At 63.9% G+C, this 55020-nt stretch carries 55 protein-coding genes and 1 pseudogene (2 of these 56 running past the window's edge); 25 read left to right on the top strand and 31 right to left on the bottom strand.

From position 1 onward, the window contains the following. From QF040_RS14270 to QF040_RS14250, 5 genes are all read right to left on the bottom strand, one after another. A protein-coding gene (locus QF040_RS14270; RefSeq protein ID WP_429611570.1) for a hypothetical protein crosses the window boundary here: on the bottom strand, positions 1 to 503 show its 5' portion. The gene continues 352 nt to the left of window position 1, outside the view; 503 of the gene's 855 nt are visible here — the first part of the coding sequence; it begins with the start codon at positions 501 to 503; its stop codon lies off the left edge, out of view. Then, positions 500 to 910: a hypothetical protein gene (locus tag QF040_RS14265; RefSeq protein ID WP_429611569.1), complete on the bottom strand. Its 411-nt coding sequence runs from the start codon at positions 908 to 910 to the stop codon at positions 500 to 502. Before QF040_RS14265 ends, QF040_RS14270 begins: the two co-directional genes overlap by 4 nt. Positions 911 to 962: 52 nt before the next feature. Next, positions 963 to 1445: a hypothetical protein gene (locus tag QF040_RS14260; RefSeq protein ID WP_429611568.1), complete on the bottom strand. Its 483-nt coding sequence runs from the start codon at positions 1443 to 1445 to the stop codon at positions 963 to 965. 96 nt (positions 1446 to 1541) lie between these two features. Further along, positions 1542 to 4073 (bottom strand): DNA ligase D, encoded by a 2532-nt coding sequence (gene ligD, locus QF040_RS14255; protein ID WP_429611567.1) that lies wholly within the window; start codon positions 4071 to 4073, stop codon positions 1542 to 1544. A gap of 121 nt (positions 4074 to 4194) precedes the next feature. Next, a complete protein-coding gene (locus tag QF040_RS14250; protein WP_429611566.1) occupies positions 4195 to 5445 on the bottom strand; it encodes a hypothetical protein in 1251 nt (416 codons plus the stop codon). A 94-nt stretch (positions 5446 to 5539) separates the two neighbouring features. Here QF040_RS14250 and QF040_RS14245 point away from each other — a divergent pair, with 94 nt between their 5' ends. Both QF040_RS14245 and QF040_RS14240 read left to right on the top strand, forming a co-directional pair. Next, positions 5540 to 5830, top strand: a complete 291-nt coding sequence (locus tag QF040_RS14245; protein WP_429611565.1) for a hypothetical protein — start codon at positions 5540 to 5542, stop codon at positions 5828 to 5830. A 51-nt stretch (positions 5831 to 5881) separates the two neighbouring features. After that, entirely contained in the window at positions 5882 to 6181 is a 300-nt protein-coding gene (locus QF040_RS14240) for a hypothetical protein (protein WP_429611564.1), read from the top strand. A gap of 57 nt (positions 6182 to 6238) precedes the next feature. Here the strand turns inward: QF040_RS14240 and QF040_RS14235 are convergent, their stop codons facing one another. The 7 genes from QF040_RS14235 to QF040_RS14205 all read right to left on the bottom strand — a co-directional run bounded on the left by QF040_RS14235 (position 6239) and on the right by QF040_RS14205 (position 13862). Beyond that, the gene (locus QF040_RS14235; protein ID WP_429611563.1) at positions 6239 to 8779 is read right to left on the bottom strand and encodes a YadA family autotransporter adhesin; all 2541 of its coding nucleotides are present in this window, start codon (positions 8777 to 8779) and stop codon (positions 6239 to 6241) included. 140 nt (positions 8780 to 8919) lie between these two features. Continuing rightward, positions 8920 to 9639 carry a hypothetical protein gene (locus QF040_RS14230; RefSeq protein ID WP_429611562.1) on the bottom strand — a complete coding sequence of 240 codons (720 nt, stop codon included), beginning with the start codon at positions 9637 to 9639 and terminating at the stop codon, positions 8920 to 8922. Between the two features lie 165 nt (positions 9640 to 9804). After that, a complete protein-coding gene (locus tag QF040_RS14225; RefSeq protein ID WP_429611561.1) occupies positions 9805 to 11100 on the bottom strand; it encodes a Y-family DNA polymerase in 1296 nt (431 codons plus the stop codon). A gap of 3 nt (positions 11101 to 11103) precedes the next feature. Further along, positions 11104 to 11532 carry a LexA family protein gene (locus tag QF040_RS14220; protein WP_429611560.1) on the bottom strand — a complete coding sequence of 143 codons (429 nt, stop codon included), beginning with the start codon at positions 11530 to 11532 and terminating at the stop codon, positions 11104 to 11106. A 51-nt stretch (positions 11533 to 11583) separates the two neighbouring features. After that, positions 11584 to 12132: a hypothetical protein gene (locus tag QF040_RS14215; RefSeq protein ID WP_429611559.1), complete on the bottom strand. Its 549-nt coding sequence runs from the start codon at positions 12130 to 12132 to the stop codon at positions 11584 to 11586. Between the two features lie 3 nt (positions 12133 to 12135). Then, a complete protein-coding gene (locus QF040_RS14210) occupies positions 12136 to 12471 on the bottom strand; it encodes a hypothetical protein (protein ID WP_429611558.1) in 336 nt (111 codons plus the stop codon). Between the two features lie 119 nt (positions 12472 to 12590). Continuing rightward, positions 12591 to 13862: a site-specific integrase gene (locus QF040_RS14205; RefSeq protein ID WP_429611557.1), complete on the bottom strand. Its 1272-nt coding sequence runs from the start codon at positions 13860 to 13862 to the stop codon at positions 12591 to 12593. Between the two features lie 242 nt (positions 13863 to 14104). On the opposite strand from QF040_RS14205, the gene msrA reads away from it, so the two are divergent. The 4 genes from msrA (at position 14105) to QF040_RS14185 (ending at position 18285) form a co-directional block, all read left to right on the top strand. Then, entirely contained in the window at positions 14105 to 14575 is a 471-nt protein-coding gene (gene msrA, locus QF040_RS14200; protein ID WP_429611556.1) for a peptide-methionine (S)-S-oxide reductase MsrA, read from the top strand. A 20-nt stretch (positions 14576 to 14595) separates the two neighbouring features. Further along, the gene (locus QF040_RS14195) at positions 14596 to 14991 is read left to right on the top strand and encodes a hypothetical protein (RefSeq protein WP_429611555.1); all 396 of its coding nucleotides are present in this window, start codon (positions 14596 to 14598) and stop codon (positions 14989 to 14991) included. A gap of 78 nt (positions 14992 to 15069) precedes the next feature. Then, a complete protein-coding gene (locus QF040_RS14190) occupies positions 15070 to 17175 on the top strand; it encodes a TonB-dependent receptor (RefSeq protein ID WP_429611554.1) in 2106 nt (701 codons plus the stop codon). A 159-nt stretch (positions 17176 to 17334) separates the two neighbouring features. Then, positions 17335 to 18285 carry an AEC family transporter gene (locus tag QF040_RS14185; protein WP_307612175.1) on the top strand — a complete coding sequence of 317 codons (951 nt, stop codon included), beginning with the start codon at positions 17335 to 17337 and terminating at the stop codon, positions 18283 to 18285. 159 nt (positions 18286 to 18444) lie between these two features. On the opposite strand, the gene QF040_RS14180 is transcribed toward QF040_RS14185, so the two are convergent. Beyond that, entirely contained in the window at positions 18445 to 18810 is a 366-nt protein-coding gene (locus QF040_RS14180; protein WP_429611553.1) for a hypothetical protein, read from the bottom strand. Between the two features lie 24 nt (positions 18811 to 18834). Here QF040_RS14180 and QF040_RS14175 point away from each other — a divergent pair, with 24 nt between their 5' ends. After that, positions 18835 to 20046 carry an OmpA family protein gene (locus QF040_RS14175; RefSeq protein WP_429611552.1) on the top strand — a complete coding sequence of 404 codons (1212 nt, stop codon included), beginning with the start codon at positions 18835 to 18837 and terminating at the stop codon, positions 20044 to 20046. Positions 20047 to 20150: 104 nt separating this feature from the next. Here the strand turns inward: QF040_RS14175 and pdxH are convergent, their stop codons facing one another. Then, on the bottom strand, positions 20151 to 20804 hold the full coding sequence (gene pdxH / locus QF040_RS14170) for a pyridoxamine 5'-phosphate oxidase (protein WP_307503787.1): 654 nt from the start codon (positions 20802 to 20804) through the stop codon (positions 20151 to 20153). 29 nt (positions 20805 to 20833) lie between these two features. Between pdxH and QF040_RS14165 the strand changes: the two genes are divergently transcribed. Next, positions 20834 to 21409 (top strand): nucleotidyltransferase family protein, encoded by a 576-nt coding sequence (locus QF040_RS14165; protein ID WP_429611551.1) that lies wholly within the window; start codon positions 20834 to 20836, stop codon positions 21407 to 21409. 19 nt (positions 21410 to 21428) lie between these two features. On the opposite strand, the gene QF040_RS14160 is transcribed toward QF040_RS14165, so the two are convergent. Together QF040_RS14160 and QF040_RS14155 are read right to left on the bottom strand one after the other, a co-directional pair. Then, complete coding sequence (locus QF040_RS14160) at positions 21429 to 21968, bottom strand: superoxide dismutase family protein (protein WP_013542668.1); 540 nt, start codon at positions 21966 to 21968, stop codon at positions 21429 to 21431. After that, positions 21965 to 22693 (bottom strand): gamma-glutamylcyclotransferase, encoded by a 729-nt coding sequence (locus tag QF040_RS14155; RefSeq protein ID WP_429611550.1) that lies wholly within the window; start codon positions 22691 to 22693, stop codon positions 21965 to 21967. Before QF040_RS14155 ends, QF040_RS14160 begins: the two co-directional genes overlap by 4 nt. A gap of 147 nt (positions 22694 to 22840) precedes the next feature. Here QF040_RS14155 and QF040_RS14150 point away from each other — a divergent pair, with 147 nt between their 5' ends. From QF040_RS14150 to QF040_RS14125, 6 genes are all read left to right on the top strand, one after another. Beyond that, positions 22841 to 23404, top strand: coding sequence for an OmpA family protein (locus QF040_RS14150; protein WP_429611549.1), 564 nt, complete (start codon positions 22841 to 22843; stop codon positions 23402 to 23404). 136 nt (positions 23405 to 23540) lie between these two features. Next, on the top strand, positions 23541 to 24923 hold the full coding sequence (chrA, locus tag QF040_RS14145; RefSeq protein ID WP_429611548.1) for a chromate efflux transporter: 1383 nt from the start codon (positions 23541 to 23543) through the stop codon (positions 24921 to 24923). A gap of 10 nt (positions 24924 to 24933) precedes the next feature. Beyond that, positions 24934 to 26196 carry an MFS transporter gene (locus tag QF040_RS14140; RefSeq protein WP_429611547.1) on the top strand — a complete coding sequence of 421 codons (1263 nt, stop codon included), beginning with the start codon at positions 24934 to 24936 and terminating at the stop codon, positions 26194 to 26196. Positions 26197 to 26374: 178 nt separating this feature from the next. Beyond that, entirely contained in the window at positions 26375 to 28210 is a 1836-nt protein-coding gene (gene edd / locus QF040_RS14135) for a phosphogluconate dehydratase (protein ID WP_429611546.1), read from the top strand. Then, positions 28201 to 28845, top strand: a complete 645-nt coding sequence (gene eda, locus QF040_RS14130; RefSeq protein WP_429611545.1) for a bifunctional 4-hydroxy-2-oxoglutarate aldolase/2-dehydro-3-deoxy-phosphogluconate aldolase — start codon at positions 28201 to 28203, stop codon at positions 28843 to 28845. Before edd ends, eda begins: the two co-directional genes overlap by 10 nt. 1 nt (position 28846) lies before the next feature. Then, positions 28847 to 29575, top strand: a complete 729-nt coding sequence (locus QF040_RS14125) for a haloacid dehalogenase type II (protein WP_429611544.1) — start codon at positions 28847 to 28849, stop codon at positions 29573 to 29575. Here the strand turns inward: QF040_RS14125 and QF040_RS14120 are convergent, their stop codons facing one another. From QF040_RS14120 to QF040_RS14095, 6 genes are all read right to left on the bottom strand, one after another. Next, positions 29576 to 30112, bottom strand: coding sequence for a DUF1697 domain-containing protein (locus tag QF040_RS14120; RefSeq protein WP_429611542.1), 537 nt, complete (start codon positions 30110 to 30112; stop codon positions 29576 to 29578). A 54-nt stretch (positions 30113 to 30166) separates the two neighbouring features. Beyond that, on the bottom strand, positions 30167 to 30580 hold the full coding sequence (gene gloA / locus QF040_RS14115; RefSeq protein ID WP_429611541.1) for a lactoylglutathione lyase: 414 nt from the start codon (positions 30578 to 30580) through the stop codon (positions 30167 to 30169). A 69-nt stretch (positions 30581 to 30649) separates the two neighbouring features. Next, the gene (locus QF040_RS14110) at positions 30650 to 31342 is read right to left on the bottom strand and encodes a glutathione S-transferase family protein (RefSeq protein WP_429611540.1); all 693 of its coding nucleotides are present in this window, start codon (positions 31340 to 31342) and stop codon (positions 30650 to 30652) included. 119 nt (positions 31343 to 31461) lie between these two features. Beyond that, on the bottom strand, positions 31462 to 32127 hold the full coding sequence (locus QF040_RS14105) for an ABC transporter ATP-binding protein (protein ID WP_429611539.1): 666 nt from the start codon (positions 32125 to 32127) through the stop codon (positions 31462 to 31464). Further along, on the bottom strand, positions 32124 to 33797 hold the full coding sequence (locus QF040_RS14100) for an ABC transporter permease (protein WP_429611538.1): 1674 nt from the start codon (positions 33795 to 33797) through the stop codon (positions 32124 to 32126). The genes QF040_RS14105 and QF040_RS14100 overlap by 4 nt, the downstream gene beginning before the upstream one ends. Positions 33798 to 33843: 46 nt before the next feature. Continuing rightward, entirely contained in the window at positions 33844 to 34902 is a 1059-nt protein-coding gene (locus QF040_RS14095; RefSeq protein ID WP_307503819.1) for a Fe(3+) ABC transporter substrate-binding protein, read from the bottom strand. Positions 34903 to 35186: 284 nt separating this feature from the next. Between QF040_RS14095 and QF040_RS14090 the strand changes: the two genes are divergently transcribed. Together QF040_RS14090 and QF040_RS14085 are read left to right on the top strand one after the other, a co-directional pair. Then, the gene (locus QF040_RS14090) at positions 35187 to 35948 is read left to right on the top strand and encodes an alpha/beta fold hydrolase (protein WP_429611537.1); all 762 of its coding nucleotides are present in this window, start codon (positions 35187 to 35189) and stop codon (positions 35946 to 35948) included. Further along, a complete protein-coding gene (locus tag QF040_RS14085; RefSeq protein WP_429611536.1) occupies positions 35945 to 37078 on the top strand; it encodes an ATP-binding protein in 1134 nt (377 codons plus the stop codon). The genes QF040_RS14090 and QF040_RS14085 overlap by 4 nt, the downstream gene beginning before the upstream one ends. Positions 37079 to 37103: 25 nt before the next feature. Here QF040_RS14085 and QF040_RS14080 read toward each other — a convergent pair whose 3' ends face one another. Both QF040_RS14080 and QF040_RS14075 read right to left on the bottom strand, forming a co-directional pair. Then, positions 37104 to 37859, bottom strand: coding sequence for a hypothetical protein (locus tag QF040_RS14080; protein ID WP_429611535.1), 756 nt, complete (start codon positions 37857 to 37859; stop codon positions 37104 to 37106). A 231-nt stretch (positions 37860 to 38090) separates the two neighbouring features. Next, on the bottom strand, positions 38091 to 38639 hold the full coding sequence (locus QF040_RS14075) for a PaaI family thioesterase (RefSeq protein ID WP_013542652.1): 549 nt from the start codon (positions 38637 to 38639) through the stop codon (positions 38091 to 38093). Between the two features lie 75 nt (positions 38640 to 38714). On the opposite strand from QF040_RS14075, the gene QF040_RS14070 reads away from it, so the two are divergent. The 3 genes from QF040_RS14070 to QF040_RS14060 all read left to right on the top strand — a co-directional run bounded on the left by QF040_RS14070 (position 38715) and on the right by QF040_RS14060 (position 42023). Then, on the top strand, positions 38715 to 39170 hold the full coding sequence (locus tag QF040_RS14070) for a MarR family winged helix-turn-helix transcriptional regulator (RefSeq protein ID WP_429611534.1): 456 nt from the start codon (positions 38715 to 38717) through the stop codon (positions 39168 to 39170). Between the two features lie 95 nt (positions 39171 to 39265). After that, entirely contained in the window at positions 39266 to 40585 is a 1320-nt protein-coding gene (locus QF040_RS14065; protein ID WP_429611533.1) for an MFS transporter, read from the top strand. A 19-nt stretch (positions 40586 to 40604) separates the two neighbouring features. After that, positions 40605 to 42023, top strand: a complete 1419-nt coding sequence (locus tag QF040_RS14060) for an MATE family efflux transporter (RefSeq protein ID WP_429611532.1) — start codon at positions 40605 to 40607, stop codon at positions 42021 to 42023. A gap of 60 nt (positions 42024 to 42083) precedes the next feature. Here QF040_RS14060 and QF040_RS14055 read toward each other — a convergent pair whose 3' ends face one another. From QF040_RS14055 to QF040_RS14035, 5 genes and pseudogenes are all read right to left on the bottom strand, one after another. Beyond that, on the bottom strand, positions 42084 to 42404 hold the full coding sequence (locus QF040_RS14055; protein WP_307602170.1) for a hypothetical protein: 321 nt from the start codon (positions 42402 to 42404) through the stop codon (positions 42084 to 42086). A 244-nt stretch (positions 42405 to 42648) separates the two neighbouring features. After that, a pseudogene (locus QF040_RS14050) lies at positions 42649 to 43389 on the bottom strand (aldolase); the annotation flags it as partial. Between the two features lie 70 nt (positions 43390 to 43459). Beyond that, positions 43460 to 44101 (bottom strand): 2-dehydro-3-deoxy-6-phosphogalactonate aldolase, encoded by a 642-nt coding sequence (locus QF040_RS14045; RefSeq protein WP_429611531.1) that lies wholly within the window; start codon positions 44099 to 44101, stop codon positions 43460 to 43462. Next, the gene (locus tag QF040_RS14040) at positions 44098 to 45015 is read right to left on the bottom strand and encodes a 2-dehydro-3-deoxygalactonokinase (protein WP_429611530.1); all 918 of its coding nucleotides are present in this window, start codon (positions 45013 to 45015) and stop codon (positions 44098 to 44100) included. The genes QF040_RS14045 and QF040_RS14040 overlap by 4 nt, the downstream gene beginning before the upstream one ends. Position 45016: 1 nt before the next feature. Continuing rightward, complete coding sequence (locus QF040_RS14035) at positions 45017 to 46753, bottom strand: IlvD/Edd family dehydratase (protein WP_429611529.1); 1737 nt, start codon at positions 46751 to 46753, stop codon at positions 45017 to 45019. A gap of 152 nt (positions 46754 to 46905) precedes the next feature. Between QF040_RS14035 and QF040_RS14030 the strand changes: the two genes are divergently transcribed. From QF040_RS14030 to QF040_RS14010, 5 genes are all read left to right on the top strand, one after another. Next, the gene (locus tag QF040_RS14030; protein WP_429611528.1) at positions 46906 to 47655 is read left to right on the top strand and encodes a FadR/GntR family transcriptional regulator; all 750 of its coding nucleotides are present in this window, start codon (positions 46906 to 46908) and stop codon (positions 47653 to 47655) included. A 105-nt stretch (positions 47656 to 47760) separates the two neighbouring features. Then, a complete protein-coding gene (locus QF040_RS14025) occupies positions 47761 to 49146 on the top strand; it encodes an ABC transporter substrate-binding protein (RefSeq protein ID WP_307503850.1) in 1386 nt (461 codons plus the stop codon). A gap of 55 nt (positions 49147 to 49201) precedes the next feature. Continuing rightward, complete coding sequence (locus QF040_RS14020; RefSeq protein WP_307503853.1) at positions 49202 to 50074, top strand: carbohydrate ABC transporter permease; 873 nt, start codon at positions 49202 to 49204, stop codon at positions 50072 to 50074. Further along, positions 50071 to 50922, top strand: coding sequence for a carbohydrate ABC transporter permease (locus QF040_RS14015; protein WP_307503856.1), 852 nt, complete (start codon positions 50071 to 50073; stop codon positions 50920 to 50922). The genes QF040_RS14020 and QF040_RS14015 overlap by 4 nt, the downstream gene beginning before the upstream one ends. Positions 50923 to 50941: 19 nt before the next feature. Further along, positions 50942 to 52015 carry an ABC transporter ATP-binding protein gene (locus QF040_RS14010; RefSeq protein ID WP_013542639.1) on the top strand — a complete coding sequence of 358 codons (1074 nt, stop codon included), beginning with the start codon at positions 50942 to 50944 and terminating at the stop codon, positions 52013 to 52015. A 7-nt stretch (positions 52016 to 52022) separates the two neighbouring features. Here QF040_RS14010 and QF040_RS14005 read toward each other — a convergent pair whose 3' ends face one another. Next, positions 52023 to 53063 carry an endonuclease/exonuclease/phosphatase family protein gene (locus QF040_RS14005; RefSeq protein WP_429611527.1) on the bottom strand — a complete coding sequence of 347 codons (1041 nt, stop codon included), beginning with the start codon at positions 53061 to 53063 and terminating at the stop codon, positions 52023 to 52025. Between the two features lie 251 nt (positions 53064 to 53314). On the opposite strand from QF040_RS14005, the gene QF040_RS14000 reads away from it, so the two are divergent. After that, positions 53315 to 53911 carry a hypothetical protein gene (locus QF040_RS14000; protein WP_429611526.1) on the top strand — a complete coding sequence of 199 codons (597 nt, stop codon included), beginning with the start codon at positions 53315 to 53317 and terminating at the stop codon, positions 53909 to 53911. A 73-nt stretch (positions 53912 to 53984) separates the two neighbouring features. On the opposite strand, the gene QF040_RS13995 is transcribed toward QF040_RS14000, so the two are convergent. Then, positions 53985 to 55020, bottom strand: the 3' portion of a protein-coding gene (locus QF040_RS13995; RefSeq protein WP_429611525.1) for a DEAD/DEAH box helicase. It continues 794 nt past the right edge of the window; only the last 1036 of its 1830 coding nucleotides appear in the window; the start codon falls outside the window, past its right edge; it ends in the stop codon at positions 53985 to 53987.

Raw genomic sequence — 55020 nt, 5'->3', positions numbered from 1 at the left:
ATGACTTCGAGATTATTGGTGCGAGCAACATGCCGCATCTGACGTTCTTTGAGGTCTGTACTCAACACCTTCTGTTCGAACAGCTCATCGAAAGCGCTGAAAAATGGAGTTGGTCCGCTTCTTGACTTGTGGCTCACAAGCTCAACAAAGTCGGCAGATTCCGAGATGAGTCTGAGGTAGAAGGGCTTGCTGTAGTTCTGGTGATCCTGCCAGGCCACATATCCCTCAACGGCACTGAGCTGCCCACCATCGAGGAGCTTGGTGAGTATCTCTTCAGGAGCAGGGCCGTTGCCCGTTTGGTCGAACCAAACCTTTAGATTTTCAGACGTGACCTCGTTGCCTTGCTCGATGGCGAGCTCAGCAGTTGCTCTACCAAGAGCAGCTTTGGTTTCTGCCATTTCCGTGATAAGCACTTTGTAGCGTTCCTTCATCCCTGTCTCTTCGGCCTGATGAGCCTCAAGGCGTTTGGTGAGCTCGGAAACTTGCGCGGCGAAAGTTGTCATTGTGCTGTCTTCAGCTTCGGTGAAGCCTTCTTGTCGTTGAACTGAGGCAGTCGGTTGAAGCGTCTTGAGAACTCCGCAAAGCACTGGAATTCAGCGTAGGAAACCTCACCCATTTTCAGAAGGTTATCAGGGCTGATTGACTTCACGTCGCAGTCAAAGGGCCAGACCGACACATAGAGGCGGTGGAGGAGGGTTTCTGAACCCGCAGGGTAGCGAGGCAAGAAGCGCTGCGCACCTCCGTGCCCTGGTCCACCATTGATACTGCTGTCGAACTGCTTGAGTCTGCCGGCCAGCCCTGAGAGCGAGTTGGTCATGCCGAAATAAACAATCTCAGGCATCCAATCGAAGGGCTTGCCCGTAAGAGCTACATCAGAAATCGAAAGGGCGTATATGCCAGGGAGCTTCAAGCGCTCGTGCGTATGTCGCTCTGCCCATAGTCGCCAGGTTGAGAAAGCTGGCTCACTGAGCATTCATGTCTCCGCTTCGCGAATCTTGAGGAAACTGTAGAGCGTCGAAGAAGGCATGCAAGATATCTCTGTTGCGCCCTGCGTTGTAGTCGTAGCTGGCGGCTTCAAGGCCTGCCAAGTAGTACTTGTCATTGGACGCTTCCAGCCGCGCAAGTCTGGCAAAAAGTTCCGCTTGAACAACCAGCGAAGCGCATAGGCGCTGGTACGCGAGAGCCGTAATGGTCTCTTGTTCTGTCATGCTGCCCCTGGGGAAAACTTCTTTGGCCGAGCCTACAAGGTAGCCAAGCAAAGTGAAGCGGGTCCGGTCGGTCCAGCTGCTTTCATTCGGTCGTGCCGCGTCAATCAAGACTCCATACGCCATATCGGCAATGACGGTGGCGAAGAACTCAAGCCGCTTCTCTTCATCGGTTTGGGTGTTCCTGCGAAGTATGCGGTTAATGGCCCTACCGAGGAGGTTTGGCTTTCGCTTTGTCATTGATCTCGATGGCCTCCTCAAGGCTTCTGGTGCGTCAAGCCGCACGGCAACCAAAATGATTTTGTTCTGCTGCGAATCGTAAGGGGTTCTCCCGCCCTAGTCTGGCTTGAAGCCCAGTTTTTTCATGGCCGTGCCAAGCGGTTGTGCGCTCTTGCCGTAGTCGGCCCAAGGCAGGTTTCCTTTGTCCAGCCGCGTATGGATATTTTTCAGATGCCAGTGCGCCCCACTCGATATCGTTTGCACTTCCTCCCAGGTGATTGGCACTGACACACCAAGGCCTGGTCTGGCGCGCGCACTCCACGCTGCTGCAGTGGTCGAACCGAAACCGTTCCTCAAGTAGTCAATGAAAATTTTGCCCACGCGATTTTTTGGCCCGAGCTTGGCAACAAAAAGCTGGGGAAGGGTGCGTGCCAGGTGAATGACGATAGCTTGAGAGAAGTCTTTCACGGTGTCCCAGCCGTGCTGACGCTTCAGGGGAACAACCACGTGCATACCTTTGCCGCCGCTCGTTTTGACGAACGACACGAGTCCGAGCTGTGTGAGGAACACTCTCACGAGCTCTGTAGCCTGCTGCATGGTCTTCCACTCCACGCCTTCACCTGGGTCCATATCAAACGTCATACGGTCAGGCTTGGCTATCGAGCTCTTCACCGTGTTCCAGGTGTGAAACTCGATGACGTTCATTTGCGCTGCTGACAGAAGACCTTCGGGCTTTGCGACAGCGATGTATTGGTCGTGGCCGGGGTGAATGGCAGGGTCGAGCTGCTCGATACCCGCCATCTTGTAGCTCTCCAAATGCTTTTGAAAGAAGAGCTGCCCCTTGATACCGCTTGGCGCCCTCACCAGAGACACTGGACGGCCCTTCAAGTGTTCCATCATGAGGTCGGCAACCAGTGCGTAGAACCGCACCACTTCGATTTTGGTGATACCGGTGGAGGGGTCGATAACGCGCTCAGGATTCGAGATCTTCAGCTTGGCTGGAATCTTCGATTTTTCCTCTACATCGGGGCCGGTCATGTGAGTCGGCTCTTCTCGAATGATTTTCTTCGCTGGCTTGTCGGAGCGAAGACCATGGAACACCGGGTGCCTGATGTGCTGGTCCTTCGTCCACTCGGAGAACGACACCTCTGCCAAGAGCTTAGGTTCCACCCAGTGGGCGCGCCGGTCGTTTTCTGTTGTGGTGCTGAACGGGCTCTTCTTCGCGCCGAGTGCTTGGAGTTTTTCTAGGGTCGCAGCCAGCGATTTGTCAGTGAAGCCTGAACCGACGCTGCCGGCGTACACGAGTTCACCGGCCTCGTTGTGAACGCCCACCAAGATTGAACCCATGCCAACACGTCCACCCTTTGGGTCGGTGTAGCCGCCAATGACGAACTCCTGACGCTGCGTGCATTTGAGCTTTATCCAGTCCGGCGAGCGGGAACCGCTTCCATACAAGCTCTCTTTCTTCTTTCCAATGACACCTTCGAGGCCGAGCTTGCAAGCCGAGAGAACAATGTCGCGTGGAGGCGCGTCGAACGTCTCTGAAAATCGAATGCCCTCTGGCGCTTCGTTCAACAAACCGTCCAGAAACTCTCTGCGCTCGATGAGCTGCACGCCTCGAAGGTCATGGCCTGCGTAGAAAGGTACGTCAAAGAGGAAGTAAACAATGCTGCTTGTTCGACCGCGTTGAAAGGCGTTCTGCAGCGCTTGGAAGTCGGTCCCTCCCTTTTCTCCGAGCACAACAATTTCGCCGTCAAGCCAACCTGGCTTGAGCTTCATGCTCGCAATCGCGTCGGCCAGGTGCTGAACCTTGCTGGTCCAGTCGTGCCCGTTTCTGGTGAAGAGCTTGACCCCTGCTTTGTCGATGCGGGTGAGCATTCGATAGCCGTCAAACTTGATTTCAAAAATCCAGTCGTCGGCGTTCGCAGGAGGGCCGTCTACAAGGGTGGCGAGGACGGGTGAGAGCTTGTCTGGCATTGACGCCTTCACAGCGTCTGCGGGGAGACCATTCTTCGACACCGCTGCTGACTTCTTTGCGACGGCAGGTTTTCTTGCTGTCTTTTTGGAAGCGCCAGGGAGTTCCGGCATCGGCAATGAGGCCACACTGTCTGGTAGCTCATCGACCAAGCTGAACTCGCTCGCTGGCTTTATGAGACTGTCGTGCTCCTTGATTAGAAGCCAAGCGTCTTGCTTGTCTGTACGGCTTCGAATGCGAACAAGAGCCCAGTGGCCGTGCATCTTGTGGCCGTGCATTTCGAACTTGAGCTTGCCCGCTTTGTAGCCCTTCACTGGGTCTTCGAGCGGTATCCAGTAGCCCTTGTCCCAAATGATGACCTTGCCGGCCCCATACTGCTTCTCGGGGATCTGACCTTCGAAGGTGTTGTATGAAATGGGGTGGTCCTCGACGTGGACCGCCATACGTTTGTCTTTTGGGTCGTAGCTTGGGCCTTTGGGCACGGCCCAGCTCTTCATAGTGCCTTCGAGCTCCAGTCTGAAGTCATAGTGGAGACGTGAGGCCCAGTGTTTTTGAATGACGAACTGAAGCGCGCCCGCCTTCGATTGGCCACCCTCAGAAGGCTCAGGGGTGATGGCGAAATTTCTCTTTGCTTTGTAGCGCTCAAGTCCTGAGGTGGAGCTAGTTTTGGGCATCGTGTCTCCCTTGGCAGTGGGAATTCATGATTGCCAAGCTCCCGCGAAACGATGTCGGCGCCACCACTTATTTCTCGTAGGAAATCACTTCATGCCGCCTATCCCTCGACACCCCTTGGCCTCAAGTGAAGCGAAATTTGCCGTCTTGGTCGAAGAGGTCGTCCAGGCCGAATCGAAGGGGAAGAAAACCATCGCCCTCAAGAGCCTTGTTGAAGACCTGAAAGTACGCCCGAATGAAGGACTCCTCAGAATCGCAGAACGTCATGTACTGGATGAGCTCGCTATAGTCGATTCCAATGCAAGGAAGGCGAGATTTTTTGTGTAGCTCATAGAGGGCTTGGCTGTACTCGTGCCTGCCGTTATCAAAGAGCTCGCGCACCACAGCCAAACTCATGATGGTTCGCTGTCCGAGGTCAATGGTTTCTTCTCTATCGCCCATTTTCATAACCAATGGCCTGTGCTGACGCAGATAGGCGACCGAGCGCGCAAGCTGCCCACACGCCTTCGCCAAGTGCTTTTTCGCAGAAGCCTGCTTGCGCTCCATTTCGTTCCCCAATTGCTCCTCTGTGTTCGGGGAATCCTTGGCCTGGACAATCAAGCAGATTCGGTCGGTGATGATCAGTATGTCCGCGATCTCTTTGTTGTTTGTGGGCTTCTTCGGTGAGTGATAGATGTGCTCTGGCTTGAACAAGCGCTGGAGCAACAAAATAATATCTATCTCCTGAAGATCTTCAGGAGTGTCTTTCTCAAGGCGGATCTCTACCGAGCCCTTCGAACCCTGGTACTTGAAGAGCTCGGTACGGTCGTCCACGTACGCGAGATTCTCCTCATAGAGAGCTGATTCGAAGACAACTGATATTGCATCGTCGTCGTCGGGACTTTCTCGATTGCTGAACCAAAGTTTCCCCTGCTCGTGCATGTAGTGAGCCAAGTCTTGAGTGAGGTTCAATAGCTTCGCGTGGTCAAGGCGAACCCGAGGCATGAGCGGCACCTCTAGGCGCGCCGCATACGCTAGGAATTCACGGTTGTGCTCGTCAAAAAGGCGAACGGTCAGGGCTGAGCCTCTCAGCGCCTTCAGCAGACTCGTGGTGTCATTGCCAGGGCTCAGGGGGCTCCAAATTGTCAGCGGCTCGTCATGGTCTTCGAAAAAGGCCGACATGAGGCCAACTGTTGGACCTGCCGGCGTGTCTAGTGGCACCACATATATCTTGAAGCCTCTGTTCATTCGAGCCGTTAGCAAAAGCTGCTGCGTCAGCTTTAAGAGGAGAAGCGGACGGGTATCGCGTGGCAGCTCGACCACAGTCAGGCCGAAGGGGTAGCGAAGCGCCTCCGCCCAGAGCGCTGGGTCAGTGTCTCGAAGGAGGGAGGTCATGGTGTTGGCGGCTCGATCACGTCAGGAATGCCATTGTGCGTCCCTCTTCATGGTGTAATAAATAGTCAAATCCTGACTTATTTTGGAGCGAGGTATGAGGCTGATTTCTGTTTTGGTGGTGGCGGCGTGTCTCCCCCTGGCCGCCTGCTCGGGTGGTCCAAAAGACGAAGACGTGGTGAACGGTATGAAGGCCCTGGGCGGGGTGCGGGGCATGGTCATCACGTCCGTGAAGAATCTTGGCTGCGAGAAAACGAAGGCGGGTGAGGTCAAGGACTCTGGTGAGTTCTACCGCTGCAGGGTCGAAGCCACGTTGGACAACAGGGTGGGCAAGGACACCATCTACTTTCAGAAGGTCGGCGACGGTTGGGTGGCGCAGGGCAACTGAAACCACTCCAGGGTGCTACAAACGCACTTCGAAGAACAATGCTGGAGGCATATGAACGTTCAACGTTTGCTGGTGGCTGTCGCCCTCTGCGCCGGCATGGGGAGTTCCCTGGCGCTGACGGCAGGGGATTGGTACAAGGCGCCCAACGACCAAAAGAAGGCTGAGGTTGCGCGAGTGCTCGGCAACATTGGTGCGAAGCCTGGCTGTCGTGTGAAGCTCTCCACCGATTACTACCTGAGAGCACTGAATGCCATGTTGGTGAAAGACACCAGTGCGCGCAGTCTTCAGTTCGCTGAGGCGCTGGCCCTCATAGGTACTGCTGCAGAAGGCGATTGGTGTCCTGGCAGTTGATTGAAGTACCCCATGAAAAAAGGCCCCGTTAAGGGCCTTCTTTTTTTCTCAGGTGTTTTACCAAGCAATGCCTGCTGACACACCGATTGTCTTGCGTGCTGCCGCAACCTTGAAGTTGTAGTGGACGCCTTCGTCTGTCTTGCTGGCCCAGCGTTTCCCCCAGGCAAGAGCGGGCTGACCTTGAACGATTGCGGCTTGAACACCGTAGCCTTTGGGGCCGTACTCCAATGAGCCTGCGGCCATAGCCATAGCGTCCCCAGCGTGCATGTCTTTCTTCAAACTGTTGATTTTCGAGTCGGTGTACGCGTTCGCTTGGTTCAACGTCTGATTGCTGCGAGCATCGGTGTAGCTGTTCGCCTGGTTGAGGGTGTCGCCGTTCATCTGACGAGCCTGACCGAGGTTCACTGCTTGGTCGTTGTAAACCGCGTCGTTCACGCCACCAATGGTGCGTCCACCCACATTCACTTCGTTCTCGCGAGACGCCACCGTGCCATTGCCGAGAGCAACACTGTTCGCCACGGTCGCTTGAGCACCGTACCCCAGGGATACTGCGCTCACGCCTGTTGTGGAGCTGTTCTCACCAATAGAAATAGAACGGTCGCCTGTCGCCACTGCATTGCCTCCCACGGCCACACTTTCACTGCCCACCGTGTTACTGTCAGCACCAGTGCTGTTCGCATTGAAGTACGGGGCCTGGTTGTTCACTACGTTGTTGTAGTTGTTCACCACGGTTGTTGGGCCACCACCGCCACCAGTCAAAGACAAGTTGTTGACCTCACCAGCGAGGGCGTTGTACTGGCTCATGTTCACCGCATCGGTGTCGCGAACGCCAGCAGCAACTCCTTGGAGCTGACGCTCTTGACCTGGCGCAGCTATAGCGAAAACACCAGCGGGATTACTTCCCGCGAATGTGTAGGCAATACCACGTATTGTCATTCCGGTGCTAGCCATCGCTGCTTGGGTTGTCGAGCCATTGCCTATCGCCACGCTGTTGATTTCAGTGGCTAAAGTATTTGCGCCAATCGCTGTTGCGTTGTCGGCGCCAGCAAGGGCACGGAAACCGGTTGCAGTGGAGTTAGCACCCAGTGCGCCTGCTTGAGCCCCGAAAGCTGAGCTACCGTTTCCTGACGCAATTGCGTTGGGTCCTACCGCTGTGCTCTCTGCGCCAGTCGCTTCAGCTTTCGCAAGCGTGCTGTTGAACTGAACATACTTGTCGTCGTAGGGGAGTCCACCGCTGGAGGCAAGCCCGTTGATTGCCTCCTGAAGTGCGTAGCCTTGAGAGCCATTTAGAGCATCGGTCGAGGTCGCATTGATTTGGCCAGGGGCGACATTGTTAATTTGCCGTGTTTGGAATGAGCTGCCGACACTCACGGTGCCCACCATAGAAGAAGCACCTGCCAGGTTGTAGTTTGTCCCGTGCAATGTCATTGTGGAAACACTTGTGCCAGTGCCAGTGGTCGCCGAGTTCGCACCGAGGGCAACACTGTTTGCGTCAGCAGCAGTCGCACCGTAGCCGAAAGCGGCCGAGTTTTGTGCTTGAGCGTATGACAGTGATCCAACTGCTGTCGCACCGTTGCCCCGAGCTCGTGCGCTACTACCAATCGCTGTCGTGTTCGTAGACCCATCTGAACCGGCGTTTGCGTTGTAGCCGATTGCGGTGCCGTCAGATCCGGAAGCGGTGCTCGATGTGCCATAGCTTGTCGCATTGGTGGCGGTCGCCTGGCTGAACGTGCCGCTCGCTGTGGAGTAGTCCCCTGAAGCTGTTGAGGCGTACCCCATTGAGCTTGAGCTTTGGCCTGTCGAAGAGCTCGAAGAGCCGAGGGCCGTGCTCTGCTGGCCGCTGGCGGTAGACATTGAGCCGACTGCGGTTGCGCCGGCATTGAGGGCCTTTGCATCACTACCCATTGCGAGAGCTGGCGTGCCGCTTGGAAAGCCTGTTGCTAAGGGGTCGCTGTTTGCAGTCGCATTCGTGCCAAACGCACTGTCGTTGAAAGCGTTGGCTGTGCTGTTGAGGCCTATGGCGGTTGACTGCTGGGCATTCGCTTTCGATGTAGTGCCGATTGCTATGCCGTTGGTTGAGGTTGCGTTAGAGCCCATGGAAACGCCACCATTCGTTTTGGCATTGGGGCCTATTGCTGCGCCGCCAGTTGAAGAGCTCCCTGCGCCAATGGAAACACCACTTCCTGTGGTTGCCGTCTGGCCGATTGCCACTCCGCCATTGCCGCTTGCTGTGGCAGAAGAGCCGATAGCGGTAGAAGACACACCTTGAGCCTGCGCTCCTGTGCCGACTGCCGTTGAGAAGTCCAGGACTGCCTTGGCATCTGCGCCGACTGCTGTAGCGCCGTTATGACTCGTTGTGCCATTCCCAGCTTCCGCGCCAGCCCCAACGGCAGTGGAGTTCGCGCCAGGGGCGATGGAGCCTGTACCGACCGCAGTTGAAGTGGGTTGAAACGTGGTTCCCTCAGGTATCGCGGCAAGAGCTGGAGCAGCCATTGAGAAGAACATACTTGAGACTATGCTCCAAACAATTGTTTTTTTGAATTTAGAAGCAGCTTGCCAGTCTTGAGATAAAAAGAATCTTGGTTGTTGATTAGACATAAATAAACCTCCCTTGTTAATTTTGGTTGTAAAAATAACGTAGCAGGTTTTTGTCTAATGTCAACTATTTGTGCGTATTTAGTTTAATTTAGGCAATAAAAAAGCCACCCGAAGGTGGCTTTGTTTTGGCGGATTCTTAATTAAGCGGCTTGATGAAGCCAGTCCACAATGCGCTTCATTTCTGCCTTGCCATTCTCCGACGCCACAAAATCTGCTTGATCAGCCTTGACCTTCTCTTGGAGGTTCTTCTCGGTCTCGCCCTTGTTTTTGCCCTTGAGAGCTTGGAAAGCAGCAGAGATCGACGCGGGAAGCTTCTGGCCAATCACCCAAGTTGCTGCCCGCTTCGCACCTTCTGCCTTAGCTTCAATCAGAATTCCAGCGGAAGTGTCTTTGGGAGTACGCGTGCCGCCCTTCTTAGCGCCCCGTGTCGATTTCACGGCCTGCGGGAAGAGTTCGCTGTAGGCTTGCTTAACTTGAGTGGTTTCGAAAAGGTCCAGAGGTTCAAGTCCCAGAGACACGACCTGAGCCTTAAGGCCGGCCAAGCTCTTGGCGCGATTGTCCGTGAGTGCCTTGATCTTGTCGGCAATCTCACGAACCTTGTCAAAATCTTCGGCCGTCGCGGTGCCGTCGCCAATTTTCACGCCCAACTTTTGGCGCTCTGAAACCAACTCGGCCAGTTCCGCTTTGTGAGTGAGAGCAGGGGTCTTTTCAGCAGTTGCCACTTCAGTACCTTTGTTGTTTGCCGCATTTGACGCGGGCTTGTTTGCTTGAACCGTTTGCACGGTGGTTTGCTTGGGACTCTTGTCAGCGCCCTTGTCCAGTTGTGCGACTGCGGCAGGGGCATTGGTCTTCGTGTTCATTGATTACTCCACTTTAAAAGGGTTGCCTAACTCAGTAGGCGGGGTTGTTAGGTTGCCCAATCGGGCGAAGGAATCAATGTTGTGAAGCGATCATGGCAAACATCAAACACAAGGTCAACTACTTTCAATCAAGAAAACAAAAATAGTTGAGGCAGAGCTACAAACTCAAGCTCTGACTATGGGTATGTCAGCCCATTTTGTTGTGTAAGCGGGGGTTCTTCTCTCTTGTTTCATAGAAAAAGCTCTGCTGTCTCCTGAAAGGCCACCACTGGCAATTTGTACAGTTCCCTTGCCAAACTTGCGGTTTAGTTTGTCCAGAGCTGTCATGAGCTCGCCTTTATCTTGTGACTCAGGTTCAAGGTCGAGTTCACCTTGGAAAATCCCCGCGTCCTGAAGGTCGAGCAACATAACGCCCGCCTTGGCGAAGTTGTAGCCAGGACGATAGATATAGCGAAGCGAGAGGAGGGCAGCTTCCACTATGTGCCTCGTGTCGCAGGTAGGCCGCCTCAGAGGAATGGTGAGTGCTCGGGAGTACTGGAGGTCTTTGCGAAACGGGCTTGTACGAATGAATGTGAGCACCTGCCCCGTGTGGCTACCTTGGCGCCTGAGCTTCTCTGAGGCCCTCGTGGCGAACTCTGAGACGGCTTCCTCAAGGTCCTTGAGCTCAGTGATTGGTCTACCAAAGGAGCGCGTACAAGCAATCTCTTTCTTGTTCGCTGGGGCGTCGTCCAGGTCGATACAAGACGTGCCCTGGAGCTCTCGCGCAGTCCTCTCAAGGACAACACTCCACCTGGAGCGAATGGTGGCTGGGTCTATCTTCACAAGCTGCGCAACGTTCTCAATGCCTGCTTCTTTGAGCTGTTCACTGATACGCCTGCCGATACCCCACACCTCACCCACCGGGGTTGCCTCAAACACCTCTTCAAGCTCAGTGGATGAAAGTGTGGATAAGTCGCACACCTGGGCAAGCTTGGCAGGGTATGAGCCAGGTTTGCGCTCTACTGTCTTCGCAATGTGGTTGGCAAGCTTGGCAAGAGTTTTGGTCTTCCCAATGCCGAAGCCGCAGGGTATGCCGACCCACTGAATGATTCGCTCTCTGAGCCGGTGGCCGCGCTCTACATGGTCAGCCTTGATGCCTTCAAGGTCTACGAAACTTTCGTCTATCGAGTAGATTTCTGTTCGGTGCCCATAGCCACCCACAAGGCTTGCTACTCGGTCTGAGAGGTCGCCGTAAAGAGCAAAATTTGCTGAAAGGGCAATGAGGCCGTGAGACTGAGCCAGGTGTTTAATTTGGAACCACGGCGCACCCATGGCAATGCCCAAGGCCTTGCTCTCGTTTGACCTAGCGATTGCACAGCCGTCATTATTCGAGAGAACAACCACCGGCAACCCGTTGAGGGAAGGGCGGAAGACCCGCTCACAACTTACATAGAAGTTGTTGGCGTCCACCAAGGCGAACATGGGTCAAACCTTGAATCGCTTGAAGGCCGTGAGCACGACACCCCATATCTCAAGGGTCTGCCCATCACGAGGCACGATGTCGGGGTAGGTGGGGTTGCCTGCCTTGAGCTTGAGCACGCCGCCACGTTTGTAGAGGGACTTGCAGACAAACTCGTTGTCCAGGACGGCCACCACGATATGCCCGTGTGTGGGGCGAATGGCACGGTCAACGAGGAGGGTGTCCCGGTCCCAGATCCCAAATTCCCTCATGGAATCGCCACGAACGGTCATCCAGTAGCTGGCCTGAGGGTGAATGAGGAGCTCCTCCAGCACGTCTACGCGCTTGGCTCCCAGGTCCTCTGCAGGAGAGGGAAACCCAGCTCGCACCTGGCCTTCGAGCTCCACAAGTAGGTGAGGCAGGAGGCTGACAGGGACGGGCAAAACACTGGACATACATCCAGTATATGGCGGCAGCCTGTGCCTGGCGAGGTCGAAAGTGTATGCCTAGCGGTAGGAGCTCGGGAGGTGCTCTCGGCCCACGCCCCGCAGGACGACAGAGAACACTCCTTGATAGGGTCCTTGCGTGCTGGCGACCTTGAAATACCCTTGGGTATGCACAGAATCGTGGAACCTAGTGTTCCAGTGAATCTCTTTGTCGGTCTTATCGAATCCAAACTCCCGAGCATTTTCGTCGTGGAGTACGCCAAACCAAATCATCGGGTCTGAGTCTGGAGCGTTAAGCCAATCGGATATCTCTTGACTTTGCTGTTCATCGAAAACGAGCTCTAGCCGGAAAACGGAGCTGTCGTGCTTGTCGATAAATTCTGTGAGGCTGTAGTCCAAGGGGCCTTGGAAGGTCGGAATGACGATACGGTCTTTTCGTTTGTGCAGCCAAATTGCGAGGCCGGCGAACCCCACGGCCAGCACGGCAGAAATGGTTGCCCAAACATAATTTTTAGAAGAGAGAAAGAAAAAGAGAAACCCTGTAGCGAAGAGGCTGACGAAAGCCCAGGCTAGATTGGTGTGCCAGTCAGCAACCTTGATTTTCTTCATATCTTATGAGCGGAAATTATGGGCCTTCATGACATGCGGGGCGTAGGTGGCCTCGTAGAAGAGGCGCCTTTCCTCGTCAATCGTCTTGAGGTTGTGCATGGCTAGGGCGTCCAGTGGGTGGGGATAGTTTCCCAACGTGGCTTGTGCCTGGCTGATTGCCTCAATGAGCCGTGAGCTCAAGTTCTGCTGCACAACTTCATAGAGTTTGCCTAGCACTTGTACGCGCTGCTCATCGTCCGGCTCCTTGCCGATTTTCACGCCTGCTTTGTGCAGAGCAATGTTCTCTTCTCTCAGGATGAGCTTGCGTGCCTGCTCTTCGTCGTCAATGAGGTTCGTCATAGTTTGAAAGTGGATTCCTCTTAGGTTGAACTGATGGGGCTTCCATTGGGCATGGTGGCTCGGATAAATGCACCCTGATACGAACTGCGGTGCGATTTTTCAGGCCCTACTGCGCCGCGCTATTCGTTGTCCTGCTCGGTAGCTTGGGTGGCTTGCTTGAAATCCGGTGTGTAGTAGTGCTTGTTCGCAACTTCGGCACTCGAATGGCCGCCACTCCTTTGAATGTCCTTGGCTGTCTGAAACCCCTTGGGAATCCTTGGTGCGTGGAGCTCGTCCATTTTTCGAACACTCCTGACTCCCAAAAACTGGGCAATCAAGGTTGAGTTCTCGTCGCCTAGCGCGTCGTAGAAGATTGAGAATGCGGTTTTTCTGAAGACGTGGAAGGTAATGTGCTTAAGACCAATCCTCTCCATGAACTTGCTGAACGAGCCTTCGAAACCGGCAATGGTGGAGTATGAGTTGAAGACCCTCGGCTCGTCAGATTCTTTTTGTACCGTTCCTAGAATTTCCAGCGCTTCCTGGGTCAGGTAAACATTGCGAGGCCCAGTCTTGGAGCGAGGGAATTCGATATGAGTATCTTGAATCCAGTCCCACCGCAAGTTGATAATCTCAGAACGCCTGCAAGCTGTCGCTAGGGCGAACTTGCAGATTTTCTTCATATGTGGGTTTGGATAGGTGTCCAGCTCCAACATGATTTTTTCGTAGTCTTCCTTGCTGAGGCGGACCTTCTTCTTTGTCGGCTTGTTTGCGAGCAGCTTTTTGTTGTAGTTCAGAGCAGGATTGGGGATGGCGGCAATCTCTTTGAACTTCCCCCGGTCGTTCTCGATAATTTGGGAAATGATACTGACCTCACGGGAGACTGTGCTCTTCTTTCTGCCGAGCTTCAGCCTTGCTTCAATGTACTTATTGATATCAATGGGACCGAGCTTGACGGTTTCGAACTCGCTAAACGGTTTCGATTTTTCTGAGAACTTGCTGAGGTCGATAGGGCTCAGAGCTGAGCCGCCATCAACAGAAATCTTTGTGTTTTGTATGGTCCTCAGGAAGGACTGAAGATTAGATTTCTTGCGCGCGTCAAGCTCTTCCTCATCGGGGAGGGTGTCAACGTGCTCTTGCTTGTAGGTCGCAAGGGAGTGTTTGAAGAGCCGCGTGGTCACCTTCTCGTGTACCCACTTGGCAATCAGCTCTTTCTCCTTCTTCTCAAGCTCCGTCTTGCGGTGCTGTTCCTCTGTGCTCAGCGCCTGCCTGCCTCGGTTGCTCTTCGTGAGGTTGAGGAATAGAACGGCCTCGGCCAAGTCCTCGTAGAGGTTGTCAGCCTTGAAGTCTTTGCGCTCAATGCGAACCCGATAGCGCACGCTTACACTACCGTCAGCGTTCGTCCAGCGGACCACTCGGATACCTCGCGGCAGGGCTGACATAGCGTCCTTTGTCGAAATTTTGTCAAATTCTAGTGGTTTTTGGCGATTCGGAGCTGGCACGGTGCGCCTCCTGCAATGTGAAAACTGGAGAAAATCATGAATGAAATCAACGAGAAAGGAGGTGTTCTACAGCCCGCGCTTGAGACTATTTGTCTCGGTGGGGGCTGTAGAACACCCCAAACTGCTTCTGGTGCACCGAAGCGGTCTTCGACCGTGTGCAGGGCGTACTCGATGTGGAGTCGGGTTATTGCAACGGTCAGGTGGTCAACCCGACCTACGAGCAGGTCTGCACCGGCCGCACCGGCCACGCCGAGGTCGTGAAGCTTCAATTCGATCCCGCCCAGATCAGCCTGCGCGAGATCCTGGAGATCTTCTTCGTCGTGCATGACCCGACAACGCTCAACCGCCAGGGCAACGACGTCGGCACGCAATACCGAAGCGGCATCTACTACACGAACGACGCCCAAAAGCAGGTCGCCGAAGACGTGATCCGCGAGATCGAGGCCAGCAAGACCTACAGCGCGCCGGTCGTGACCGAGGTGGCGCCGCTCGCCAACTATTCGACGGCCGAGGCCTACCACCAGGACTACTTCCTGAACAACCCGAACCAGGGTTATTGCGCGTTCGTCGTCGGCCCCAAGGTCGAGAAGTTCCAGAAGACCTTCGCCTCGCGCGTCAAGGCCTGATCCACCAGCCCTCCTTTTCCGTGCAACTCGCTACCCGCCAGTCCCCCCGCTTCTCGACCCGCGCGATCCTCGCCGTGCTGGCGATCGCGTTGTGGTTCGCGGGCACGCTGGGTGTGATGCACCGCTCGCTGCACGTGCCCGGTTTGCCGGCCGCCGCGGCCACGGTCCAGGCGGCACAGGCCGACAAGGGCGCTCATGTGCATGCGGGCCACGGCGTCGTCAGCCTCTTCGGCGACCACACCGACGCCGAGTGCCGCCTGTACGACCAGCTCTCGCACGGATCGAGCGCCCCCGGCGTGCCGCTGGTGGTGCTGCCGGTGCTGTTGCCCTCGGCCACTTTTGCTTATCTGCAGGGCGAGGCCATCGCCCGCTGGGTTGCGCTGTTCGACGCGCGCGGCCCGCCTTCCACTCGCTGAATCCCCCCGTGTTCCGGTCGCTTCGCCTGCCTTGTGCGGGTGACGGCGTGCCGTCCATTGATTCAACGAGTGTTCACCATGATTCCCAATTTCCGTCGCAACGCCATCGGCGTCGCCGTTCTCTCGCTCGCCTTCGCCGCTGCGTCCCACGCACAGGACACCACCCAAGTCCAGGTTCAGGCCCAGCCTGCCGATGCGGCCAGCCTGCCCGCGGTCACCGTCACCGGCAATCCCCTCGGCGCCAGCGACCTGATCGCGCCGACCGTCACGCTCTCGGGCGACAAACTCCTGCTGCGTTCCGACTCCACGCTCGGCGAAACGCTCAACAACCTGCCCGGCGTGAGCAGCAGCTACTTCGGCCCCAATGCGAGCCGCCCGATCATCCGCGGACAAGACGGCGACCGCATCCGCATCCTGCAGAACGGCGGCGGCGCCCCCGACGCCTCGGCGCTGAGCTACGACCACGCGGTGCCGGTCGACGCGCTGGTCACCGACCGCATCGAAGTGCTGCGCGGCCCCTCGGCGCTGCAGTACGGCGGCAGCGCGGTGGGCGGCGTGGTCAACGTGATCGACAACCGCATCCCGACCGAGCCCATCAACGGCTTCGGCGGCCGCGCCGACCTGGGCTTTTCCACCGGCAACAAGGAAAAGAGCGGCGGCGTGGTGCTCGAAGGCGGCAACGACCGCTTCGCGCTGCACGTCGATGCCTTCAACCGCGACTCGAAAGACGTTTCGGTGCCCATCGACCTGAACTGCGAGAAGCCCGGCTCGCCCTGGCGTGCCCGCAAGATCTGCAACTCGGCCAACGAGGCGAACGGCGGCGCGGTCGGCGGCACGCTGTTCTTCGACAAGGGCTGGATCGGCGCCTCGGCCAGCACCTACCGCAGCAACTACGGCACCGTGGCCGAGGACGACGTGACCATCCGCATGAAGTCCGACCGCTATGCGCTCGAAGGCGAGTGGCGCCCGGGCGGCATCATCAGCAGCATCCACGCGAAGGTGAGCCACACCAACTACCGCCACACCGAGTTCGAAGGTCCCGAGGCCGGCACCACCTTCTCGAACATGAGCAACGACCTGCGCATCGAGGCGCGCCACCAGAAGATCGGCAACTTCGAAGGCCTGGTCGGCTTCAGCAGCGAAACCAACCGCTTCGCCGCCGACGGCGAGGAGGCCTTTGCACCGCACAGCCGCACGCGCTCCAACGCGCTCTTCCTCTATGAAGAGTACGGCGCCTCGTGGGGCAAGCTGAGCTTCGGCGCGCGCACCGAGAAGGTCCGCATCCGCTCGCTGGGCTATCCGGACGATCCGTCGGTCACCCGCTTCGCGATCGGCGAGCGCACCTTCAATCCGCACAGCGCGGCATTCGGCGCGCTGGTCAACCTCACGCCGCAGTGGCAGCTGACCTCGAACCTCGCCTACACCGAGCGCGCACCGAAGGACTACGAACTGCTCGCCAACGGCCCGCACGTGGCCACGGCCGCGTGGGAAGTGGGCGACCCGAACCTGAAGAAGGAAAAGTCGACCGGCCTCGACCTCGGCGCGCAGTGGAAGTCGGGCCCGAACACGGCCCGCGTGAACGCCTACGTCACCCGCTTCAGCAACTACATCGGCCTCACAGCCTCGGGCCGCACGCTCGACGAAGAAGGCCAGGTGGTGACCGACCCCGCCGCGACCGACACGCTGGCCGAGTACGTCTACAGCGGCGTGCGCGCGCGCTTCACCGGCATCGAGGCGAGCGGCAACCTGCGCCTCCTGGGCGACGACGGTTTCGCGCCGATGCCCGATGCCTCGACGCTCGATCTCGAATGGCGTGGCGACGTGGTGCGCGCGAAGAACCTGGACACCGGCGAGCCGCTGCCGCGCATCGCGCCGTTCCGCACGGGCGCGACGCTGGTCTACGGTAACGGCCCGTGGAGCGCGCGCCTGGGCTTCGACTACAACGCCGCGCAGCGCCATGTGCCCAGCGTCGGTGCGCGCGAGACCGATGCCTACACGCTGTGGAATGCCGCGATTTCCTACCGCATGAAGGTGCAGCGCGCGAACCTCACCTGGTATGCGCGCGTCGACAACATCACCAACAAGCTGGCCTACAGCCCGACGTCGATCCTGACGACGACGGTGTATCCGAACTCGCCGTTGCCGGGGCGTTCGCTGAAGGTCGGGCTGCGCGTGACGTTCTGATCGTGGTGTGTCTCCCTCCCCCGCTGGGGGAGGGCAGGGGTGGGGGCTCGCGGCCTGTGATGAGGCCGCAGCTTCCACAAGCGCCGCTTGCCCCCATCCCAACCTTCCCCGGGAGGGGAAGGAGCAAGACAACAGAAATCGCTCGGCTATCCTCGCCGCGTGAACTCCTTCGTCATCTCCTCGCTGCTCCCCGTCGTCATCCTCATCGCGGCGGGCTACCTGGCCGGCAGGCGCCGATGGATCGGCGCTAACGCGGTGAAGGACCTGTCGAACCTCATCTTCCTGCTACTCGCACCCGCGCTGCTTTTCCGCGCGATGAGCACGGTGCATGTGCAGGAGCTCAGCCTCAAGCCGGTTGCCGCCTACTTCATCGCCTCGGGCCTGCTGTTCGCCGGCACGCTCGCGTTGCGCGGATTCAACCGCACGGCCGCGGTGATTGCGCTCGCCAACACCTACAGCAACACCGTGATGATCGGCATCGCGCTCGTCGGCCTCGCCTATGGCGAGGCGGGCATGGTGGTGCTGCTGACGCTCATCTCGTTGCACTCGCTGGTGCTCATGACGAGCGCCACGCTCGTGCTCGAACTGGCTGTTGCACGCGAACACGCGGTGGTCAGCGGCGAAGAGAAACGCTCGATGGCGCGCACCGTGCTGCGTGCCTTGCGCAACGCCATCATCCACCCGGTGCCGCTGCCGATCATCGCGGGCCTGCTGTTCGCGCAGACCGGCCTCGTGATGCCCGAAGTGATCGACAAGCCCATCCAACTGCTCGGCCAGGCCTTCGGCCCGGTGGCGCTCGTCATGGTGGGCATCACGCTCGCGCTCACGCCCATCGGGCGGCACTGGCGCGGCGCGCTGGTGCAGGCGCTCGTGAAGAACCTGCTGCATCCGCTGCTGGTGGCCGGCATCGGCTGGCTGCTCGGCGTACGCGGCATTCCGCTCACCGTGATGGTGGTGGCGGCGGCGCTGCCCATCGGTGCCAACGTGTTCCTGTTCTCGCAGCGCTACCGCACGGCCGAAGACCTCGTCACGGCCAGCGTTGCCGTGTCGACGGTGCTGGCGCTGGGCACGCTCACGCTCGTGATGGTCTGGGTGCAGTGGCTGCCCTGAGTGCGTTTCAGCGTTTGAGTCCTTCGGTTCTCGCCACTTAGCCGGCTCGCGGCCTTTCGCTTTACCGGCCACCCGCTGGCCCCTATGCCGTTCGGCAGGGGTGGCCGTTTGGTGGAATGGCGCGCGGCGCCTGCCGCCCTACATTTGCCGGCTGATGATTTACCCGGCGTGCTCTTCGCCCCTTGTTGCTATGGCGGTGGTCGCGACGGTGATCGCGCTCTTCGGCCCCACCGCGCAGGCGGCGGCCGATGCCAAGCCGTGCAGGACGCCGTGCCTGTCGGCCGGCGTGCCGCGCGAGGCGCCCGACAAGCCGGCAGAGGCCGACGCGAAGCCCGCACCTGCGCCCAGGCCCAGTGAAAGGACCAGGCCCAGGCCGCAGGCCACGGCGTCGGCCGCGCCCGCACCGCAGCAGCAGCAACACGAAGCGCAGAGAGAACCGATGGCGAAAAGACCTGCGCCGTCGAAACGCTGCACCGACATCAACATGCGTGCCGCCGTCGGCGAGCCGCTGTCGGACGAAGACATGAAGACATTGAGGAGCCAGTGCTGATGATGAACACCACCACCATTCGACGTGTCCGCACCGCGCTGCGCGTGCTGACCCTGTGCGCCGCCGCGCTCGCCGCCGCCTGCGCGAACCGCCCCACGCCCGGCAACGCCATGCCCTTCGACCAGGCCGTCAACCAGGCGGTGGACGACCTGATGGTGCAGACGCAGAAGCTGCCGGCCTTCCTCGCGAAGGTGGAATCGACGCTCTCGCAGCGCCGCATCGTGATCGACCCGCTGCTCGAAGGCGCGAGCGGCCAGCAGACCGAGGTGACGCGCGTGGCCGAGCAGCGCATCGTGCAGCGCATGCAGGCGCAGTTCAAGCAGTTCACGGTGACGCCGTTCAACACCGCCGAGATCGGCAACGCGCAGTACGTGCTCAACGGCACGCTGATGCGCGACAAGGATGCCACCGCCGGTGGACGCTACCGCCTGAACCTCGCGCTGACCGAAATCAAGAGCGGCATGGTGATCGCGCAGTCGGTCGCGCGCATCAGCGACGCGACGCTCGACACCCGGCCCACCGCCTTCTTTCGCGACAGCCCGGTGAACGGCAAGGACCGCGGCGTGGAGGGCTACATCCGCACCGCCGAAACCCAGCCGGGGCAAGCGGCCGATGCGCTGTACCTCGAGCGCCTGCCGACCTCGACCGTGCTGCAGGAAGCAACTGCCGCGTACGAGGCCGGGCGCATGAGCGAAGCCCTGGGCCGCTACGAGGCGGCGTCGAAGCGGCCCGACGGGCAGCAGTTGCGCATCTACAGCGGGCTGTATCTCACGCAGTCGCAACTGGGCCGCACGGCCGATGCGGAAAAGACCTTCGGCACCATCGCGCGCCTGGGTCTGGAAACCAACAATCTGAGCGTCAAGTTCCTGTTCAAGCCGGGCTCGACCGATTTCCTCGGCGACCCGAAGATCAGCGCCGCCTATCCGATGTGGCTGCGGCAGATCGCGCGCCAGGCGGCACAGATCGATTCGTGCGTGGTGGTGACCGGGCACACGAGCCGCACGGGCTCGGAGTCGGTCAACGAGCGGCTGTCGCTGCAGCGCGCGGTGAGCGTCAAGTCGAAGCTGGTGACGGAGGCGCCGCCGCTCGCGAAGAAGCTGCGCGAATCAGGCATGGGGTTTCGGGAGAACATCGTCGGCACCGGAGCCGACGATGCGAGCGACGCTCTTGATCGTCGCGTCGAATTCAAAGTCGTCGGCTGCGACACCTGAATCTCCCCCAGGCTTCGCGCACTTCGTGTCGCTTCTCCTTCCCCCTGGCCGGGGGCAACACCTGCGGCCCGGCAAAGCCGGTGCCGCGGTGTTTCACGAACGGATCAGGGCGCGAGCCGCTCGCGCACCCAGTCGCTGCCTTCGAGCCGGTAGCGCAGCCGGTCGTGCAGCCGGCTCTTGCGGCCCTGCCAGAACTCCCAGCGGTCCGGCACCAGCCGATAGCCGCCCCAATGCGGCGGGCGCGGCGGCGAGAGCAGGTGCTTCGCCGCGGCCACGGCTGCGTTCTTCACCAGCACGTCGCGTCCGCTGATCACTTCGCTCTGCGGGCTGGCCCAGGCGCCGATGCGCGAATCGAGCGGGCGGCTCGCGAAATAGGCATCGCTCTCGTCGGCACTGGCCTTCTCGACGCGGCCTTCAATGCGCACCACGCGCTCGAGCTCGACCCAGTGGAACTGCAGCGACGCATACGGATTGCCCGAGAGCTCGCGGCCCTTGCGGCTTTCGTAGTTGGTGTACCAGACGAGGCCGCGTGCGTCGTAGCCCTTGATGAGCACGATGCGGCTCGAGGGCCGAAGGTCGCTGCCGACGGTGCACAGCGTCATCGCATTGGGCTCGGGCACCTGCGCGTCGATGGCCTCGGTGAGCCAGCGTTCGAATTGCTTCAGCGGATCGTCCGCGCTGTGGGCCTCGCCGAGCTCGGCGCGCTCGTAGCTCTTGCGCAGCGCGGCGAGCGCTTCGTTGGAGAGAGGGGAAGTCATGCCGGGATTGTTGCGCACATACTCCGCCCATGACGATGAAGGCGACAAAAGCGAACTCTCCCTTGGTGATCGTGCTGGCCTCGGGCCGGGGCGAACGCTTCATTGCCGCCGGCGGCACGGGCTCCAAACTGAAGGCCCTGCTCGCGGGCAAGCCGGTGCTGGAGCACACGCTCGATGCCGTGCGCGCGAGTGGTCTGCCGTGGCACCTGGAAGACGCGGGCCATGCGGGCATGGGCGACTCGATTGCCGCCGCGGTGCGCGCCACGCCCGATGCTGTCGGCTGGCTGATCCTCCCGGGCGATCTGCCGCTGGTGCGGCCCGAGACATTGCAGGCCGTGGCCGGTGCGCTCAACGGCCGGGTCAATGCCGTGCAGCCTCAGTTCATGGGGGAGCGGGGCCATCCGGTCGCCTTTGCCGCCGGATGCCGCGCACAGCTCGCGGCGCTGGAGGGAAACCTGGGCGCGGCGCCAGTGTTGCGCGCCATGCGGGCCATCGATTCGGTCGCCGACCTCGCGGTGGACGATGCCGGCATCGTCATCGACATCGACACGCCCGAGGCCCTGGCGCGCGCCGAGGCGCTGTGGCTCGAGCGCGCGGGCCGTTAATCGGCTGGCGTCGGCTGGATCAGCCCTTCGGGATCACCGCGCAGGCGATGCGCGGGCCCGAGTTGCCGGCCGGCTGCGTCGTGAAGTCGTCGCGGTCGCGGTGCACCACCAGCGCGCGGCCCACCACGTTGTTGGCGGCGCCGTCGGTCAGCGAAATCGAGTGGTCGTCCACGCTGAAGCGCGCCACGCCGCCGGCATCGGCCACGAGGCTCGGCAGTTCGCCGGCATGGCTTCCCGGCGCGGCGAACTTGCCGTGCGTGCCGCCGGTCGGGTTGAAGTGGCCGCCCGAGGCGTTGCCGTTGTCGCCGCAGTCGCCCTTTTCATGGATATGGAAGCCATGCTCGCTGCCCGGCACGAGGCCGCGCACTTCGCCCGAGACGCGCACGCCGTGGTCCAGCGCGGTGAGCTTGACCGTGCCGCGGGTCGGGTTGGGCGTGATCGCGGCGGTCGGCACCAGCTCGACGGCCGTGCTGGGCTTGCCGCCCATGCTGCCGCAGGCGGCGAGCACGGCGGTGGCGAGGAGGGCGGTGCCGGTGGCGAAGAGACGACGATGGTTCATGGTTTTTCCTTGGACGGTCCGGACGACGGCCCGGATGAAGGTTGGGAAGAAGAATTGTCGGAAGACCCCGGAACATATACCGAAGGCGCGGGCGTGTCGCAATCAGCGGCTGCCGCGGATGCCTGTTGTTGCGCCTGCAGTTCCTGCTTCGCCTCGGCCAGGGCCAGCAGCCGCGCCAGCGCCGCATCGTGGATCGAATGCCGCTGCAGCTCGAGCAGCGTCTGCTGCGCGTAGTCGAGCGAACTGCCGTAGCGGCCGACCGCATTGGCGAAGATGTGGCGGTAGCGCTCCTCGCTCAGCTCGCCGGTGAAGTTGGGGCTGCGCCGCGAGAGCGTGAAGGCCAGCGCGCGCACCGGGCCCTCGGCGGTGTGGCAGTGCAGCCACTTGGGGTCGTACACGCCGGTGGGCATCTCGCGCAGCCAGAGGCGCTTCAGTGTTTCCAGGCCCTCGGCCCTGGGAATCCGGAACACCATGCCGCGGCAACTGCCGCCCGAGAGCAGACCGAACACGAGGCCCGGCGTCTGCACGCTGCCGCGGTTGACCCGGCTCCACATCTTGAGCGCCCGGTGCCAGCCGTGCACCCAGGCCGGGCGCCGCTCGATGAAGCCGAACTCCGGTCGCCAGATCAGCGAGCCATAGCCGAACAGCCAGAGGTCGTCGTGCCCGCCCCAATCGGCAATCGCGCGCTCGAGCATGGGCTGCGGATCGCGCAGGGGCTTGGGCATGGGATCGAGGCCCGGCGGTCCGGGGTCCGGCACGGGATTCGGCGCGGGGTCCGACACGGGCCTGTCAGGAGCGCCGCCTACAATTTCGGAGTCATGGTTCACCGCACCATTATTTACCGACCCCTCAATTACGGAGCACGCCCACCCATGAGCGACGACGACGGCCAGCAGAATTTCATCCTCGGCTTTCTCATGGCGCTGATCGCGCTGGTCATCTTCTTCGTGGTGGGCATCGTCATCTGGCACAAGGGCCACAGCGCCTCCGGTGCCGCGGTCGCTGCCGAGGGCAAGCCACCGGCCGTGGTGATCTCGTCGCCCGCACCCGGCGAAGCGCCCAAGCTGGCCGAAGTGACCGAAACGGTGACGGTCACGATCCCCGACGGCGCGAGCATCCGCGTGGTCAATGGCGTGGTGAACTTCTACTTCGCGACCGGCAGCGCCGACCTCGCACCGGGCGCCGCCGAGGCGCTGGCCGCGGTCATCAAGGGCGTGGAGAGCGGTCGCAAGGTGGTGGTCTCGGGCTTCCACGACACCACGGGCGATGCCGCCATCAATGAGTCGCTGGCGAAGAAGCGGGCCGAGATGGTGCGCGACGTGCTCGTGGGCCTGGGTGTTCCGGCCGCCAAGATCGACCTGCAGAAGCCCGAGGTGACGGCGGGTTCGGGCAACAACGCCGAGGCGCGCCGCGTCGAGGCCAGGCTGGTGGACTGAAGCCTGCCTGCCAGGTAGACCCTAGACCCCGCTCCGATTCAAGCTGCTACGATCCGCCGCACGGGAAAACAGCCTCCCGTCTGAAAAGATAGACGGTGTCCCGTCCAAGTGCTGGTGACGCACAACGGAGCCTGCCGTGGACACCGACTTTCCTGACGCCCCTTCCGCACCCCCCGCGCTTCCTGCACCCCTCCAGCCCGTTTCCTTTGCAGAGGCCCTGCGCTTCTGGCTCAAGCTTGGCTTCATCAGCTTTGGCGGCCCTGCCGGACAGATCGCGATCATGCATGCCGAGCTGGTCGAGCGGCGGCGCTGGATCAGCGAGAAGCGCTTTCTTCATGCACTGAACTTCTGCATGCTGCTGCCCGGACCCGAGGCCCAGCAGCTCGCCACCTACATCGGGTGGCTGATGCACCGCACGCGCGGCGGCATCGTGGCCGGGGCGCTGTTCGTGCTGCCTTCGCTGTTCATCCTGATCGCGCTGTCGTGGATCTACCTGCGCTTCGGCCATGTGCCGGTGGTGGCCGGCATCTTCTACGGCATCAAGCCGGCCGTCACCGCACTGGTGCTGCACGCGGCGCACCGCATCGGCAGCCGGGCGTTGAAGAACCGGTGGATGTGGGGCATTGCCGCCGCTGCGTTCGTGGCGATCTTCGCGTTCGACACGCCGTTTCCGGCGATCGTGCTGGCAGCCGGCCTGATCGGTCACTTCGGGGCGCGCTGGGCGCCCGGGGTTTTCGCACTCGGCGGCGGACATGGCAGTGCCAGTCAAAGCTACGGTCCGGCGCTGATCGACGACGACACGCCGACGCCGCCGCACGCGCGTTTCTCGCGCTCGCACCTCGTCAAGATCCTTGCGATCGGCCTGGGCCTCTGGCTGCTGGCCATGGGCGTGCTCGTCGCCACGCAGGGACTGCAGGGCACGCTCACGCAGATGGGCTGGTTCTTCACCAAGGCGGCATTGCTGACCTTCGGCGGCGCCTATGCCGTGCTGCCCTACGTCTACCAGGGTGCCGTCGAGAACCACCAGTGGCTGTCGGGCGCACAGATGATCGATGGCCTGGCCCTGGGCGAGACGACGCCGGGTCCGCTCATCATGGTCGTGGCCTTCGTCGGCTTTGTCGGCGGATGGCTGAAACAGGTGCTGGGGCCGGATTCGTTGTTCCTGGCGGGGGCGCTGGCCGCAACCGTCGTGACCTTCTTCACCTTCCTGCCCTCGTTCATCTTCATCCTTGCCGGCGGGCCCGCCATCGAGGCCACGCACGGCAAGCTGGGCTTCACGGCGCCGCTGTCGGCAATCACGGCGGCGGTGGTGGGCGTGATCCTGAACCTGGCGCTCTTCTTCGCGTACCACGTGCTCTGGCCGCAGGGCTTCGGTGGCCGCTTCGACGCCGTCTCGGCGCTGATCGCCGTCGCGGCGGCCATCGCCTTGTTCCGTCTCAAGATCGGCGTGATGCCGCTGCTCGCGGCCTGCGCGGCCATCGGGCTGGCGGTGACCCTGTTGCTGCCCTCGCTGCGCTGACATGCCTCCGATGCATATCGCCAGCGCGCCTCGCCCGCGCACGGGTCTCGCGCGCCTGTTGCCTTCCGGTGTCGATCCGGAGGCCTTGCCTTTGCTCGTGGCGCGCGGGCTTCGCGCCTTCGCGGACGGATACATGGCGGTGCTGCTGCCAGCCTACCTGCTGTCGATCGGATTCGGGACGCTGGAGGTCGGCATTGTCAGCACGGCAACGATGCTGGGCTCGGCGCTTGCGACGCTCGCGGTCGGCGCCTGGGGTTACCGGTTCGGAGGCGGCCGGCTGCTGCGCTGCGCGGCGTTGCTGATGGCCGCCACGGGCCTGGGCTTCGTGGGCCTGACCTCGTTCTGGCCATTGCTGGTCGTCGCGTTGGTCGGCACGCTCAACCCCAGTTCCGGCGATGTCAGCGTGTTTCTTCCCCTGGAGCACGCCCGCCTGGCCGCCGCCGCCCAAGGCCACGCCCGAACAGCCCTGTTTGCGCGCTACAGCCTCTTGGGCGCCCTGTGCGCCGCGCTGGGCGCATTGGCCGCTGCCGTGCCGGACTGGCTGGTTCGCCACAGCGGACTCGCGCGGCTCGACGCATTGCGCGGGATGTTCGTGGTCTACGCCGTGATCGGGTTGATCGTCTTCTGGATCTACCGCAGCCTTCCCGCCCAGGCCGGCGCAAACAATGCGAACAGCCCGCCCGTGGCACCGGCACCCCTCGGGCCATCGCGCGCTGTCGTGAGGCGACTGGCGGCACTCTTCAGCGTCGATGCCTTTGCCGGCGGGCTGGTGGTCAACGCGCTGATGTCCTTGTGGCTGCTGGAGCGATTCGGTTTTTCTCTCACGCAGGCCGGCATCTTCTTCTTCTGGACCGGCTTGCTGGGGGCGGCGTCGCAGCTCGCCGCGCCTGTGGTCGCGCGGCGCATCGGGCTGCTCAACACCATGGTCTTCACGCACCTGCCGGCCAACGTTTGCCTCGTGCTGGCCGCACTGTCGCCCAACCTGCCGGTCGCCCTGGTCTTGTTGACGATTCGAAGCGCGCTGTCGTCCATGGACGTTCCCACACGGACGGCCTACGTGATGGCCGTTGTGACGCCGCCCGAGCGCACCGCGGCCGCCAGCTTCACGGCGGTGCCCCGGAGCCTGGCGGCCGCCATCAGTCCGACCATCAGCGGCGCGCTTTTCGCAGCCGGTTGGATCTCGCTGCCGCTCATCGCGTGCGGGCTGCTGAAGATCGCCTACGACCTCACGCTCTGGCGCGCCATGCGGCGGGATCGACTCGACGGGGAATAGCCTCGGGGCACCCGAGCGAACTGGCGATACGGGGCGCAGCGAATCCGCCCGGCGATGCCCGAGTAAATTCGTATCGTTTGGCGCCCGGATTTCATCGGCTGTTTGCGCCTGCCTTGGTACGATGAGCTTCCAGGCCACCAGTCGCTCCGGCGACACGCAGCAAGAGCCATCTACCCCCATGAGCAGCACACACCCCACCGTCCGCGACGTCACCGATCGCATCCGCGAGCGCAGCCATGGCACGCGCAGCGCCTACCTCGCACGGCTCGCCGAAATCCGCGGCCGCGACCGCGGTTCCGAGCGCATGGGCTGCGCCAACGTGGCGCATGCCGTGGCCGGCATCCCGGCCAACGACAAGTTCAAGGTGGTGACCGAGCGCGCGCCCAACCTCGGCATCGTCACCGCCTACAACGACATGCTCTCGGCCCACGCGCCGTACCAGGGCTACCCGGACATCATCAAGCAGGAGGCGCGGCGCCTCGGTGCCACCGCGCAGGTCGCCGGCGGCGTGCCGGCGATGTGCGATGGCGTCACGCAGGGCACGCCCGGCATGGAGCTGAGCCTCTTCAGCCGCGACGTCATCGCCATGAGCACCGCGATCGCGCTCACGCACGACATGTTCGACGGCGCGCTGATGCTCGGCGTGTGCGACAAGATCGTGCCCGGCCTCCTGATCGGCGCGCTGCACTTCGGGCATCTGCCGACCGTGTTCGTGCCCGCGGGGCCGATGCCCTCGGGCCTCTCGAACAACGCCAAGTCGAAGGTGCGGGAGCAAGCGGCGCAGGGCCTCGTGGGCCGGCAGGGCCTGCTCGATGCCGAAATGGCGGCGTATCACACGGTAGGCACCTGCACCTTCTACGGCACCGCCAACAGCAACCAGATGTTGCTCGAAGCCATGGGCCTGCATGTGCCGGGCACGGCCTTCATCCAGCCCGGCGATGCGATGCGCGAAACGCTCACGCGCGAGGCGGTGCGCACCGTGCTGGGCAAGGCGGGCGAGACTGCCTTCAACTGCCCGCCCATCGGCGAAATGGTCGACGAGCGCTGCATCGTCAACGCCATGGCCGCACTGCTGGCCACCGGCGGCTCGACGAACCACCTGATCCACTGGGTGGCCGTGGCCCGCGCCGCGGGCATCGTGATCGATTGGGACGACTTCTCGAAGCTCTCCGACATCATTCCGTTGCTGACCCGTGTGTACCCCAATGGCAGCGCCGATGTGAACGAGTTCCAGGCCGCGGGCGGCCCCGGTTTCGTGATCGGCGAACTGGTCGATGCGGGCCTGATGCACGGCGACGTGCTCACGGTGCGCGCCGGTGGCATCCGCGAATTCGCCAACATCCCGACGCTGGCCGACAGCGGCGAGCAGCGCCTGAGCTGGACGCCCGCCGCGCCGTCGAAGAACGACGCGGTCGCGCGCCCGGTGGCTGAGCCGTTCAACGCCACCGGCGGCCTGAAGCTCCTCAGCGGCAACCTGGGCCGCAGCGTGATCAAGGTCTCTTCCGTGCCCGACGACCGCCACGTGATCGAAGCGCCCGCCCGCGTGTTCGATTCGCAGGCCGCCCTGCACAAGGCCTTCACCGCCGGCGAACTGGAGCGCGACGTGGTCTGCGTGGTGCGCTGGCAGGGCCCGCAGGCCAACGGCATGCCCGAGTTGCACAAGCTCACGCCGCCGCTCTCGGTGCTGCAGGGCAAGGGCTTCCGCGTCGCGCTGGTCACCGATGGCCGCATGAGCGGTGCGTCGGGCAAGATTCCGGCGGCCATCCACGTGTCGCCCGAAGCGGCGGCGGGCGGCCCGCTGGCCAAGGTGCGCGACGGCGACGTGATCCGCCTGGACGCCGTGGCGGGTACGCTCGCCGTGCTGCTGCCCGAAGACGAATGGGCCGCGCGCGAAACCGCGACGCTGCCCGAAGCGCAGCGTATCGCCGACGGACACGGCCTCGGCCGCGAACTGTTCGCCGGCATGCGCCGCAATGCACTCACCGCTGAAGAAGGAGCCTGCTCATGGCTGTAGACAACAACAAACTCACCGCCCTCGACGTGATGCGCGACGCGCCGGTTATTCCGGTCATCGTGCTCAACGACGTGAAAGACGCCATTCCGCTGGCGCGCGCGCTGGTGGCCGGCGGCATCCGCATGCTCGAGGTCACGCTGCGCACGCCGCAGGCGCTGCAGTGCATCGAGGCCATCGCCAAGGAAGTGCCCGAGGCCGTGGCCGGCGCGGGCACCATCCGCAGCGCGGCCGATGCTCAGGCCTCGGCACTGGCCGGCGCGAAGTTCGGCGTGAGCCCGGGCTACACGCGCGCGGTCGGCAAGGCCTGCCACGACCTCGGCCTGCCGCTTCTACCCGGCGTGGCGACCGGCAGCGAAATCATGACGGCGCAGGAGGACGGCTACACGCAGCTCAAGTTCTTCCCCGCGCTGCAAGCCGGCGGCCTGCCGATGCTCAAGGCCTGGCAAGGCCCCTTCGGCGACGTCACCTTCTGCCCCACGGGCGGCATCCATGCGGGCAACGCGGCCGAGTTCCTCGCGCTGTCGAACGTGGCCTGCGTGGGCGGCTCGTGGATCGTGCCGACGGATGCGATCCGCGACGGCGACTGGGCACGCATCGAACAGCTGGCACGCGCCGCGAGCCAGCTGTCCCGCTGACATGCGCGCCGAGTTCGACGCGAGCGACCTCAAGGTCATCGCGTTCGACGTGTTCGGCACGGTGGTCGACTGGCACAGCGGCATTGCCGCCGAAGTCGAGCGCGTGCTGCCGGGCGTGGAAGGCGCGACGTTCGCGCTCGCATGGCGTGCCGGCTACCAGCCCGCAATGAAGGCGGTGATGGAGCGCATCGCGGCGGGCGAGGGCGGCTTCACGCTGCTCGACGAGTTGCACCTGAGCATGCTCGAACAAGTGCTGCGCGACTTCGACCTGACCGACCGCCTCGACACCGCCGCCAAGCGCGACCTGAGCCGTGCGTGGCACCGGCTGCCGGCATGGCCCGATTCAGTGGCGGGGCTCGCGCGGCTCAAGAAGAAGTTCACCATCTGCACGCTCTCGAACGGCAACATCGGCTTGCTGACCGAGATGGCCAAGCGCGCGGGCCTGCCCTGGGACTGCGTGCTGTCGGCCGAGGTCTTCAAGGCCTACAAGCCCGACCCGCGCACCTACCTAGGCGTGGCCGGCGTGTTCGATGCGACGCCGGGGCAGGTGATGCTGGCGGCTGCGCACCACGACGACCTGGCCGCCGCACGCGTGTGCGGCTTGAAGACCGCCTACATCGAGCGCCCCCACGAGTTCGGCCGCGCGCAGCCGAAGGATGTTTCGCCGCAGCCGGACAACAGCCTGCATGCGCGCGATATCAACGAACTGGCCGATCTGCTGGGCTGCTGATCAGTCCGTCAGAAGTTTCTCGACCGTGCGCAGGTTGCGCGCTGTCGTGCTCGATTTGTAGCGCGTCTTCGCCAGCAGCTTGGCCACCGGCGTGTCGGTGCTCTCGCCGCGCGGGCATTGCCAGTACAGCACGCCCTTGCCTTGCTTCAGCCGTTCAAGCTTGGGGTCGACGGTGCCGGCTTTTTCCATCACCTCGTCGAGCATCGCGGGATCGGAGCCGAACACGAGGTACGGATGCCGCTCCTCGTCGATGCGTTCGAAGGGATAGGCCGCGGCCATGTCGGCCACCTGCTTCTGCGTGAGCAGCACGATCCACGCGTCGTAGTCGAAGCGCTTGCGCAGCGCCTGCTCGATGCGAGTGCGCAAGGCGCCGGCATCGTGCTCGTCGGTGTCGAAGAGCACGTTGCCGCTCGCGAGCACCGTGCGTACCGCATCGAAGCCGAGCTCGACGAAGAGCGCCTTCAAGTCGGCGCTCTTGATCGTGATGCCGTTGACGTTCACGCCGCGCAGCAATGCGACGTGGCGAGTTGCTGTCATCGTTGTCTTCTTCTGTTCTTTCTTCGGGCTGGCCATGGCGTTACCCGAAGCGCTTCAGCGCAGGCCCGCGCCTTCAGCGGATTCAGCGCGCTGGATCAGCTCGATCTTGTAGCCATCAGGGTCCGTCACGAAGGCGATCACCGTCGTGCCGCCCTTGACCGGACCGGCCTCGCGCGTCACGTTGCCGCCCGCCGCCTTGATCTTCTCGCAGGCCGCATACGCATCGGGCACGCCGAGGGCGATGTGGCCGTAGGCGGTGCCCAGGTCGTAGCTCTCGGTGCCCCAGTTGTAGGTGAGCTCGATCTCGGCCTGGTCGGGGTTGCCCTTGTCGAAACCGAGGAAGGCGAGGCTGTACTTGTACTCGGGGTTCTCGGAGGTGCGCAGCAGGTTCATGCCGAGCACTTGCGTGTAGAAGTCGATGGAGCGCTGGAGGTTGCCAACGCGCAGCATGGTGTGAAGGAATCGCATCTCGTGGTGCCGTGTAGTTATGGGGAAATGGGAGGGGGAGCCGCTATTGTCGGCTTCCCGCCGCAGCGATCAAGCCGCCGCTGCCGTCAGCAGATGGGCCTCGTGGCGCTTGAGGAATTCCATCAGGTGCTGCGGATATTCCGGCACCACCGCATCGCGCACGCTCGGGCGCGCGGCCAGTGCCTTGCGCCACGCATCGACCTTGGGCAGTGCGGCGAAGATGCGCGAATCGATGAGCGTGTCGAACACCTCGAAGTAGCGGAACACCGGCGCGAACACCGCATCGACCAGGCTGAAATTCTTGCCCGCGAAGTAGGGGCCGGCGCCGAGTGCAGCTTCGACGCGCTCGAACTTCGCGACCAGCGCGAGGCGCTTCTGCTCGAAGACCGCCGCATCCTGTGTGGTCTCGTACCCCCAGAGGTCGGCGAGGATGGCCGAACCGAACTCCATCCACGCGCGGTGCTCGGCGCGGGTGAGCGGGTCTTCCGGGTGCAGGCGCGCGCCGGCTTGGGTCTCTTCGAGGTACTCGCAGATCACGTTGCTCTCGAACAGCACGGCCTCGGTGCCGTCGCCGCGCTGCACCTTCAGCAGCGGCACCTTGCCGAGCGGCGAGATGTCGAGAAACCACTGGGGCTTGTTCGCGAGGTCGATCACGACGCGCTCGAAGGGCACGCCTTTTTCACCGAGCGCGATGGCGGCGCGCTGGACGTAAGGGCACAGCAAGTGGCTGACGAGGGTGAGGGGTTGGGAGTGTTGGGACATGGGGGCTCTCCGTCTTCGGTTGTGTGGTTCGGTCGCCGCGATTCTTGCGGTCCCGAACAACCTTTTCCCGGAAAGCCCATTCGCCTTTTGAGCGCCTTGTGCTAGGTCGCGGTTGCCAGCTAGTGCGTGATGCGCCCGTTGTGCATCACGCCGATGCGGTCCGCCATCGCATGCGCTTCGACCTCGTTGTGCGTGACCAGGATGGCGGTCTGGCCGGCCTGCTTCAGGATGCCGCGCACCTCGGCGGTCAGGCGTTCGCGCGTGGCGCCATCGAGGTTGGAAAAGGGCTCGTCGAGCAGCAACAACGCAGGCGAAGGCGCGAGCGCGCGGGCCAGCGCGATGCGTTGCTGCTGCCCGCCCGAAAGCTCGTGCGGATAGCGCTCACCCGCATCGGCGAGGCCGACCAGCGCCAGCATCTCGGCCACGCGTGATTGCTGCGCCGCGCGGTCGAGGCGGCGCAACCCGAAGGCCACGTTCTTCGCGGCCGAGAGGTGCGGGAACAGTGCGTACTCCTGGAACATCATCCCCACGCGCCGCTGCTCGGGCGGCAGGTGCGAGCGGGCGGACGAGAGCACCACTTCGTCAAGGCGGATCGTCCCTGCGCGCAGCGGCTCGAAGCCCGCGATGGCGCGCAGCACCGTGGTCTTGCCGCAGCCCGAGGGGCCGAACAGGCAGGCGATGTCGCCGGCCGCGAGCGACAGCGAGAAGTCGTCGACGACGGTGTGCGGGCCGCGCGGCGTGTCGTACGCGAGCTGGATCGATTCGAGGTGCAGCGCTGAACTCATGTGTTTTCCGGAACGGGTGCCACTGGCGTTGTGCCCAGTTGATTGCGCGCCAGCAGCACCACAGGCAGCAGCCCCGCCAGCACGATGGCGAGCGCCGCGATGGCGCCTTCTTCATAGGTGCCGCGCGCGGCCTCGGCATAGAGCCAGGTGGCCAGGGTGTCGAAGTTGGCGGGGCGCAGCAGCAGCGTGGCGGGCAGCTCCTTCATCGCATCGACGAAGACCAGCAGCGCGCCCGCGGCAATGGCGGGCTGCAGCAGCGGCAGGTGCACGCGGCGCAGCGTGCCGGCGGTGGTTTCGCCGAGGAGGCGCGAGGCCTGCTCGATGGCGGGCGGAATGCGCGCGAGGCCGGCCTCGATGCCGCCGACCGGCATCGCGAGAAAGCGGATCGCGCAGGCCACCACCAGCACGATGCCTGCGCTCATCAGCGGCAGGCCCTGCCAGCCGAACGCGGTCGCGAGCGCGGCATCGAAGGCCAGCGCCGGCGTGAGCAGGCCGATGGCGAGCACCGTGCCCGGCACCGCGTAGCCCAGCGTGGCGGCGCGTGCCTGCCAGCGCGCGCGGTTGATGCCCGAGCCCTGGCTGCGCGCCGCCCACGCGACGACCAATCCCGCAGCGACGGCCACCACGGTGACGCCCGCAGCCAGTGCGAGCGTGTTGCCGAGGCTCGCGATCAGCCCTTGCGAAACACCACCGCCCTGACGCAGCCGCTTGGCGCTTTCCCAGACGAGATAGAGCGCCGGTGCCACGAAGCCGATCAGCACCGGCAGCGCGGTGACCGCCGTCGCGGCCCAGCCCGCGCCCCCATGCAGGCGTCGCGGCAGCACTGCGCGCATGCGCTGCGCCGAGCCGAAGCGCTGGTGCCGGCGGCCGTTGCGTTCGAGCCAGACCAGCGCCACCACCACGAACAGCATCGCGCACGCAATCTGCGCCGCACCGGCCAGGTCGGAGCGCGTGATCCACGTCGTGTAGACCGCCACCGTGAGCGTGTTCACGCCGAGGAATTCGGAGGCGCCGATGTCGTTCAGCGTTTCGAGCAGCGCGAGGCTCAGGCCCACCGCAAGCGCAGGGCGCGCGAGCGGCAGCGCCACGCGAAAGAACGCGCCGAGGCGGTTCTCGCCGAGCGTGCGCGCGGCCTCCAGCAAATGTGCCGGCTGCGTCATGAACATCGCGCGTGCCGTCATGTAGACGTAGGGATAAAGCACGAATCCGAGCACGAAAATCGCGCCCGGCATCGAGCGCAGGTCGGGCAGGCGGAACTGGCGCGGGCTGTCGAAGCCCAGCACCCAGCGGATCGCGCCCTGCACCGGGCCGATGGGATGCAGCAGATCGAGGTACGCGAAGGCGACGATGTAGGTCGGCATCGCCAGCGGCAGCAGCAAGGCCCAGTGCAGCACGCCGCGCCCCGGAAAGTCATGCGCGGTGACGAGCCACGCGCAGCCCGTGCCGATCACCAGCACCAGCGTGCCGACGCCGGCCAGCAGCAAAGCCGTGTTGAGCGCCGCCTGCGGCAGCACGTGCGCGAAGAGCGGCCCCCAGTGCCCGATGCCCGAGCCGAACGCGAGCCACAGGAGCGTGAGCACCGGCGCGAGCACGCCGATGGCGATCGCGAACGAGGCAAGGCGCCAGACCGGTCCTGCAGCTTGCAGGGCCGGTGGCTGGCGCCGTGTCATTTGCATTTTTCTTCAGGCGCCGGCAGAGCGGGCCCGACCGTCTCGATCACTGGTCGAAGCCGACCTTGTCGACGAGCGCACTGGCTTGCTTCCTGTACTTGGCGATCTCGGTGAGCGGCAGCGGATCGACCTTCAGCTCGCCGATCGTCTGGCCGATGATCGGATCGAGCGCCACGCCCTTGCGCACCGGGTATTCGTAGTTGGTCTGCGCGTAGAGCGCCTGCGCCGGCTCGGACACCAGGAACTCGAGCAGCTTGACCGCGTTGGCCCGCTGCGGCGCGTTCTTCGCCACGGCCGCGCCGCTGATGTTGACGTGCGTGCCGCCGCTCTTTGCGTTGGCGAAGGTCGGGCGGATCACCTTGATCGCATCGCCCCACTTGCGCGCGTCGGTGCCTTCCTTGGCGCTCTTCATCTGGCCGACGTAGTACGAGTTGGCGATGCCGATGTCGCAGATGCCGCCGAGGATGTCGCGCGCCACGTCGCGGTCGCCGCCCGTGGCCTTGCGCGCGAGGTTGGCCTTCACGCCGCGCAGCCACTGCTCGGCCTTGGCTTCGCCGTCGTGCGCGATCAGCGCCGCGACGAGCGCCGTGTTGTACGGGTGCTGGCCCGCGCGGATGCAGACCTTGCCCTTGTATTTCGGGTTGGCCAGGTCTTCATAACGGAAGCTGGTGAGCGGCTGCGCCTTGTCGGCATACAGCACGCGGGCGCGCAGCGAGAGCGCGAACCACTGGCCATCGGCACCGCGGAGGTTGGCGGGAATGGCCGAGTCGAGCGCTGGCGATTTCACGGGCTGGGTCACGCCGCCATCCACCAAGTCCATCAGGTTGCCGATGTCCACCGTCATCAGCACGTCGGCCGGCGAGCGCGCGCCTTCGGCCTTGACGCGCTCGAGCAGCCCGTCCTTCACGAACACGGTGTTGACCTTGATGCCGCTCTGCGCGCTGAAGGCGGAGATCAGCGGCTGGATCAACGCGGCCTCGCGCGTCGTGTAGAGCGTGAGCTCTTCGGCTGCGTGTGCGGGCAGGGCGGCGAGGGCCAGCCAGGCCGTGGTGGCGCCGATCAGGGCGTGCGCAGCGCGGGTCGAGGCGCCGGAGCGTCGGGTCATGGGAGTTCCTCCAGTGGGTTGATGTGTTCTTGCGGAGATACCGGCGGACCAGGGCGAGGGGCGCCGATGCGAACGATTATCAGCAGGCGGGGAGAGGGGCGAGTCTTTTGGACTTACAAGGCGAAGGCCTACTTGAAGCGTGTCGCGGCCTTCGGCCGCATCGCACCTGGTGAAGGCCTTGTAACTTCAGAGAGCAAAATATCGCTTTTCAGACGCTTGAGGTCCGTCCTGTGAACATCCGGCAACGCAACAACGTCCACGTCTTCGGCGCTGGAGACCGCACGATGATCTTCGCCCACGGCTTCGGCTGCGACCAGAACATGTGGCGCTTCATGGCCCCGAAATTTGCCGAACGCTTTCGCGTGGTGACGTTCGACTTGGTCGGCTCCGGGCAGTCGGACCTCGGCGCCTATGACAAGGCCAAGTACGCGACCCTCCAGGGCTACGCCGACGACCTGCTGGAAATCGCGAACGAATTCGCGACCGGTCCCGTGATGTTCGTCGGCCACTCGGTGAGCGCCATGATCGGTGTCCTGGCCGACCTCAAGGCGCCGGGCACCTTTGCCGCGCACATGATGGTCGGCCCCTCGCCGTGCTACATCAACGACGGCGACTACACCGGTGGCTTCACGCGCGAGGACATCGATTCGCTGCTCGACACGCTGGAGAGCAACTACCTCGGCTGGGCCTCCAGCATGGCGCCCGCGATCATGGGCGTGCCCGAGCGGCCCGAGCTGGGCGCCGAGCTCACCGCCAGCTTCTGCCGCACCGACCCCGAAATCGCCAAGCAATTTGCCAAGGCCACTTTCCTCTCTGACAACCGCCAGGACGTGGCGAAGCTGCAGACGCCCACGCTCGTGATCCAGTCGTCCGAAGACCTGATCGCTCCCCTGGCGGTCGGCGAATACATGCAGCGCACGCTGCCCAACGGAACCTTGCGGGTGGTGGTCAACACCGGGCATTGCCCTCATTTGAGCGCGCCCGACGCGAGCTGCGAGGCGATCGAGGATTTCCTCGGCGCGCTTGGCCTGCCGCGCGCCCAATGAGCCAGCCCCTTCCCGAAGCGGCCGACCTCTTCGAAGATGCGCCTTGCGGCCTGCTGGTCACGGCGCTGGACGGCACGATCCTCAAGGTCAACACCACCTTCTGCGGCTGGGTCGGCTTCGCACGCGAAGAGCTTGTCGGCCTGAAGCGCGTGCAGGACCTGTTCACGATGGGCGGCCGCATCTTCCATCAGACCCACTGGGCGCCGGCCCTGCAGCTTCAGGGCTCGCTGGCCGAGGTGAAGTTCGAGGTCCGGCATCGCGATGGCCAGGGCATTCCGATGATTCTCAACGCCCGTCGGCGCAAGCGCGAAGCGGGCGAGTTCGACGAGATCGCCGCCTTCGTGGCGGAAGACCGCAACCGCTACGAGCGCGAGCTCATGAGCGCGCGCAAGAAGGCAGACGCCTTGCTGCAGGTGGAGCGCGACACGCAGCATCTGTTGAGAGACCGTGCGCTCTTCGCCGAGCAGATGGTGGGCATCGTGAGCCACGATCTGCGCAATCCCCTGTCGGCGATTCTCATGGGCATCCAGTTGCTGGGGCGGACGGAAGGCGAGCGCCAGGTTCGCGTGCTCGGCCATGTGCGCAACTCGGCCGAACGTGCGCAGCGCCTGATCGAGGAACTGCTGGACTTCACCCAATCGCGCATCGGCAAGGGCTTGAGCGTGAAGCCGGGCGCCACCGACCTGCATGCGATCGCGGCGCAAGCGATCGACGAGTTGATGCTCGCCTATCCGGCGACAAGAATCGTTCATTTGCAGGGCGGACCGGGCGCGTGCATTGCCGATACGGATCGGCTGGCGCAGCTCATCGGCAACCTCGTGAGCAACGCCGTGGCCTACGGCCATCGCGGCACGCCCGTCACCGTGCGCTCGGAAATAGAAGGGCCGAAAGCCACGGTGGTGGTGCACAACGAAGGCGACCCGATTCCGCCCGACATGCTCGCCACGGTGTTCGAGCCGATGGTGCGGGGTGCGACCGAAGGAAGTTCGGCCCGCAGCGTGGGCCTCGGCCTTTTCATCGTGAACGAGATCGCGAAGGCGCACGGTGGCGCAATGCAGGTGGCGTCGTCTTCTGTCGGCGGCACCGTGTTCACGCTGCAATTCCCCACGCACCACCAGCGCGCTGAATAGCGCCTCGCTCCAGATTGCCGGCTAATTAATTCACACCGGCAACAAGTGATTGGGCCGTGCTTCTGGAAATCGATTTGATATAGCTATCGATCGAGGCGGCCACGGGCGAGAATTCGGTGGTGGTCAAACGCTTGAAATCGCGCGGGTCCGCAAAGTCATTCAATTGCCGGACTCGGGTTCTTTGAATTGTTTTCAGCGGTTCGTAAGCTGTGATTTCCAATGGGTTATTCAGCGTGAAGATCTTCAATTCCATGGCGGGCACGGCAAAATATCTTGTGGATGTAAACATGCCGCGGGTGAAAAGACCGGAATTTTCCATATAGCTCTCGGCGCAAGGTCCACCCGTGCATTCCATTCGCGTGAGTGTTCTTTTTCCCTCTACCACGACTACGGCCGATATTTGCTCTTCCTTCAATTTCTTCGCTGACCATTCCTGTCTTGGATTGGCAATCCAGCGGCCGTCTTTTTCAATGGCGAGGGCATTCACGCTGGTGGTTGCGTAGCTTGTCAGTCTGACGACCTGGAATCCCGCTTTCTCCAGGTCAGATTGAAATGCCTCGTAGGTTCTGACGGTCGGATTCCAGGGGAATTGATAAGGCGTCGAGAAATTATTGAAAACGGTGGTGCCGACGTGCATATGCTGCGCCGGTGCGGGCATATAGACGAGCAATCCGACTTTCGAGCCTTTGGCGATTTTCCCGGAATTGGGGGAAATCGCTGGTGCGGTGGTGCAGCCGGCCAGAATCAAAAGACAAATAATTGCAAAAATCCGATTCAGCATTGCGTTTCTCCTCGTATTTATGATTGCGAAAATCATTGGCACTTCGGGCGATCTGAAAGCCGCGCGGGGCAATGATTTCCTGCAGCGCATCATAGCGACGGAGCGGCTGCTCCGTATTGCAGGCGAGGAGAGAAATGCTTTAAAGCACGCTTGAAGCAGGAATTGAATAAATCGCGGTCTTTGGAATTCAGGCCACTTGCTCTTCCAGTTGAATAGCAGCGGCGTGAATCTTCAACGGCCCGCGGGAATCTCGAACACCAGGCAGGTCGTCGTCGCATGCGCATACAGCGTGCCGTCGGCCCCGACGAGCCGGGCCTCGGCGGTCGCGAGTTGCCGGCCGCAGTGGATCACCTTGCCTTCGGCGCGCACCCGCTGCACCTTCGGCGTGAGGCCCTTCACGTAGTTCACGCTCAGCTCGGCGGTCGTGTAGCCGCGGCCGGGCGGCATCATGGTGTGGACCGAGCAGCCCAGGGCCGAATCGAGCATCGTGGCGACCCAGCCGCCGTGGATGGTGCCCAGCGGGTTCAGGTGCTGCGCGAGCGGGGTGCCTTGGAAGATGGCGACGCCCTTGCTGACCGAGACGATCGTGAAGTCCAGCGTCTTGGCGATGGCCGCGTAGGGAATCTCGCCGTTCAGCATCGCCTGCATGACTTCGAGCCCGGTCTTGCCGGCGATCTGCTCGGGGCGGGCGAGTCCGGGGCCGGGGCCGCCCTCGAGGCGGTCGATGATCGCGCGTTCCTCGGCGATCCATGCGTCGATCTGGCTGGTGGGTTGCGTCATGCCTGTGCTGCTCCTGGGGGCTTTGAATGAGGTCGTGAATTGTATATGCAACAGTTGCACCTACAATCGTCGCCCATGGACATCCAGACCAAGCCCCGCGGCTGCACGAGTTTCAAGGTGCGACAGCTCATGCGTCGCCTGTCGACGCACTACGACGCCGAGGTGTCCAAGAGCGGCCTCAAGACCACGCAGTATTCGCTGCTGTCGCAAGTCAAGCGACTGGGCCCCGTTCGCCCGGTCGATCTGGCGGGCGAGCTCAAGATGACCGCCTCCACCTTGAGCCGCAACCTGCAGCCGCTGATCGCCGCCGGCTGGATCGTGCAAAGCGCCGGCGCCGATGCGCGCAGCCTCCTCGTGGCGCTCACGCCCGAAGGCGAGGCCAAGTGGCGCGAAGCCCAGCATCACTGGAAGACCGCGCAGCAGAAGCTCAATGCGCTTTTGGGCGTGGAGCGCGTGCTGGCGCTGCACCAGCTCATCGACGAATCGCTCGAACTGCTGGGCGCGGACGACGCCGCTGATCTTCACGACTGAAGGCGCACCCAACCCACACCAGACAGTCGCGCCGATCGCAGCGCGGACCGGATTTCTTTTCCTCCTCCACACCCCACTCCAACAGCAGAGGCCCCATGTTCGCCACCCAAGTTTCCGCATGGCTGCAGCGCCGCGGCATCCACTACGGCTGGATCGTCGCCGCCATCACCTTCCTGACCATGCTGACGATGTCGGCAGCGCTCGGCCTGCCGGGCGCGATGCTGCAGCCGCTGGGCAAGGAGTTCGGCTGGAGCACCGAGCAGATCTCCTCGGCACTCGCGCTGCGCTTTGCGCTCTTCGGCCTCATGGGGCCGTTCGCCGCGGTGCTGATGGAGCGCTACGGCCTTCGCGCCGTGATCTGCACCGGCCTCGCGCTGGTGGGCCTCGGCATGGCGCTGGTCACGATGGCTTCGCAGCTCTGGCAGCTTTTCGTGCTGTGGAGCCTGATGCTGGGCCTGGGCACCGGCATGACCGCGCTGGTGCTCGGCGCGGTGGTGGCCAACCGCTGGTTCGTCGCGCGGCGCGGGCTGGTCATCGGCATGCTCACGGCCAGCTCGGCGACGGGGCAATTGGCGTTTTTGCCGTTCGCGGCCTGGATGATCGAGCACTGGGGCTGGCGCTCGGCCATCGTGCCGATCGTGATCGGCAGCGTGCTGATTGCCGTGCTCGCGCTGTGCCTGGTGCGCAACCGGCCGTCCGATGTCGGCCTCTTGCCCTACGGCGAAAAGCCCGGCACGCAGCCCGCAACACCGGCCGCGCCCGCGGTGGTGATGAACTTCGCCACGCCGTTCCGCGTGCTGAAGGAAGTGGCGACCAACCGCACCTTCCTCATCCTGGCCGGCACCTTCTTCATCTGCGGCCTCAGCACCAACGGCCTCGTGCAGACGCACTTCATCTCGCTGTGCGGCGACAACGGCATGGGCGCCGTGCCCGCGGCCTCGGTGCTCGCGATGATGGGCGCCTTCGACTTCGTGGGCACCATCCTCTCGGGCTGGCTCTCGGACCGCTACGACAACCGCAAGCTGCTCTTCTGGTACTACGGTCTTCGCGGCTTGTCGCTCTTCTGGCTGCCGCATTCGGAATTCACGATCTACGGCCTCGGCCTCTTCGCGATGTTCTACGGCCTCGACTGGATCGCCACCGTGCCGCCGACCGTCAAGCTCGCGGGCGCGACCTTCGGCCCGGCCAAAGTGGGCCTCGTGTTCGGCTGGATCTTTGCCGCGCACCAACTGGGCGCCGCCACCGCCGCATACGGCGCAGGCTTTGCACGCACGCTGCTCCTGACCTACACGCCGGCGCTGTACGCAGCCGGTGCCGCCTGCCTCGTCGCGGCGGTGGTCGTGATGATGATCCGCCGCCCGGCCGCGAAGGCCGGCACGCCGGTGACGCCTGCTGCGGCAAGCGCACGCGCCTGACGACCGGGACGACACAGCCATGACCACCACCGCCAACACCGAGCTCGACCCGCGCACGCGCCTCTTGCTCGAAGCGCCCATCGTGCCCACGCTGCTGCGCCTGGCAGCCCCCAACGTGCTCGTGATGGTGGCGCAAGCCTCCGTCGGGCTCATCGAGACCTACTTCGTCGGCAAGCTCGGCACCGATGCGCTCGCCGGCATGGCGCTCGTGTTCCCGATCGTGATGCTGATGCAGATGACCTCCAGCGGCGCGGTCGGCGGCGGCATCGCTGCCTCGATTGCACGCGCGCTCGGCGCCCGCCGCCGCGACGACGCCAATGCGCTCGTCTGGCATGCGGTGGTCATCGCACTGGGTTTCGGCCTGTGCTTCACGCTCGCGCTGCTGTTCGGCGGGCGCTGGCTCTACGGAATCATGGGCGGCACGGGCGCTTCGCTCGATGCGGCGCTGACGTACTCGAACTGGGTGTTCGCGGGCGCGGTGCTGGTGTGGCTCTTCAACTCGCTCGCCGCGATCATCCGCGGCACCGGCAACATGTCGGTGCCGGCCAATGTGACGGTGGTGGGCGTGGTGTTCCTCATTCCGGCATCGCCGCTCCTCATCTTCGGCTGGGGTCCGATTCCGGGCATGGGCATCGCCGGTGGTGCGATGGCGCTGCTGCTGTACTACCTGCTGGGCTCCATCGCGCTCATCGTCTACCTGCGTTCGCCGCGCAGCCTGCTCAAGCCGACGCTCTCGGCGTTGAAGCTGCGGTGGCCGCTGTTCCGCGACATCCTGCGCATCGGGCTCGTGGGTGCGGTGTCGACGGTGGCGACCAACCTGTCGATCGGCATCGCGACCGCACTTACCGGGCACTTCGGCCCGGGCGCGCTGGCCGGCTACGGCACGGCGTCGCGGCTCGAATACCTGCTGGTGCCGCTGGTGTTCGGCCTCGGCGCGCCGCTGGTCGCGATGGTCGGCACCTGCATGGGCGCGGGGCAACGCGAACGCGCGCTGCGCGCCACCTGGGCAGGCGCGGCGCTGGCCTTTGCGCTGACCGAGACCATCGGCCTCGCGGCCGCGCTGTTCCCGCGTCCCTGGCTGCTGCTGTTCGGCAACGACCCGGCGATGCTGGAGACCGGCGCGCACTACCTGCGCGTGGTGGGGCCGTTCTACGGCTTGTTCGGCGTGGGGCTCGTTCTGTACTTCGCCTCGCAGGGTGCAGGCCGGCTGATGTGGCCGGTGCTCGGCAACATCGCGCGGCTCGCCGTGGCCGGCACCGGCGGCTGGCTCGCGCTGCGCTGGGGCGGCGGGCTCACCGGCGTGTTCGCTGCCCAAGGTGTGGCGCTGGTCGTGTACGGCATCGTGATCGCATCGGCGATCGCAGGCGGCGCATGGTTCGGGCGCGTAGGCTGGCCACGCACGCCGACGGGTCTGCTGCGGCGGGTTGCGCAAGCCTGATTGCGCAACGCCGCATAAAAAAACCCGGGCGCTCGGCCCGGGTTTTTTCGTTCTGGTGGATCAATAACGGTAGGGGTTGTTCGGCCGGCGGTCGTAGCGGTTCGGCACGCCGTCATGGTCGTTGTCGCGGCGGCCGCCGTAGTGGCGGCGGTCGTCCCAGCGGCGGCCATGGTCGTAGTGACGGCCATCGCGGTAGTAGCCCGGGTGGTAGTGGCGCGGCGGAGGCGGCGGCGCGTAGTAGCGGCGCGGGGGTGGCGGTGCGGGCACCACGTACACCTGGGCCTGAATGAAGCGGCCACCGGTCTGTGCCTGCGCCGGTGCGCTGAGTGCAGCCAGCGACATCAGTGCGGCTGCGGCGAATGCAAAAGTGAGCTTTTTCATGGCAACTCCCGTGGAGTGGTTGGAAGCCTCATCGTCGTCGCCTTGTGTGAACCTTGTGTAAGGCTGAGGCGAAATCGGATGAAGAGCTGTAAGCAGCCCGTAGACGTGTGACGTGGCGTCCTCCGGTGCGCGTGCGACGATGCTAATGCGTCGTGAGCCCGCCGGGCGCTGTCGCAGGTGTGCCGTTGGTTGTAGGCCGAGAGGCCGTGTGCACGTCCGCTTGCGCGCGCGTGCTCACACCTTCTCAGGCTTGCGGCGCGGGCAGCATGCGGCGCAGCGCTTCGAAGAACAGGTCCGACTGTTCGCGCTCGCCCTGAATCTGCGCCGCCACATGCGCGGCCAGCTTGGCATCCACCGGCACCAGCGGCCGCCCGGTCGACTGCGCGATCACCTGGTGCAGGCACGCCCGTTCGAGGTAGTACAGATCGTCGTAGGCATGGGCGATGGTCGCGCCGCCCACGATCACGCCGTGGTTCGCGAGGAACGCGATGTCCTTGCCGGCCATCGCATGGGCGATGCGCTCGCCCTCCGCATCGTCGAGCGCGAGGCCGTTGTAGACCGCGTCGATCGCGATGCGGTTCATGTAGCGCATCGCGTTCTGGCTCGCCGTCGGATCGAGCGCGCGGTCGACCGTGATCGTGAGCGCGGTGGCGTAGGGCATGTGGCAGTGCAGCACGACCGCATGGCCGCTGAGTCGGTGCACCGCGCCGTGGATGAAGAGGGCGGTGGGCTCCACGCGGTGCCGGCCGGCGAGCACTTCGCCGTGCACGTCGATCAGCACGATGTCGTCGGGGCCGATCTCGCTCCAGTGCAGTCCGCGCGGGTTGATGAGGTAGCGGTCCTGCGCGCCCGGCAGCATCACGCTGAAATGGTTGCACACGCCTTCGGAGAGCCCGTGGTGGGCGGCGGCGCGCAAGGCCAGCGCGAGGTCTTCGCGCAGCTTGCGAACGGCGGGGCTGGCGTAATCGGATTCTGCGGTCATCGTGTCTCCTTCTTTTTTCTTGCGAACAGGTGCTGGGTCAGGCTTGCGATCAGGCGTGCGATCAGGCGTGCGATCAGGCTTGCGTGATGCCCGTCCAGGCCGAGATGAATTTCTTCGCATCGTCGCGCACGGCCGGGGCCTGCTTGCCCGGCTTGTAGAGCGCGGACCCGATGCCGAAGCCGGCGGCGCCTGCCGCGCGCCACTCGCCCATGTTCAACGGCGTGATGCCGCCCACGGGCATTACCGGCGTGCCGGCCGGGAGCACCGCGAGCAGCGCCTTCACCACCGCGGGCGATGCCAGCTCGGCGGGGAAGAGCTTGAGCCCCGTGGCGCCGGCAGCGAGCGCGCCGAAGGCCTCGGTCGGCGTCATCACGCCGGGCAGGCACACCATGCCGAGCTTCACCGCTTCGGCGATGACCGCGGCGTTGAAGTTGGGCGAGACGATCAGCTCGCCGCCGGCCGCGTGCACATCGCGCACCTGCTGCGCATCGAGCACGGTGCCCGCGCCGACCAGCGCCTCTGGGAAGCGCTTGCGCATCAGCGCGATGCTGTCCAGGGGCTGCGGCGAATTGAGCGGCACTTCGAGCAGCCGGAAGCCGGGCTCCACGATGGCATCGCCGACATCCGCGGCCTCGGCCGGCGTGAGGCCGCGAAGGATGGCCACGAGCGGCAGGTCGCGCACCGCGGCGTTGAATTTTTCGAGGGGGGTGGTCATGGCTGGATTCCGTTGCTGTCTGCTGCTGCAAGAAAGCCGGACAGCGCATGCAGTCCGGCCCAGGTGGCTTCGGCGCCGAGCGTGCGCGTGGCAACGCCGGCGGCGCGCAGGGCCAGGGTGTAGCGCTCGGTGAGCACGGGCGAGCCGATCAGCACCACTTCGCCGACGGCTTGCAGCGACTGGGTGCGCAGCTCTTCGCCGATGAGAAGGCCCGAGAGGTAGCTCGACAGCTCCTCCTTCGGCATGCGCTCGAACAGCGCGAGCGTGCGCGCGCCGAAGGCGTTGTGCAGCAGGCCGTGGCCGTTTTCGGATTGGGTCACGCCCTGGAGGAACGCCGCTTCGTCGAGCGGCGCGGCGGCATCGAGCGTGCGCGAGAGGATCGAGTGCTGGCTCAACAGCGCATAGAACTCGCCCGTCATGCAGGTGCGGAAACCCGCCACGCGGCCCTTTCGAACGGTGGCCCATTTGTTGTGGGTGCCGGGCAGCACGAAGAGACCGTCGCTCGCACCGGTGAGCGCCATGGCGCCGAAGATCTGTACCTCTTCGCCGCGCATCACGTCGGGCACGCCGTCGTGCTCGTCGCTGAGGCCCGGCACGATCGCGATGCGCGCACCGGGAATGGCGTCAATGCGGATGATCTTGCGGCCCACCTCGACGCGGCCCGCGGGGCAGGCGCAGTACGGCGCCTCGACCCAGCCCTGCTTGCTGCCGGCCATGCCGGAGATGAGGCACTGCGCGCCTTCGAGGCGCATCCAGTCGCCGAACAGCGCCTCGAAGACGGCGGGGAATCCGCCTTCGGGGACCTTGAGGATGCCGCGCGCATCGCTGCGCTCTTCGATCACCTTGCCGTCTGCATCCAGCAAGGCGCCGCGCAGGGAACTCGTTCCCCAGTCGATTGCTACCAGTCTTGTCATCTCAATGATTGTCGCGCGGTACGAATGCCCCCCTTCGTCCGCGCAGGAAAGCCAGGTCCGCGCCCTGGTCGGCCTGCAGCACCGTGTCGACGTAGAGCTTCCAGTAGCCCGAGTCGAGCGGCGCCTTGGGTGCGACCCATTTCTCGTGGCGCTTCGCCAGCTCTTCGTCGCTCACATGCAGGTGCAGCTTGCGGTTGGGCACATCGAGCTCGACGATGTCGCCGTTCTGCACCAGCGCCAGTGGACCGCCGGCCGCAGCCTCGGGCGCCGTGTGCAGCACCACCGTGCCATAGGCCGTGCCGCTCATGCGCGCATCGCTGATGCGGACCATGTCGGTGATTCCCTTGCGCAGAACCTTCGGCGGCAGCGGCATGTTGCCGGCCTCGGCCATGCCGGGGTAGCCCTTGGGTCCGCAGTTCTTCAGCACCATGATGCAGTGCTCGTCGATGTCGAGGTCTTCGTCGTCGATGCGCTTGTGCAGGTCGTCGGCGTTCTCGAAGACCACCGCGCGGCCCTTGTGCACCAGCAGCTCGGGCGTGGCCGCGCTCGGCTTGATGATGGCGCCGTTGGGCGCGAGGTTGCCGCGCAGCACGCAGATGCCGGCGTTTTCCTTGAAGGGCTCGGCCAGCGGGCGGATGACCTGCGGACCGTAGTTCTCGGCGTCCTTCACGTTGTTCCAGAGGCTCTGGCCGGTGACGGTGAGGATGTCCTTGTGCAGGTGCTGGGCGATTTCCTTGATGACCACCGGCAGGCCGCCTGCGTAGCAGAAGTCTTCCATCAGGAACTGGCCCGAGGGCTGCAGGTTCACGAGGCAGGGCAGCTCGGAGGCGAGGCGGTCGAAGTCGTCGAGCGTGAGGTCCACGCCGATGCGGCCCGCGATGGCCAGGAGATGGATCACGAGGTTGGTCGAGCCGCCCACGGCCGCGTTCACCTTGATCGCGTTCTCGATGGCCTGGCGCGTGAGGATCTTCGACATGTTCATGTCCTCATGCACCATGTCCACGATGCGCCGGCCCGCTTGTCGGGCGAGCACGTTGCGGCGACCGTCGACGGCAGGGTAGGCCGCATTGCCCGGCAGCCCGATGCCCAGCGCCTCGACCATGCAGGCCATGGTGCTCGCGGTGCCCATCGTCATGCAGTGGCCGTGGCTTCGGTGCATGCAGCTCTCGGCCTCGAAGAAGTCCTGCAGCTTGAGCGTGCCGGCGCGCACCTGCTCGCTCATCTGCCACACGCCGGTGCCCGAGCCCAGCTCCTGTCCGCGCCACTTGCCCGAGAGCATCGGGCCGCCCGAGACGCCGATGGTCGGAAGGTCGACGCTGGCCGCGCCCATCATCAGCGCGGGCGTGGTCTTGTCGCAGCCCATGAGCAGCACCACGCCATCGAGCGGATTGCCGCGAATGCTTTCTTCCACGTCCATGCTCGCGAGGTTGCGATACAGCATGGCGGTGGGGCGCAGCAGCGTCTCGCCGAGCGACATCACGGGGAACTCGAGCGGGAAACCGCCTGCCTCGTACACGCCGATCTTCACCTGCTCGGCGAGCGTGCGGAAGTGCGAGTTGCAGGGCGTGAGTTCGCTGAAGGTGTTGCAGATGCCGATGACCGGGCGACCATCGAACTGGTCGTGCGGAACGCCCTTGCCTTTCATCCAGCTGCGGTAGATGAAACCGTCGCGGTCGTGGCGGCCGAACCATTGCTGGCTGCGCAGTTCGCTCGCCTTTTTCTTGGGGGAATTGCTCATCGGTCTTGTCTCTCTTTGTTGCCGATTTCGACGGCAAACCTCAGGGTTTGTCCTGCCGAATCGCGTTTTCAATCATCATATGATAAGAGTTGAGACAGGCCCGGAGCCTTGATGTTTTCAGCCTCCGGGATATCGAAATTCACATCGCACCCATGATCAAGAACATCCACGGTCGCACGCTCGAATTGCTCGGCGAAGCCATCGTGGCCGGACGTTATGCGATCGGTGCGTCGATACCTTCGGAGCCCGTGCTCGGTGAAGAACTCGGCGTGAGCCGCACCGTGGTGCGCGAGGCCATCAAGTCGCTCGCGGCAAAGGGTTTGATCGTCACGGGGCCCAAGGTCGGCACGCGCGTGCTGCCGCAGGACAAGTGGAACTGGTTCGACCCCGACGTCATCACCTGGCAGTCGCGCGCGGGGCTCACGCCCGAGTTCCTGCGCGACCTGCAGGACCTGCGCCGCGTGGTGGAACCGGCGGCCGTGCGGCTCGCGGCCGAGCGGGCCGAAGAGCAAGACATCGAGGAAATCGAGCGCGCCTACGCGGGCATGAAAGAGGCCATCGAGAACGGCGGCGACTACGTCACCTTCGACCTGCGCTTTCACAACGGCCTCCTCGCCGCCGCGCGCAATCGCATGCTGGCGCAGATGAGCAAGGCGCTCAACGCGCTGCTGCGCACCAGCTTCGAGATATCGACCGCCAAGCCCGACGGACCCGCGCTCTCGCTGCCGATGCACCGCGCGGTGCTCGATGCGGTGATCCTGCGCAACCCCGACAAGGCGGAGCGCGCGGTCATTCGCCTCATCGACGGCGCGCGCCAGGACATCGAGGACGTGCTCGGTTCGCGCGGACGACGGCGCCTGCCGCGGCTCAGCCGCCCGCCTCCAAGACTCAAGGCCAGCTAGCCGGCCGCGCGGCTTGCGGCACCGGCCAGCGCACATCGATCGCATTTGTTTTCCACCCAACGCTCGCACCCCCGAGCACCACCAACCCAAGAAGAAGGAGACACCATGAGAGTCGTGAAATCGCTGATAGCGCCGACATTGTTCGCGCTGGGATTGCTCGCATCGGCGGGCCCTGCCGCCGCGCAGGAAAAACTCACCGTCTGGTGGGTCAAGGGCTTCTACAAGGCGGAGGACGAAGCGCTCTTCGCCGCCATCAAGAAGTTCGAGGACAAGAACAAGAACGTGAAGATCGAGCTGTCGCAATACCCGATCCAGGACATGATCCCCAAGACCGTGTCCGCGCTCGACTCGGGCAGCCCGCCCGACGTTGCCTATGCCGACGTGTACGACTTCCAGGTCACCGGCAAGTGGGCCTACGACGGCAAGCTCGAGGACATCGGCAGCGTGCTCACGCCCATGAAGGACCGCTTCGCGCCCAACACGCTGGAGACCACCTTCCTCTACAACGAGCAGACCAAGAAGAAGGCGTACTACGCGTTCCCGATCAAGCAGCAGACGATGCACATCGAGTACTGGAACGACATGCTGACGGAGGCCGGCTTCAAGGAGTCCGACATCCCCACCACGTGGAAAGACTACTGGTCGTTCTGGTGCGAGAAGGTCCAGCCCGCCAGCCGCAAGGCCAGCGGCAAGCGCACCTTCGCCATCGGCCAGCCGATGGGCGTGGATTCGAGCGATTCCTTCTATTCGTTCCTGACCTTCATGGACGCCTACAACGTCAAGCTGGTGGACGACAACGGCAAGCTGCTGGTCGACGACCCGAAGGTGCGCGCCGGCCTGATCAGCGCCGTGACCGACTACACCAAGCCCTACCTCACGGGCTGCACGCCGCCTTCGTCGACGAGCTGGAAGGACCCGGACAACAACGTCGCGTTCCACAACAAGACGACCGTGATGACGCACAACGCGACCATCTCGATCGCCGCCAAGTGGCTCGACGATTCCAACAACGCCACGCTCACGCCCGAGCAGCGCGAGGAAGCCCGCAAGAACTACACCGAGCGCATCCACACGGCCGGCTTTCCCAACAAGCCTGACGGCAGCAAGATGGTCTATCGCACCGCGGTGAAGACCGGCGTGGTGTTCAAGGACGCGAAGAACAAGGCGCGCGCCAAGGAGTTCGTGGCCTTCCTCATGCAGGAGGAAAACCTCACGCCGTATGTCGAGGGTTCGCTGGGCCGCTGGTTCCCGGTCACCAAGGCCGGGCAGGCGAGCGAGTTCTGGAAGGCTGATCGGCATCGCCTGTCGGTGTTCAACCAGTACGCCGCGGGCACCGTGACCTTCGAATTCACGAAGAACTACAAGTTCACCGTGCTGAACAACGAGAACGTCTGGGCCAAGGCCATGAGCCGCGTCGTCACCGACAAGCTGCCGGTGGACAAGGCGGTCGACGAGATGATCGCGCGCATCAAGACGGTGGCGGCGCAGTAAGCCGCACGCGGGCACCACCGAAGTCACGGACACCAGCTTCCATGAGGCGAACTGCATGAGCACTACCACCGCCGCGCCGGCTTCGGCGCCTGTTGCCAATCTCGGAGCGCGTCACGCGCGCTGGCAGTTCTGGGGCGCTGTGATGGTCGTGCCCTACCTGCTGGTGTTCGTGGTGTTCGTGCTCTATCCGGTGGGGTACGGGCTCTGGCTCGCACGCCATCCGCAGAGCTACGTGAAGCTGGTCGAAGACCCGATCTTCTTTCGCTCGGTGATCAACACGGCCATCTTCCTGATCGTGGCGATCAACCTGAAGATGATCGTGGCGCTGGTGCTCTCGGGCTTCTTCGTGACCTCGCGCTGGTGGATCAAGATCGTCTCGGCGATCTTCATCCTGCCCTGGGCGATGCCCTCGATTCCGACCATCCTGTCGATCCGCTTCATGCTGAACCCGGAGTGGGGCGTGATCAACAGCACGATCTTTCGCCTGACCGGGGCGGATGGCCCCAACTGGCTCAACGACCCCTCGCTGGCGCTGGCCTTCGCGATGGTGGTGCATATCTGGAAGTCGCTGCCGTTCTGGACGCTGATCCTGGTGGCGGGGCGGCTGGCCATTCCCTCCGAACAGTACGAGGCCGCGTCCGTGGACGGCGCCTCGAACTGGCAGAAGTTCCGCTTCGTGAGCTGGCCCGCGTTGAAGACGCTCTACATCACCTCGCTCATCCTCTCGATGATCTGGACGCTGGGCGACTTCAACAGCGTCTACCTGCTCACCGGCGGCGGCCCTGCCGACCTGACGCACGTGCTCGCCACGCTGGGCATCCGCTACCTGCGGCTCGACCAGGTGGACCTGTCGATGGCTTCCATCGTGGTGGCGATGCCGCTCGTGTTGCCCCTGGTCTATTTCATGATGAAGAGGCTCTCGAAATGAAGCGCTGGACTCCCAAGGCCGTCGCGACCGAGGCCAAGCTGCTGCTCATCGGCATTCCGGTGCTGCTGTGGACGCTGATCCCGGTCTACCACATGGTGCTCTTCGCGATCTCCTCGAAGGACTCCGCAACCTCGGGCCACCTGTGGCCCAAGAACCCGACGCTGGACAACTTCCGCATCGTGTTCCAGCAGAAGCACTTCTACCTCGACCACTTCTGGCTGCAGCTGTGGAACTCGCTGCTGATCGCGGTGTCGGTGGGCGCGCTCACGCTCTTCGTCGCGACGACTGCGGCATTCGCGATCAGCCGCCTGCGCGTGCGCGGCGGGCGCACGGTGATGAACCTCGCGCTCTTCACCTACTTCATTCCCGCGGCCTTCCTTGCGGTGCCGATGTACAAGACCATGGGCAACTACGGCCTGCTCAACAGCCAGTGGGCGCTGATCCTCGCGATGGTGACGATCGCCTCGCCCTACTGCATCTGGGTGCTGAAGCAGGCGTCGGACAAGCTGCCCTACGAACTCGACGAAGCCGCGCGCATGGACGGCGCTTCGCCGCTGCAATTGTTCCGCCTCGTGTACCTGCCGCTGATGGTGCCGTCGCTCGTGGCGGTGGGCACGTACTCGCTGCTGCTCGCGTGGAACGAGTACCTCTATGCGTTCCTGCTGCTGTCGAACGACAAGAGCGTGACGCTGGCGGTCGCGCTCGGCAATTTCCTCTCGGCCGACGATTCGCCGTGGGAGCTGCTGATGGCCACGGGGCTGATCTACGCATTGCCGCCCGCGGCCATCTACTACGCATTCAAACGCTACATGGTCGGCGGCCTCACTGCCGGTGCCGTGAAGAGCTGAGCGAACCCAGGAATCACAAATGGCATCCGTATCCTTTCGCAATATCCAGAAATCCTTTGGCAAGGTCCAGATCATCCAGGGCCTGAGCTTCGACATCGTCGACGGTGAGTTCGTGGTGCTGGTCGGGCCTTCGGGCTGCGGCAAGTCGACGCTCCTGCGCATGCTCGCGGGCCTGGAGGACATCAGCGGCGGCGAGATCCTCATCGACGGCCGCGTGGTCAACGACCTTGAGTCGAAGGACCGCGACATCGCCATGGTGTTCCAGAGCTACGCGCTCTATCCGCACATGACGGTGGGCGAGAACATGGGCTTCAGCCTGCGCCTGCGCAACGCCGAGAAGTCGGTGACCGACGAGCGCGTGATGCGCGCGGCAAAGATCCTGAACCTCGATGCGCTGCTCGGCCGCTATCCGCGCGAGCTCTCGGGCGGGCAGCGGCAGCGCGTGGCGATGGGGCGCGCCATCGTGCGCGACCCGAAGGTGTTTCTCTTCGATGAGCCGCTCTCCAACCTCGACGCCAAGCTGCGCGTGGCGATGCGCGCCGAGATCAAGGCGCTGCACCAGCGGCTGAAGACCACCACCGTCTACGTCACGCACGACCAGATCGAGGCCATGACCATGGCCGACCGCATCGTGGTGATGCACGACGGCATCGTCGAGCAGATCGGCACGCCGCTGGACCTGTACGACCGGCCCGACAACCTGTTCGTCGCGCAGTTCATCGGCTCGCCGTCGATGAACGTGATCGAGGGCACGGTGCGGCGCTCGGGCGGCGAGTGCCATGTCGAGGCCCAGGGCGCGCGCTGGCCTGTGCCGGCCGGCACGTCGGCTGCCGACGGCCAGCCGGTGCACTACGGCATCCGGCCGGGCGATATCACGCTGGGCGCGGCCGGCAGCGGCGTGAACGCTCAGGTGGTCGTTGTCGAGCCCACGGGCGCGGAAACCGAACTGCTGGTGCAGGTCGGCGAGGCGAAGCTGGTGCTGGCCGTGCATGGCCGCGTCGATGCGAAGCCCGACGAAACCGTGGGCCTCGCGATCGATGTAGAGGCCGTGCACCTGTTCGACCGGCAGACCGGCAAGCGCATGGGCCGCTGAGCGAACCTCAGTCCGTGCGCAGGCGCAGCAGTGCGCGCACGAAGCCGTGGTCCGAGCGCGAGCGGTCGCGCCCTTCGTGCAGGTGGTCGTTGAAGTAGTCGACCCGCCGCACGTCGCCCAGGCTGTGCCGGCTGCTGGCGATGAATTCCTCGCTCACCAGGATCTGGTCGAGCACGTCCGGAAAGCCCTGGTGGATGTGCGAATAGGCCACGTCCTTCTTCAGCGCCGACTCGCCCTGCATCTCGTAGGCATTGAACAGCGCCACGTCGCGCGCGGCCTTGTCGTAGGCGACTTCGGAGGTAGCAGCCACGAGCTGCGTGGTCACGCTGTGCGGGTTGTCGTTGAAGTCGCCCATCACCACCAGCGGCGTGTTCGTGCCCTGCAGCAGGTCGATGACGATGCAGCGCAGGGCGGCGGCCTCGGCACCGCGCATCAGCAGGGAGCGCAGCGAAGCCATCACGCCGACCTTGCGGTCGTCGCGGTCCTCCAGGTGATTGCCTTGTGCGTCCTGCAGGAACTTGGGGCGCTTGGACTTGAGGTGCACCGTCAGCACATGCACCTGCTGGCCGTGCTTCATGCGCAGCGTGGCCAGGAGAGGAGGGCGCTCGAAGCGGGTGTGGGCACCCAGCCCCGGCACATCGACGCCGAAGCCCGGCGGAAAATCCGTGAAGGACTGGACGTTGTCCACCTGCAGCCGCGTTGCGATGCCGACGCGCGGTGTGCCTTGTGCGCCTGCTCTGGGCGGGGTGCCCGGCGGGCTGCCGGGCGGCGGCGTGTTCTCGGCGCCCGGCACCGAAACGAAGTCGTAGCGCAGGCCGCTGCGCGCGATAGCGGCCTTGAGCGCCGCTTCGTCCCACACCTCCTGCACCGCCAGCACATCGGCATTGAGCGCATGGAAGCGCTCGCCGATCCAGTCGATCTTTCGCTCGTACTCGCGCTCGTTGTAGCCGTCCTGGTTCTCGTAGTACACGCGGTTCGGGTTCGCGAGGTTGAGCAGGTTGCAGGTGGCTACGAAGAGGGTGGCGTAGTTGGGTGGGATGTATTGCATGGCGACAGGATTGTGTCCCGAGTTACGATTCCAGACGAGGCGTCGCACGCCGCGCCGCCCGGCGCACAGGCGCGGCGCGATGCAGAAAACAAAGAAACAAGGGAGCCGCCAATGCGCGGAAAAACATGAAGCGTCATCACGCCCCGCCACGTCGCGTTCTTTTGGCCGCCGCGCTGGCAGCCACCCTGTGGCTTGCGGCCTGCAGCTCCGGGCCGAGGACCCCGCCGCCGCTTCCCACCATCGCTCGCATCATGGTGATCCCGGTGGTCCCCATCAACAAGCTTCACACCGAGAACAAGGGCATTCCCATTGGCGTGCTGTGGCAATCGATCGCCGACCGCGTGAAGGGCTCGGAATTCAATGAGCGCATGGAATCGGTTCGCAAGGACATGGGACCGAAGCTGACGGCGGCGCTGGTCGAGCAGCTGAACGCACAGGGCTACCAGGCGCAGGCGCTCGAGGGCGTAGTCAGGCCGGCGGCATCGCCCGACAACCTCGACTACGGGAAGCTTCCGACCTCCGAGCCGGTGCTGCACGTCTACTTCAACGAGGTCGGCATGTACTCGGCACGCTTCTCGACGGACTACGTGCCGCGCGTCAACCTCAGCGCCTACCTGATGGATTCCAAGGACGGCGACACCGTCTACTCCGAGACCATCTATTACGGCGCGGATGCCAGCGGCGACACCTCCGGCAGCGTTCCTGCAAACGCCCGCGATCGCTGGGGCAGCTTCGGCGAACTGGTGGCGCGTCCGGGCGACGTGGCGCGCAGCTACGACGATGCGGTCACCGCGCTGGCCACCCGGATCGCCCGGAACATCCGGGCGAACACCGCGCCGCCGCGCTGACGCGGCGCCCAAAAGAAAAGGGCACCGAAGTGCCCTTGTTCATTTCCGCGGCAGGTGTCCCTGCCCGCAGTGCTCAGCGCCCGAAGGAGCGGCCACCGCCGCCACCGCCGGAACGGTTGCCACCACCGCCACCGCCGCCGTAGCCGCCGCCACCACCCGAACGGCCACCGCCGCCCGAGCGGTTGCCGCCGTAGCCGCCACCACCACCGCCACCCGGACGGCCGCGACCGCGTCCGCCACCCATGTGGTCGACGCTCGTGCGCAACGGATCCGGCTGGCCGTCGCCACCGGCGACCGCTTCGGCACGCAGGTGCGCGACCTGGTTGGCTTGCGTCGGGCTGTGGCTGTTGCCGTGATGGCGCGGTTGGCGCTCGTCGTGCGGCAGGTGATTCTGTTGTTGATGCTGCGGCGCATGGTGCGGCGTGCGTGCCGGACCTTGCGGACCGCGGCCTTGCGGCGCGCGTGCACCCTGGCCGCGCGGGCCTTGGCCCTGGCCTTGACCGCCGCTATTGGCGTTGCGGCCTTGACCGCCGCCGCCACCTTGGCCGCCACCACGGCGTTGACCGCCGCCGTTGCCGCCACCACCGCCGCCAGCGCGTTCACCGCCACCCTGGCCAGCCTTGTTCTCTCGGATGCGCGACAGCATCTCGGTGCGTGCGGCCTTGGCGGCCGCCTGCATCACGTCGCGGCTCGGCGGACGGCCGGCGCCGCCCCAGATCGTCTGGCGACCCATGGCGATCGGCTCGGCGCGCTCGCCGTCTTCAGGGCCGTAGCCCTCGACGATCTGCACCGGGATCGTCTGCTTGGTGAAGCGCTCGATTTCCTGCATGAAGCCTTCTTCGTCCAGGCACACGAAGCTCACGGCCTCGCCGCTCGAACCGGCACGGCCGGTACGGCCGATGCGGTGCACGTAGTCTTCGCTGACGTTCGGGATTTCGTAGTTCACGACGTGCGGCAGCTCGTCGATGTCGATGCCGCGGGCCGCGATGTCGGTGGCCACCAGCGCGCGGATGTCGCCGCTCTTGAAGCCGGCCAGCGCCTGCGTGCGGGCGCTCTGGCTCTTGTTGCCGTGCAGCGCCATCGCCTCGATGCCGTTCTTGGTGAGGAAT

This window comes from Variovorax sp. W2I14 (assembly GCF_050435205.1).
Lineage (GTDB): Bacteria > Pseudomonadota > Gammaproteobacteria > Burkholderiales > Burkholderiaceae_C > Variovorax > Variovorax paradoxus_C.
The sequence above is the reverse complement of the archived record's forward strand: the minus strand, read 5'-3'. Positions and strand labels throughout refer to the sequence as shown.

What these genes read in the sequence shown, in the direction of transcription:
- QF040_RS14260 (WP_429611568.1), bottom strand. Translation starts at nt 1,445, where the DNA reads ATGACAAAGCGAAAGCCAAACCTCCTCGGTAGGGCCATTAACCGCATA.
- ligD (WP_429611567.1), bottom strand. Translation starts at nt 4,073, where the DNA reads ATGCCCAAAACTAGCTCCACCTCAGGACTTGAGCGCTACAAAGCAAAG.
- QF040_RS14250 (WP_429611566.1), bottom strand. Translation starts at nt 5,445, where the DNA reads ATGACCTCCCTCCTTCGAGACACTGACCCAGCGCTCTGGGCGGAGGCG.
- QF040_RS14245 (WP_429611565.1), top strand. Translation starts at nt 5,540, where the DNA reads ATGAGGCTGATTTCTGTTTTGGTGGTGGCGGCGTGTCTCCCCCTGGCC.
- QF040_RS14240 (WP_429611564.1), top strand. Translation starts at nt 5,882, where the DNA reads ATGAACGTTCAACGTTTGCTGGTGGCTGTCGCCCTCTGCGCCGGCATG.
- QF040_RS14235 (WP_429611563.1), bottom strand. Translation starts at nt 8,779, where the DNA reads ATGTCTAATCAACAACCAAGATTCTTTTTATCTCAAGACTGGCAAGCT.
- QF040_RS14230 (WP_429611562.1), bottom strand. Translation starts at nt 9,639, where the DNA reads ATGAACACGAAGACCAATGCCCCTGCCGCAGTCGCACAACTGGACAAG.
- QF040_RS14225 (WP_429611561.1), bottom strand. Translation starts at nt 11,100, where the DNA reads ATGTTCGCCTTGGTGGACGCCAACAACTTCTATGTAAGTTGTGAGCGG.
- QF040_RS14220 (WP_429611560.1), bottom strand. Translation starts at nt 11,532, where the DNA reads ATGTCCAGTGTTTTGCCCGTCCCTGTCAGCCTCCTGCCTCACCTACTT.
- QF040_RS14215 (WP_429611559.1), bottom strand. Translation starts at nt 12,132, where the DNA reads ATGAAGAAAATCAAGGTTGCTGACTGGCACACCAATCTAGCCTGGGCT.
- QF040_RS14210 (WP_429611558.1), bottom strand. Translation starts at nt 12,471, where the DNA reads ATGACGAACCTCATTGACGACGAAGAGCAGGCACGCAAGCTCATCCTG.
- QF040_RS14190 (WP_429611554.1), top strand. Translation starts at nt 15,070, where the DNA reads ATGATTCCCAATTTCCGTCGCAACGCCATCGGCGTCGCCGTTCTCTCG.
- QF040_RS14180 (WP_429611553.1), bottom strand. Translation starts at nt 18,810, where the DNA reads ATGTCTTCGTCCGACAGCGGCTCGCCGACGGCGGCACGCATGTTGATG.
- QF040_RS14175 (WP_429611552.1), top strand. Translation starts at nt 18,835, where the DNA reads ATGATGAACACCACCACCATTCGACGTGTCCGCACCGCGCTGCGCGTG.
- pdxH (WP_307503787.1), bottom strand. Translation starts at nt 20,804, where the DNA reads ATGACTTCCCCTCTCTCCAACGAAGCGCTCGCCGCGCTGCGCAAGAGC.
- QF040_RS14165 (WP_429611551.1), top strand. Translation starts at nt 20,834, where the DNA reads ATGACGATGAAGGCGACAAAAGCGAACTCTCCCTTGGTGATCGTGCTG.
- QF040_RS14160 (WP_013542668.1), bottom strand. Translation starts at nt 21,968, where the DNA reads ATGAACCATCGTCGTCTCTTCGCCACCGGCACCGCCCTCCTCGCCACC.
- QF040_RS14155 (WP_429611550.1), bottom strand. Translation starts at nt 22,693, where the DNA reads ATGCCCAAGCCCCTGCGCGATCCGCAGCCCATGCTCGAGCGCGCGATT.
- QF040_RS14150 (WP_429611549.1), top strand. Translation starts at nt 22,841, where the DNA reads ATGAGCGACGACGACGGCCAGCAGAATTTCATCCTCGGCTTTCTCATG.
- QF040_RS14140 (WP_429611547.1), top strand. Translation starts at nt 24,934, where the DNA reads ATGCATATCGCCAGCGCGCCTCGCCCGCGCACGGGTCTCGCGCGCCTG.
- edd (WP_429611546.1), top strand. Translation starts at nt 26,375, where the DNA reads ATGAGCAGCACACACCCCACCGTCCGCGACGTCACCGATCGCATCCGC.
- eda (WP_429611545.1), top strand. Translation starts at nt 28,201, where the DNA reads ATGGCTGTAGACAACAACAAACTCACCGCCCTCGACGTGATGCGCGAC.
- QF040_RS14125 (WP_429611544.1), top strand. Translation starts at nt 28,847, where the DNA reads ATGCGCGCCGAGTTCGACGCGAGCGACCTCAAGGTCATCGCGTTCGAC.
- QF040_RS14120 (WP_429611542.1), bottom strand. Translation starts at nt 30,112, where the DNA reads ATGACAGCAACTCGCCACGTCGCATTGCTGCGCGGCGTGAACGTCAAC.
- gloA (WP_429611541.1), bottom strand. Translation starts at nt 30,580, where the DNA reads ATGCGATTCCTTCACACCATGCTGCGCGTTGGCAACCTCCAGCGCTCC.
- QF040_RS14110 (WP_429611540.1), bottom strand. Translation starts at nt 31,342, where the DNA reads ATGTCCCAACACTCCCAACCCCTCACCCTCGTCAGCCACTTGCTGTGC.
- QF040_RS14105 (WP_429611539.1), bottom strand. Translation starts at nt 32,127, where the DNA reads ATGAGTTCAGCGCTGCACCTCGAATCGATCCAGCTCGCGTACGACACG.
- QF040_RS14100 (WP_429611538.1), bottom strand. Translation starts at nt 33,797, where the DNA reads ATGACACGGCGCCAGCCACCGGCCCTGCAAGCTGCAGGACCGGTCTGG.
- QF040_RS14095 (WP_307503819.1), bottom strand. Translation starts at nt 34,902, where the DNA reads ATGACCCGACGCTCCGGCGCCTCGACCCGCGCTGCGCACGCCCTGATC.
- QF040_RS14090 (WP_429611537.1), top strand. Translation starts at nt 35,187, where the DNA reads ATGATCTTCGCCCACGGCTTCGGCTGCGACCAGAACATGTGGCGCTTC.
- QF040_RS14085 (WP_429611536.1), top strand. Translation starts at nt 35,945, where the DNA reads ATGAGCCAGCCCCTTCCCGAAGCGGCCGACCTCTTCGAAGATGCGCCT.
- QF040_RS14080 (WP_429611535.1), bottom strand. Translation starts at nt 37,859, where the DNA reads ATGCTGAATCGGATTTTTGCAATTATTTGTCTTTTGATTCTGGCCGGC.
- QF040_RS14075 (WP_013542652.1), bottom strand. Translation starts at nt 38,639, where the DNA reads ATGACGCAACCCACCAGCCAGATCGACGCATGGATCGCCGAGGAACGC.
- QF040_RS14070 (WP_429611534.1), top strand. Translation starts at nt 38,715, where the DNA reads ATGGACATCCAGACCAAGCCCCGCGGCTGCACGAGTTTCAAGGTGCGA.
- QF040_RS14065 (WP_429611533.1), top strand. Translation starts at nt 39,266, where the DNA reads ATGTTCGCCACCCAAGTTTCCGCATGGCTGCAGCGCCGCGGCATCCAC.
- QF040_RS14060 (WP_429611532.1), top strand. Translation starts at nt 40,605, where the DNA reads ATGACCACCACCGCCAACACCGAGCTCGACCCGCGCACGCGCCTCTTG.
- QF040_RS14055 (WP_307602170.1), bottom strand. Translation starts at nt 42,404, where the DNA reads ATGAAAAAGCTCACTTTTGCATTCGCCGCAGCCGCACTGATGTCGCTG.
- QF040_RS14045 (WP_429611531.1), bottom strand. Translation starts at nt 44,101, where the DNA reads ATGACCACCCCCCTCGAAAAATTCAACGCCGCGGTGCGCGACCTGCCG.
- QF040_RS14040 (WP_429611530.1), bottom strand. Translation starts at nt 45,015, where the DNA reads ATGACAAGACTGGTAGCAATCGACTGGGGAACGAGTTCCCTGCGCGGC.
- QF040_RS14035 (WP_429611529.1), bottom strand. Translation starts at nt 46,753, where the DNA reads ATGAGCAATTCCCCCAAGAAAAAGGCGAGCGAACTGCGCAGCCAGCAA.
- QF040_RS14030 (WP_429611528.1), top strand. Translation starts at nt 46,906, where the DNA reads ATGATCAAGAACATCCACGGTCGCACGCTCGAATTGCTCGGCGAAGCC.
- QF040_RS14025 (WP_307503850.1), top strand. Translation starts at nt 47,761, where the DNA reads ATGAGAGTCGTGAAATCGCTGATAGCGCCGACATTGTTCGCGCTGGGA.
- QF040_RS14020 (WP_307503853.1), top strand. Translation starts at nt 49,202, where the DNA reads ATGAGCACTACCACCGCCGCGCCGGCTTCGGCGCCTGTTGCCAATCTC.
- QF040_RS14015 (WP_307503856.1), top strand. Translation starts at nt 50,071, where the DNA reads ATGAAGCGCTGGACTCCCAAGGCCGTCGCGACCGAGGCCAAGCTGCTG.
- QF040_RS14010 (WP_013542639.1), top strand. Translation starts at nt 50,942, where the DNA reads ATGGCATCCGTATCCTTTCGCAATATCCAGAAATCCTTTGGCAAGGTC.
- QF040_RS14005 (WP_429611527.1), bottom strand. Translation starts at nt 53,063, where the DNA reads ATGCAATACATCCCACCCAACTACGCCACCCTCTTCGTAGCCACCTGC.
- QF040_RS14000 (WP_429611526.1), top strand. Translation starts at nt 53,315, where the DNA reads ATGGTGATCCCGGTGGTCCCCATCAACAAGCTTCACACCGAGAACAAG.